Raw genomic sequence first — 50,580 nt, 5'->3', positions numbered from 1 at the left:
CACCTCCACATATGGTGAATCACAAAATCCGGCCCGTGGAAATCCCATCGATTCAGATTTCAAGGATGACGCTTTAGCCGCACGCGCCCCGGATGGTGCGCGAGGAATTGTGAGCCTTGGCCACTGTCCCGTCCGCCTTCCAGATCCCCGAAGCGAAACTGGGACAGGACTGGCAGGCGCCGGTGGATCGGGGCGCCCCGGCGCATGACCGCCACCAATGCCCGGCTGCAGGCGTTGTTCTCCGCCTTTTGGAACGCCGACGCCCCCAGCGCCCAGGACGCCCCCGCCCAGGGATTTCCACCCCCTCGATCGCCGATCCGGGCCCGCCGTCCATGCCCCATCCCGACACGCTGGAAAAGCTCGACAGCGTCACCCGGCGCTTGGGTTTTTGACAAGGCAAGCCTGCTGGTCGCCACCGGCCACAAGGGGCTGGTGTCTGAAACCGCCGCCCGCGACACCGCCCTCCCGGGGTCGCATGAACTGGGCGCGTTTCCATCACGCGGCCCGAGGCGGAGGGTTTTGTCCTCCGGCGCGCGCCCGGATCGGCTGGCATCGCGTCCGCTTCAAACGGCCCGCTACCGGCACATCACCCTCAAGGTCATCGCCCAGAGCCTTGCGACAGGTCTCGTCATCCGCTTTCCGGCGCGGCAAGGCTTCGATCAAGCGCCGGTGGCCATCGGCGAACTTCTGTTCTAGGCGCGCCCTTCCGCCTCGATCCGGCGCACGGCCATATCTGCCGTCGCAGCCCCACGAACCGCGCCGTCGCCACTTCGAGCTCCTTGGCGCTCCACCTCGGGTGCCAGTGCCTATCTCGCGCCTGGCCCCCCGCGCGCCGATGCCCTTTCAACCGCCGCCGGCCTGCACCGCGTCACCGCCGTTTGAACGCCCGGCAAACGCCTCCCCCGGTGACACGGGAAAAGGCCCCCGGTCGCAAAACCGAGGGCCATCATTCCTTGTTCCGGCAATCAATGCGCGGCGGCAACCGCCCGCTTGGTCATGACCGCCACCAGATGCGCCCGATAATCGCCCGACCCGTGCAGGTCCGAGATCATGCCGTCACCCGGAACCGACAGCCCGTCGAGCGCCGAGGTGTCGAAATTGCCCGACAGCGCCGCCTCGGCCTCGCTCCAGCGGAACACGCCGCCTTCCGACGCGCCGGTCACCGCCACACGCACACCGTCGGCGTATTTCGCCACGAACACCCCCACCAGCGCAAAGCGCGAGGCGGGCTGCTCGAACTTCATATAGGCAGCCTTCTCCGGCACCGGAAAGCGCACCTCGGTAACGATCTCGCCCTCGTCGAGCGCCGTGGCGAACATGCCCTGAAAATAGTCGTCCGCCGCGATCTCGCGGTTGTTGGTCACTATGGTCGCGCCCGATCCGAGCGCTGCCGCCGGATAGCAGGCCGACGGGTCGTTGTTGGCCAGCGACCCACCGATTGTGCCGCGGTTGCGCACCGCCGGATCGCCGATATTGCCAGCCAGATCGGCCAGCGCCGGGTAATGCGCCGCGGCCTCCTTGGCCACCGTGGCATGGGTCGTGCCGCCGCCGATGCTGACGCGCCCGTCATCCATCTTGCACACGCCCCTGATCTCGGCGATGCCGCTCAGGCTCACCAGAACCGACGGCGACGCCAGCCGCTGCTTGAGCGTCGGGATCAGCGTCTGCCCGCCGCCCAGCGGCTGCGCCTCGTCCTGGCTCAGCGCCGACACCGCATCGGCCACGCTTGTCGGTTTCACCACATCGAATGAATACATCTTCTCTTTCCTCCCGGCCGGTGAACGAGGCGCCTTCGCCCCCATTTCACTGATCCAAAAATATCCTCGGGGGGTCCGGGGGGCAGACAGCCCCCCGGTCCCGTCCTCGAAACTCAGCCCTGCATCGCGGCCCAGACGCGCGCCGGCGTCGCCGGCATGTCCACGTGGTCAACCTTGTAACCGCCCGATTGCAGCGCATCCACCACGGCGTTGATCACCGTCGGGGGCGACCCGATGGCCCCGGCCTCGCCGCAGCCCTTCACCCCCAGCGGGTTGTGGGTGCACGGCGTCTGGCAGGAATGGTCCACCCTGTAGTTGGCCAGATGCGGCAGGTTGTCGGCGCGCGGCATGGCGTAGTCCATGTAGGACGCGCTGAGCAACTGGCCGTTCTCGTCATAGGCGCAGTTCTCCAGCAGCGCCTGGCCGATGCCCTGGGCGATCCCGCCGTGGACCTGGCCTTCGACGATCATCGGGTTGATGATATTGCCGAAATCGTCGGCCGACACGAACCGCTCGATGGTGACTTTGCCGGTGTCGGGGTCGACCTCGACCTCGCAGGCATAGGCCCCGGCCGGATAGGTAAAGTTCGACGGATCGTAGAACGCCGTCTCCTCCAGCCCCGGCTCGATCTCCTCGAGCGGATAATTGTGCGGCACGTAGGCCGCCAGCGTCACGTCGCCCCAGGCCACCGACTTGTCGGTGCCCGCGACGGTGAACTGGCCGTCCTTGAGCTCGACGTCCGCCTCCGACGCCTCAAGCAGGTGCGACGCGATCTTCTTGGCCTTGTTGATGATCTTCTCGGTCGCCCGCACCATGGCCGACCCGCAGACCGCGATGGACCGCGACCCATAGGTGCCCATGCCGAACGGGATCTTCGAGCTGTCGCCATGCACGATGTCGATCATCGACTCGTCGATGCCCAGCATCTCGGCCACCACCTGCGGGAAGGCCGTCTCGTGGCCCTGCCCGTGGCTGTGCGCGCCCACCATGACCGAGATCGTGCCGGTGGCGTTCACCCGGACGGTTGCGGCGTCGTAAAGCCCCGCCCTTGCGCCCAGCTGTCCCACCAGGTTCGACGGCGCGATACCGCAGGCCTCGATGAAGCAGTTCACGCCAAGACCGCGCAGCTTGCCGTTCTTCTCGCTTTCGGCCCGGCGCGCGGGGAAGCCCGCGACGTCGATCATCTCTTCCATCTTGTCCATGGTGGCGACGTAATCGCCGGTGTCATAGACCACCGCGACCGGCGTCTGGTACGGGAACTCGGTGATGAAGTTCTGACGGCGCAGCGCGATGGGATCGACGCCCAGCTCGCGCGCGGCCTTGTCGATGACGCGCTCCAGCTGGAAGGTCGCCTCGGGCCGGCCCGCGCCGCGATAGGCGTCGACGGGCACGGTGTTGGTAAAGACCGCCTTGACGTTCACATAGACCAGCGGGGTCTTGTAATTGCCCGCCATCAGCGTGCCGTGCAGCCATGTGGGCACCGACGGCGCGAAGGTCGACAGATACGCGCCCATGTTGGCGTAGGTTTCGGTCCGCACGGCGGTAAAGTTGTTGTCGGCATCCAGCGCCAGCTCGATCCTGGTGACGTGGTCGCGGCCGTGCGCGTCCGACATGAACGCCTCCGACCGGCTCGACGTCCACTTCACGGGCCGGTTCAGGGCGCGCGCGGCGAAGGTGCAGAAGGCCTCTTCGGCATAGTGGAAGATCTTGGTGCCGAAGCCGCCGCCCACATCGGGGGCCACGACGCGCAGCTTGTGCTCGGGGATGCCCAGCACGAACGCACCCATCAGAAGCCGGATCACATGCGGGTTCTGGCTGGTGGTGTAGAGCGTGGATTCGTCGTTGGCGCGATTGTAATCGCCCACGGCGACGCGCGGCTCCATCGGGTTGGCGACCATGCGCTGGTTCACCAGCTCGAGCGTGGTGACATGCGCGGCGTTTTTGAACGCCTCTTCGGTGGCAGCCTTGTTCGCTTCGACGAACCCCCAGTCGTAGCAGAGGTTGTCGTCCAGATCGTCATGCACCTTGGTGGCGCCCGGCTGCACGGCGGCCTTCATGTCGACCACGGCCGGCAGTTCGTCGATGTCGAGCTCGATGGCCTCGGCGGCGTTGCGCGCCTCTTCCAGACTGTCGGCCACGACGGCGGCGATCGGGTCGCCCACGTGCCGCACCTTGCCCTGCGCCAGAACCGGATGCGCCGGTTCCTTCATCGGGTTGCCGTGCTTGTCGGTCACCTGCCAGCCGCAGGGAAGACCGCCGACGCCCTCGAAATCGGCGCCGGTGAAGATGCGCTCGACCCCGGGCATCGCGGCCGCGGCCGCGGTGTCGATCTTGTTGATCTTCCCATGCGCCACGTCCGAGCGCAGGAAATAGACATAGGCCTGTCCGTGAACGTTGATGTCGTCGGTGTATTGTCCGGCGCCCGTCAAGAAGCGCACGTCCTCGCGCCGCTTCTGGCTGGCGCCGATGCCATGATCCTTCGGCATGTTCTCAATTCCTCCCTTGGGCCGGTGCGCGGAAACCGCGCACCCTACAACCAATTCGCTTCAACCGTAGGGTGCGCCTTTACGGCGCACCGCCGTTTCATTCCGCCGCGACCGGCGTCACATCCTGACCCGAGGCCGCCATGATCGCCTTGACGATGTTGTGGTAGCCCGTGCAGCGGCAGATGTTGCCCTCGAGGTAATCGCGCACTTCGGCCTCGGTCGGCTTGGGGTTATCTTTCAGCAGCGCCGCCGCCGACATCACCATGCCCGGCGTGCAGAAACCGCACTGAAGCCCGTGGTGATCCTGAAACGCCTGCTGGATCACGCCGAGCGATCCGTCGGCATTGGCCATGCCCTCGATGGTCTTGACCTCCGCGCCGTCGGCCTCGGCGGCGAACATCGTGCAGGCCTTGACCGCCTCGCCGTTCACATGGATCACGCAGGCGCCGCATTGCGACGTGTCACAGCCCACATGGGTGCCGGTCAGGCGCAGACCGTCGCGCAGAAAATCGGTCATCAGCGCGTTGCCGGCGACCTCTTTGCTGACGGTTTTGCCGTTCACCGTCATCGTTACCTTAGCCATCGTACTCCTCCCTGGAATCTTTCAATCACGCGCCCCGGGCCTGACCCTGGGCTTCTTGGTTTTTCTGCGTCAGGACACCAGTTTCCTGAACCAGCCTTTTTTCTCGCCAGTACCGTCGCCATCGCCCTCCGGCGCGGCCTCGGGGTCCGCCGGACCCTCGACCGCGTCCTGAAAGTTCTGAAAGAACTGATCCGCCATCTTCTTGGCAAAGCCGTCGATGATGCGGCTGCCCAGCTGGGCCAGCTTGCCGCCGACCTTGGCCTCGACCTCGTATTCCAACAGAGTGCCGCCGCCGTCGATGGCCGACAGCTTGACGTCCGCGCCGCCCTTGGCAAAGCCCGCGGCCCCGCCCTTGCCCTCGCCGCTCAGCGTCAGGCTGTTCGGCGCGTCCATGTCAGACAGGGTCACCTTGCCCTTGAACGTGGCCTTCACCGGCCCGACCTTCTGCACCACTGTCGCCTCGAATCCGTCTTCGGCGCTGCCGGACATCTCGGTGCAGCCCGGCACGCAGGCCTTGAGCACCTCCGGGTTCAGGATAGCCGCCCAGACCACCTCTTGCGGGGCGTTGATCTCGCGGGAATCGCTCATCTGCATGGGGTGTCGTCCTCTTGATGTGGCGTCAGCCTAGGCCGAGGGCCCGCGCCGCGCATATTAGACCAATGGCCTAGGCCATCGGCGATTTTGCCGTTCGGGCTGCCCTTGGCCAGGCCCGACGCTTTTGAATATCCCGGCGATGCGGCCATCGTCGAGAGCCGCGTCGACCGCATCGTCGGCGTTTTCTCTACCCCGACGGTAGGCCAAATGCAGCCCGACGCCCAGAGCCCATTTCGATTTCGCGAAACCGGACGGCGGCGGATACCGCCGCAAAGGGGCCACCAATGGGCCGTCCGCGCGGGACGACAGACGGAAATCCACGTTCGGCTCGTTCCTGGCCGGATCATGACCGGTAAAGGACACCCGCTCGACCCGGCAATCCAAGCGGCTGCCACAGGCGAGCCCAATCGTCAGATTGGCAACCGCGCCGCCGCCTGCCGGCCTGCTCCGGGGCGTGATGCGTGAGGCGCCCCTGAGGGACACGCCCTCCGGCACGCACCCGAACCGCGCCTCGATGCCTGCGAAACCGACGATCCACGAGGGCCCCTATCCCCGCGGCGCGGCGCGGTGCCGCTTTGGGGTGACGACGTGGCCAGGAAGGCGAACGCCCTCGATCGGGGCGGCACGCTCTGGACCCTCCGGCTGCCGAAAGAGCTGACCCGACGCCGCGGCCTTGCCCACGACGGATCACAAAGCCCGGCCCCCGGCCGGGCGTTTTTCCTTGCGCAAAGGGGCCGGCGCGGCCAATCCTCGCCGGGGTCGGTAAAGGTGCGGTATGGAACAGGCGAAATTCTTGGAGGGCAGCCTGTTCCGGCATGTCACGGTGATGTCGCTGACGGCCTCGGTCGGGCTGATGGCGGTGTTCATCGTCGATTTCGTCGACATGATCTTCATCTCGATGCTGGGCAATGCCGCTTTGGCGGCGGCGGTGGGCTATGCCGGGGCGATCCTGTTTTTCACCACCTCCTTCAACATCGGTATCGCCATCGCCGCCGGGGCGCTGGTGGCGCGGGCCCTGGGAGCGGGGCACGAAGAGACCGCGCGCCAGCGCGCGTCGAACGCGCTGATCGCCGGGGCGCTCTTGTCGGCGCTCTTTGCCGCGGTGGTCTGGATGAACCTCGGGACGCTGGTCGATCTGCTGGGCGCCAAGGGCGAGACCAAGGATCAGGCGGTGCTCTATCTGTCGATCATCGTGCCGACCCTGCCTTTCCTTCATCTCGGCATGGCCGGAGGCGCGATCCTGCGCGCGCACGGCGACGCGCGCCGCGCCATGACCGCGACCATCGCCGGAGGGCTGGTGAACGCGGCACTCGACCCGATCCTGATCTTCGGTCTGAACCTGGAACTGGCCGGGGCGGCCATGGCCAGCGTCGCGGCGCGCATCACCATCGCAGCGCTCGCCCTGCGGCCGATCTTTCGCCATCACGGCGGCCTGTCCTTGCCGCGCCCGGGCGCGTTCATGGCCGACCTTCCGCCGATCCTCGCCATATCGGTGCCCGCGATCCTGACTCAGCTGGCAACCCCGGTGGGTCAGGCCTGGGTCACCCGCTCGATGGCGGCCTACGGCGAAGACGCGGTGGCGGGCATGGCGGTGGTGGCGCGGCTGACGCCGGTGGCCTTCGGCACGATCTTTGCGCTTTCGGGGGCCGTGGGGCCGATCATCGGCCAGAATTACGGCGCGGGGCGTTACGACCGGGTGCGGCTGGCCTTGCGCGATGCGCTGCTCTTCACCGCAGGGTTCGTGGCGCTGATGGCGCTGGTGCTTTTCGCCCTGCGCGGCCCCATCGCGGCGATCTTCGAGGCCGAGGGCGTGACGCTGAGCCTGATCTACCTCTTTTGCGGGCCGCTGGCTTTGGCCTTTTTCTTTAACGGCGCGCTCTTCGTCGCCAACGCCTGTTTCAACAACCTCGGACGGCCGTTCTATTCCACCTGGATGAACTGGGGCCGGCACACGCTGGGCACCATCCCCTTCGTCTGGGCGGGGGCGGCGCTTTACGGTGCGCCCGGCGTGCTGATCGGACAGGCGGCCGGAGGGCTGGTCTTTGGCGTTCTGGCGGTGCTGCTGGTGCCGCGCGTCATCGCCGAGGCGCAGGCGCGGGGCGATGCGCCCGCACGCCCCGGCGTCTTCCAGCGGCAGGCGCGGCAGATCGCGCTGATCTTCGCCCGCCGCTGAGCGCCTCAGCGCGCCTTGAAGAGCCCGCCCAGAATCCCGCGCACCAGCCGGCGCCCGGTCGTGCCGGTCAGCTCTTTGGCGACCATTTTCGTCATCGCCTCGCCAAAGCTGGGTTCGCGCCGCAGGGGCCGCGCGGTCGAGCGGCTGACCCGGCCACCGGTATAGCGCCGCGCGGCCTTGTATTCGCGCTCTTGCGCCTCAAGCTCTTCTTCGCGCGCCTCGGCTTCCTCGGCGGCGGCGGCGGCCTGGGCGGCGCGGTCGCGCAGGATTTCATGCGCCGAACGACGGTCGAGCGTCTGGGCGTATTTCGCGCCCAGATCCGACGCGGCGATCACCTGCGCCCGCTCCTCCGCGCTGATCGGGCCCAGCTGCGACGAGGGCGGCCGGATCAGCGTGCGCTGCACGACGCCGGGCACGCCCTTTTTCTCGAGCATCGAGGTCACCGCCTCGCCCACGCCGACCTCGCGGATGGCCGCTTCGGTGTCGAAGGCGGGGTTCTCGCGATAGGTCTCGGCGGCCAGTTTCAGCGCCTTGCGGTCGCGCGCGGTAAAGGCGCGCAGCGCGTGCTGCACCCGGTTGCCGAGCTGGCCCAGAATGTCCTCGGGGATGTCGTCGGGGTTCTGGGTGATGAAATAGACCCCCACCCCCTTCGACCGGATCAGCCGCGCCACCTGCTCGACCTTGTCGACCAGCGCCTTGGGCGCGTCGTCGAACAGCAGATGCGCCTCGTCGAAGAAGAAAACCAGCCTGGGCTTGTCCGGATCGCCCACCTCGGGCAGCTCTTCGAAAAGCTCGGACAGAAGCCACAGCAGGAATGTCGCATAAAGCCGGGGCGAGGCCATCAGCGTGCTGGCGGCCAGGATATTGATCTGCCCCCGCCCGTCCGGGGCCAGACGCATCATGTCGGCCAGATCGAGCGCCGGTTCCCCGAAAATCCCCGCGCCGCCCTGGTTTTCCAGCACCAGCAGACGCCGCTGGATCGCGCCCACCGACTGCACCGAGATATTGCCGTAGCGCAGGCTCAGGTCGGCGCGGTTCTCGCCGACCCAGACCAGCAGCGCCTGCAGGTCCTTGAGATCGAGCAGCGGCAGCCCCTCTTCATCGGCCAGCCGGAAGGCGATGTTGAGGATGCCCTCCTGCGCCTCGGAAAGCTCGAGCAGACGCGAGATCAGCAGCGGGCCCATCTCGGCGACGGTGGTGCGTACCGGGTGCCCCTCCTGCCCGAAGAGATCCCAGAAGGTCGCGGGAAAGGCGCTGTAGGCATAGTCGTCGAAACCGATCTTGCCCGCGCGTTCGGTAAAGGCGCCGTGCAGCTTGAACGCCTCAGACCCGGGCCGCGCCAGCCCCGAGAGGTCGCCCTTTACGTCCGACAGGAAGACCGGAACACCCTGCGCGGAAAAGCCTTCGGCCAGAATCTGCAGGGTCACCGTCTTGCCGGTGCCCGTCGCCCCGGCCACCAGACCGTGACGGTTGGCGTATTTCAGGTCGAGCCATTGCTTTTCGCCATATTCCGGCCCGCCGCCACCGACAAAGACGCCGTTCTCCATGCCACCCCTCCAAACCGTTCGCGCCGACCATACAATCTTAACCAATTGCCGCCAGTGTGAAATCCGTTCCGGGCCGTCATGTCCTCTTTGGTCCGGGCGAACTTCCTCCCCGTCAGACTGGCCGCGCCCACGGGCGCGGTCTTTTTTGTTAATCTCGCGCGATTGTGCACGAAATTCACTGTTGACCGCTGGTGCGCAGTTTCGTAGCGTCCCCCCAATGACAAAGTCGGCCGGTCCGACAGGGAGAATAAATGGAGGGGGCCGCAAGGCCCCTTTCTTAATGCGGGGTGCTCGGCGGACGGTTGCTTGGGCCAGGGCAAACCCGGAATTTTTGCCCTGACACTTGCGAAATGTCATGTTAATCGCCCCGTTAACAAGATCTCATCCGAGGGGAGCATTCGATGACCAAGACGTTATTTGTCCTGCCGCTGCTGGCGGCTCTCGCGGCACCGGCCGCCTTTGCGCAACAGGCCGCCGAGGGCACGGGCGACGCGACCGAAACCCAGAACCAGGCCGTTACCGGCAACCAGCTTGACCCCGGCGAACCCGTGGGCCCCGAGGGTGAGCCCGAACAGCCGACCTACGTCAAGGCCACCTACGGCGACTGGGATCTTCAGTGCCTGCGCGTCCAAGAGGGCGAAGAGCCCTGCCAGATGTACCAGCTTCTGAAAGATCCGAATGGCGCAAGCGTGGCCGAGGCCAGCCTCTTCAAGGTGGCCAACGGCGGCCAGATCGTCGCCGGGGGCACCTTTGTCGTGCCGCTCGAGACGCTGCTGACGCAAAAGTTGACCATGGCCGTCGACGGCGGCGCGGCCCGGCGCTATGACTTTTCCTTCTGCACGCAGATCGGCTGTTATGCCCGCGTCGGCTTTACCGCCGAGGACGTGGCGCGTTTCCGCGCGGGGGCGAATGCGACGGTGACCATCGTGCCGATGCTGGCGCCCGATCAGAAGGTGACCGTCAACATGTCGCTGAGCGGTTTCACCGCCGCCTATAACGAAGTGTCCGAACTGCGTCAGTAAGCGCGGCTTCGTCGAACGATCAGGCCCCGGTGCAGCCCGCACCGGGGCTTTTTCGTGGCCCGATGGCTGCGTTCAATGCAGGGGCTTGCCCTGGGCCAGCCCCTCCAGCACCGCCTGTGCTGCGCGTTCGCCCGGCGGCGGGCCGCCCTTGCCCAGCCGCTCCATGGTCAGCGCCATCGCCTCCTGCTGCGCGCCGGGATGGGCCAGCACATCCAGCACCGCCTCGGCGATGGGGCCGGGCCGGCAGGCCTTGCCGATGAATTCCGGCACTGCCCTTGTATCGGACACCAGGTTGACCAGCGTCACGCTATCCACCCGCAGCATCCGCCCGATGATCTGGCGGCTGAGCCAGTTCATGTCGTAGGCGATCACCATCGGCGTGCCCGCCGCCGCCAGCTCCAGCGAAACGGTGCCCGACGCCGCCAGGGCCACGTCGGCGGCGGCGAAGGCGGCGCGTTTCCGCGCGCCGCCCGGGTCGCTTTCCGGGTCGATGATCAGCGGCTGGCCCGGCCAGTCGCCCATCGCTTTGCGGATTATTCCGCTGACCGGCGATGCGGCGGGCAGCACCAGCGCCAGATCCGGGCGCGCAGCCGTCAGCCGCAGCGCCACCTCGCGGAAGATTGGCAAGAGGCGCCCCACCTCGGACCGGCGCGAGCCGGGCAAGAGCAGCGCCACCGGCCGGTCGCCGATCCCCTGTGATGCGCGTAAGGCCTGCGCCTCGGCGGCGCTGGCCTGCGGGTCGGTCACCACCGGATGCCCGACGAAATCGCAACGCATCCCGGCGGCCTCCATATAGGGCGGCTCGAACGGCAAGAGCGCCAGCACCTGGTCGATATGCGCGGCCATCTTCTGCGCCCGCCCCGCCCGCCAGGCCCAGACCGTGGGGGCCACGTAATGCACCGTGCGGATGTCGCTGGCGGCCTTGACCAGCCGCGCGACGCGCAGCGAAAACTCGGGCAGGTCGATGGTGATCAGCACATCGGGTCTTTCGCGCAGGACCGTGTCGGCGGTCTGGCGGATGCGGGCCTTGAGGTGGCGGTATTCGCGCAGGATCTCCGAGATCCCCATGATGCTGATCTCATCGATGGGAAAGAGGCTTTGCAGCCCCTCGTCGGTCATGCGCGGGCCGCCGATGCCGGTAAAGCTGACGTCCCCCTCGGGCAAAAGCCCCCGCATCCCCGCCATCAGCGCCGCCCCCAGCTTGTCGCCCGAAGGCTCGCCCGCGATGATGAAGACGCGCATCAGACGGGCCTTTCGCGGACCCAGAGGAAAAGCCCCGCCGCATCCGCCATCCGGATCACGCGCGCCCGGTCCAGCACCATCACGCCGCCCGCCTCGATCACGATGCCGCCCAGCCCGGCCTGGGCCACCTTCTGCACAGTGCCGGGGCCGATCACCGGCAAATCGGCGCGGCGGTCCTGGCCCGGCTTGGGGCCTTTGAAAAGCAAACCGTCGCGCGGGGTCTGATCGCGCCCCGACAGCCAGTCGGCGGCCCCGCCCAAAAGATCGCCCGCCGTGTCCATCGCCCAGGAGAACGGATCCGAGGCCTCGCGCGCATCGATCCCCGCCCGCGCGGCATCTGTCAGCATCGCATCGGTGCCACGGTCGTCCTCGCGCGCCAGAACCCGGCCGCCGCGGATCACGCAGGCCTGGCCCAGATCGGCGCGGCCCTGTTCGGCCAGCACGATATCGCCCGCCGCGGCGTCCTCTGCGGCGCTCTCGGGCGGCTGCGCCTCGGTCAGTACGCCCGTGGGCGGCAAGAGCGCGGGCGCGGCCTCATGCGCGGCCAGCACCTGAAATCCCGCCGCCTCGAAAATGCCGATGACCCCGCGCAGCGCACCGTCGTCGCCGCGCGCCATTGCGTCGCGCAGTTGCGGCACCAGCGGCAGGGTCAGATCGTCGAGCGCGCCAAGATCGATCTCGGGCCGGCGGATATGGCCGCAAAGACAGACCCGCGTCACGCCCCTTTTGGTCAGGGTCTGCAACAGCGTGCCCAGCGTCTCGATGCGGAAGGTCATGTCGGGGGTCAGCCCCTCGGGCGCAAAGCCCTGAAGGGCGCAGACAAACGGGCGGCTCTCTTGTGCCGCGACCACCGCCGCGGGCAAGGCCCCTGCCCCTGCGATCAGCGCCAGCACGGTCTCAGCCCGGGGTCAGGAACGACCGGTCGCTGTCGCCCAGAATGAAATCGACGATTTCGCGCACATAGTCGGACTGGGTTTCCTCGCCCAGCCGCCGGGCGCGTTCCTGAAAGGCGCCTTCGCCCTGCGCCAGCATCTGGAACGCCGCGCGCAGCGCCGTGATGTCGGACCGCGCCACGCCCTTGCGCTTGAGCCCGACCAGGTTCAGCCCGTCGAGCTTGCCGCGCGGGCCCTGCACCAGACCGTAGGGCATCACGTCGTTGGTCACCATCGTGACCGCGCCGATGATCGCGCCGCGCCCCACGCGCACCCATTGGTGCACCCCCGAAAGCCCGCCGACGATCACGTCGTCCTCGATCACGCAATGGCCCGCCAGGGCCGAGTTGTTCACCAGGATCACCCGGTCGCCCACCTGCGCGTCATGCGCCACATGGCAGCCCGCCATGAAGAGCCCGTCGTCGCCCACGCGTGTGACGCCGCCGCCGCCCTCGGTGCCGGCGTTCATGGTCACATGCTCGCGGATGCGGTTGCGCGCGCCCACCACCAGCCGGGTCTTTTCGCCCTTGAACTTAAGATCCTGCGGCACCTCACCGATCACCGCGAAAGGAAAGATCACCGTCTCGTCGCCGACCGAGGTCTCGCCCGTCACCACCACATGGCTTTTCAGCACCACACCGCGCCCAAGCGTCACCTCGGGGCCGACGTGGCAGAACGGCCCGATCACGCAGCCGTCGCCAATGCGCGCGCCGTCTTCGACGACGGCGCTGGGGTGGATCGTGGCATTGCTCACTTGGGCAGATCCATCATTGCGGTGAATTCGGCCTCGGCGGCCATTTCGCCGTCGACCGTGGCCACGCCCTTAAACCGCCAGACCTTGCCGCCGGGCTTGCCGCGCACCGTCGTCAGCTCCATCCGGAGCTGATCGCCGGGGATCACCTTGCGGCGGAACTTGCAATTGTCGATGGCCATGAAATAGATCAGCATTTCCTTGTCCGCGAGGTCAAGCGCGACACCCACCATCACGGCGGCTGTCTGCGCCATCGCCTCGACGATGGTGACGCCGGGCATGATCGGCGTGCCCGGGAAATGGCCCTGGAAATGCGGCTCGTTCATGGTGACGTTCTTGATCCCGACACCCGATTGAGTTCCGTCGATCTGCTCGACCCGGTCGACCAGAAGGAAGGGGTAGCGGTGCGGCAGAATGCGCTGGATAAGCTGGATATCGGCGCTTTTCAGGCTGTCGGTCATAAGGCGTCCTTTCCGGGCTGTTGCCAAGTGCCTAGCAACCCGGGCGTTCGGGGGCAAGGCGGCTTAATCCTGCGACGGGGCGTCCGGGCCTTGTCCGGCGGCTTCGGCGTTGATGCGGGCGATGGCCTCGTCGGTGATGTCGATCGCATCGGCGCTGATAAAGACCGTGCGGCGCTCGAAAATCGCGGTGGCGCCGGTATCGCGCATGATCTCGGCCAGAACCGGCTCGGCGGCGCGCAGAAACTCGCGCTGCGCCGTTTCGCGGCGGGTGCCGAGCGCGCGCACCTTGGCGTCCTGTTCACGCCGCGAGGTCTGTACCTTTTCGTCAAAGGCGTTTGCCAGTTCGCGGAAGGCCTCGGGCTCCATCTCGGCGCGCATCTCGGTCAGGCGGCGCTCTTCATCGGCCAGTTCCGCCTCGATGCGGCGGTTCTCGGCGGCCAGCGCCTCGGACTCGGCCTCGATCTCCTGCTCGAAGCGGGTGCCATAGACGCTGTCGGCAAAGAGCCTTTCGAACTCGACTGTCAGAAACGGGCTGTCGGGAAGCGACAGGCCCTGCGCCGCCGCCAGCGGCGCAAGACACCATGTCAGTACAAGCGACAGCGCGGCCCGGCGCAGCATCAGAACTGGGTCGAAATAGTCAGTTCGAAGTTACGCTCTTCGTCGCGCTTTTCCTTCTGCAACGCTTCGGTGAAGTTGAAGCGCAGCGGGCCGATGGCGGTGTTCCAGAAGATCGACACGCCCACGACCTGACGCGAGCTGAAGTCGTCGTAGAGCACGTTCGCGTTCGTGTCGTCCAGCCCCCAGAGCGAGCCGATGTCATAGAACACGCCCCCGGTGATGCCGTATTCCTCGGGCAGGCCCAGCGGGAATTCCGCCTCGAACCGGGCCACGGCGTAGTAATTGCCGCCAAGCGCGTCATCCACCTCACCCGGGCCGTATTCGCGCGGACCGATGCCGCCCAGCTCGAACCCGCGCATCAGCGACGAGCCCAGGAAGTAACGGTCGGTCACCCGGCTGGAGCCGCTGGAATAATTCAGCGCACCGGCGTTGAAGGAGGCGCGCAGCGTCACTTCTTCGTTCAGCACTTTGGTCTGCGCCACGGCGCGGACGGTTGTCTTGACAAAGGTGTTGTCGCCCCCCAGCCCGCCGAAATCCTGGCCGAACTCCAGCAGCACACCGGCGTTCGGGTTCAGCCCGGTGCGGCGGGTGTCGTAGCTGTAGGTATAGCCGACCGAGCTGTCCCAGACCTGGCCGCGATCCGCTTCGGCGGTGATCAGCGCGCCCACATTGCTGCTCAGATCGTCGATCTCGCTTGCGCGGGCGGTGTAGCGCAGCTGCATCCGGCCGTTTTCCGACAGCGGAAAGCTCAGCGACGGCTGGAACGAGCCCAGCGTCGTGTCGTATTCCGCCGCGAAGTTGTCCGTCTCGCTGTAGTTGAGGTTCAAGTTAAAGGCGAGGTCGCGGCCCAGCAGCGACGGTTCGGTGAAGCGGAACGTGTAGCTGCGGGATTCCGTCCCGGTGTCGACGCCCAGCGTCAGCCCCTGCCCGCGCCCCAGAAAGTTCCGCTCGTTGAACTCGACCGCAAGGCCGAAGCCGTTGTCGGACGAGAACGAGCCGCCAAAGCTGAGCGAGCCGGTGGGCGCCTCTTCGACATCCACATCGACGATGACCTGCTGCGGGGTCGAGCCTTCGCGCGCCTGCACCTCGGCGTTGCCGAAGAACCCCAGAGCGCGGATGCGTTCGGCGCTTTCGCGGATGGCGCGCGGGTTGAACGGGTCGCCCTCGACCACGCGGAACTGCCGGCGGATGACCCGGTCGAGCGTGGTGGTGTTGCCCTCGATGTCGATGCGTTCGACAAAGATCCTCTGGCCGCGGGTCAGCATGAATTCCACATCCAGCGTCAGGTCAGCGTCATTGCGGGTGATGCGCGGTTCGACACGAACGAAATTCAGCCCCTCGCGGATCGCCAGACGCTCCAGCCGGGCGATGTCGTTTTCCACCAGCGACGGGGAATAGACCGCACCGTCGCGGATTTTGACCGCCTTCTGAAAGGCCTCTGCGTCGACCTCGGGCAGATCCGAGGTCACCAGCACCTCGCCCACGCGGAACTGCTGGCCCTCGTCGACATTGAAAGTCACGAAATAGCCGTCGCGCTCTTGCGTCAGCTCGGCGTTCACACCGGTGATGCGGAAATCGACATAGCCGCGCGAGCTGTAAAAATCCGACAGAACCTGTTTGTCGAACTCGATGCGGTCGGCGATGAAGGTGTCGCTGCGGATGATCGCGCGGAAGAGGCCGGCCTGTTTGGTTTCCAGCACGCGGCGCAGGCGGCGGTCGGAATATTCGGTATTGCCGACGAAGGCGATGCGCTCGACCTCGGTGGTGCCGCCCTCGAAGATCTCGAACACCAGATCGACACGGTTTTCGCTGCGGCGGATGACCTTGGGCTGGACCCGCGCGGCGACGCGGCCCTGCTGGACATAAGCGTCGGTGATCGCGGCGGCGTCAGCCTCGGCCAGGCGCGGGTTGAACACGCGGCGCGGCTGGCTTTGCAGCAGCGGTTCCAGATCCTCGTCCTTGATCCGGCGGTTGCCCTCGAAATTGATGCGGTTCACGGTGGGGAATTCGACCACCTTGATGACCAGGCGGCTGCCCTGTGGCACGATCTCGACCGATTCAAAGAGGCCCGAGGCGAGGATGCGCTGGTAGGCATCGTTCAGTTCGGCCGCCGACACGGTCTGGCCGCGGCCGATGCCCGCATAGCTGAGGATCGTGCCCGGCTCGATCCGCTGGTTGCCCTCGATCGAGACGCTGTTGAACACATAGGATTGCGCCCACGCCTGAGGCGCTGGCGCCATGGCCGAAAAGGCCATCCCAAGGCCGAGTGCCGCTGCCAAAGGTGCGGCGCGCCCAAGCCCCCGCTTGCCCCGCGCCGAGTGCCCCGAAAGGTGCTTGGTCATATCGCCGATCCAGTTACTGCCCCATCGGGTTTTGAGTATCGGGATTGCCGTGGATTGTCAAAAGGCGCGGGCGCGTTTTCGGCGCTTTCCGGGCGAGTTGTTGTATCGCTTTACAACAGCGACCCCAGATAGGCACCGAAGAACAGCGCGCCCACGATGGTGGCGGTGTACAAAAGCCGGTCCCAGTTGATGCTGACCAGCAGGCTCAGGCCACGATAGCCGTCTTGGATTGTCTGCATGGATTCGTTCCTCACGCGTTGCGTCGCCCTTTTCTAGGGGGCAAATGGGGCAGGATTTTGACATCCCGCCCCGCGCGAAGAGGCTCAGGGACAGAAAAGGTCGTTGGACAGCGCAAAGACCATCAGCCCCAGCACCAGCGTCAGCCCGATGGACATCAGGACCTTGAGCGCACGGTCGCTGGGCGGGCGGCCCGACACTGCCTCGTAGGCGAAAAAGCACAGATGCCCACCGTCCAGAACCGGCACCGGAAAGAGGTTCAGCAGCCCGACTGCGGTCGAGAGAACCGCGATGAACCAGATAAAGTTCGACGTGCCCTGGCTGGCCATGTCGCCCGAGGTCTCGGCGATGCCGATGGGACCCGAAAGGTTGCAGGTGCTGATCGCGCCGGTCACGATGTGCCACAGCCCCGACAGCGACCCCTGGATGATCGCGCCCACCTGCGCCACGCCCGACATCAGCGATTCTCCGACGCCCGGCGTCTCGGTCGCGGCGGTAAAGAAGAGCCCGCCGGTGATGCCGATCCGGTAGAAGGTCTTGAACGAATTGTCGTCCTGCGGTTCGTCCACCCGGCGCGGCGTCAGCGTCATATCCAGGATGTCGCCATCGCGCCAGACCTCAAGCTCGAGCGACGCGCCCTCCGAGCCCTCGACCCGCTCCTTGAGCTGGTCGAAGGCAAAGATCGGGTCGCCGTCGATCGACAGGATCACGTCGTCGGGGCGCATCCCGATGTCGCTGGCCGCCGACCGCGGCACGATCTGGCTGGCGATGGGGGCAAAGACATAAGGCCCGGACACGGTCAGCGTCTCGCCACCCCGGCGCACGGTATAGTCAAGCGTCGGCTGCACCGGCAGCGCGCGCAGATAGCTGTCGAAACTGATCTCTTCGTCGAAGGCCGGCGGGGCCTTGCCCTCGATCGCCACGATCTCGTCGCCGATGCGCAGCTCGTTGGTGTAGGGTAGCGGCTCCAGATCGCCCACGGTCAGCGGCTCGGACGCCACCCCGCGCCACAGGAACACGCTGGTGAAAATCAGCACCGACAGCGCGAAATTGAACAGCGGTCCCGCCGCGACGGTCGCCGTCCGCGCCCAGAGCGGCGCGCCGTTCATGGTGTGACGCAACTCGTCGTCCGACAGACCCTGCATCGCGTCGGCGTCCACCCCGCCCGACGGGTTGGCGTCGCCCATGAACTTGACATAGCCGCCAAAGGGAAGCGCCGCGAGTTGCCATTTCGTGCCGTGCTTGTCGTGGCGCGAGAACAGAACCGGCCCGAAGCCCAGCGAAAACACCTCGGCATGGATCCCCGACCAGCGGCCGACGATGTAATGGCCGTATTCATGGATCGCCACGATCACCGACAACGCCACGACAAAGGCGACAAGCGTCCAGATCACGCTGCCGAACTCGGGAAGTAAAATCGCTAGGTCCAAAGGTTCAGCCCTTTAGTTGTTCCAGTTTGCCTGTCTTATCACATCGTCCGCCGTCTGGCGGGCGAGATGGTCTGCCTCGCGCACGTTATCAAGAGTTATCCCGGCATCAATATGACCCGGATGCGCTGAAAGCTTGTTCAACACCGCCTCGACCACGTCGGTCATCCGGGTGAAGCCGATGCGCTTTTCGATGAAGGCGTCCAGCGCGCGTTCCTTGGCCGCGTTGAAAACCGCCCCCGCCAGCCCGCCGGTCTGCATCACCTCGCGCGCCAGCCGCAGGGCGGGCCAGCGGGCCTCGTCGGCGGGCCGGAAGCTGAGCGTGGCGATCTGCGCCAGATCCAGCCGGTGCACCGGCAGCGCCTTGCGGTCGGGGTAATGCAGCGCGAAACCGATGGCGTGGCGCATGTCGGGCGGGCCGACATGCGCCATCAGCGCGCCGTCGCGAAAGCCGACCAGCGCATGGATCAGGGATTCGGGGTGGACGACGGCCTCGATCTGATCGGGGGTGAAGCCAAAAAACTCTTTGGTTTCTATCAGTTCCAGCGCCTTGTTGAACATCGACGCGCTGTCGATGGTGATCCGCTGGCCCATGTCCCAATTGGGATGCGTCGCGGCCTGATCCGGCGTGGCGCTGGCCAGCGCCTCGATCGGCCAGTCGCGGAACGCACCGCCCGAGGCGGTGATCACCACCCGCTCGACCGCCGAGATATCCTCTCCGATGAGCGCCTGGAACACCGCCGAATGTTCGCTGTCCACCGGCAGGATGCGCGCCTCGTGGCGGCGCGCGGTCTGCATCACCAGAGGCCCGGCGCAGACCATGCTTTCCTTGTTGGCCAGCGCCAGCGTCGCGCCGGTTTCCAGCGCGCGCAGTCCGGGGGCGAGCCCCGCAGCACCGACGATGGCCGACATCACCCAATCCGCCGGACGGCTGGCCGCCTCGATCAGCGCTGCCTCTCCGGCAGCCGCCTCGATCCCGGTGCCCGCAAGTGCCGCGCGCAAGGGTGCCAGGCAGTCCTCAAAGGCCGTCACCGCGACCTTGGCGTTCAATTTCTTAGCGTCTTCCGCCAGTTGCGCGATGTTCTTGCCACCGGTCAGCGCCACGACGTCATATGCCCCGGGATCGCGCGCGATCAGGTCGATGGTGTTCTGCCCGATGGAACCGGTGGCCCCGAAGATCGACACCCGCCTCATTGCAGCCCCGGCGGAAAGCCGACGATCTGCCCGGCGATCACGATGAAAAGCGCCGCCCCCAGCATCCCGTCGAACCGGTCCAGCAGCCCGCCATGCCCCGGGATCAGCGCCGAGCTGTCCTTGACCCCGGCGCGGCGCTTGATGGCGCTTTCGCCAATGTCGCCGATCTGGCTGGCCATGCTGACCGCGACGCTGATGCCCATCAGCCCGATCCCGGCATCTGTCGCGCCGGCAAAGGCAAGCCCCACCAACGCGGCCCCCAGCCATCCGGCGGTCGCGCCCGACCAGGTCTTCTTGGGGCTGACCCGCGGCCAAAGCTTGGGTCCGCCAATGAGACGGCCCGCGAAATACCCTGCGATGTCGGTCACCACGACTACCAACACCAGCCAAAGCATCCACAAAAGCCCGAAATCATCGCGCAAGGCCATCATGCCGTAGCCCGCCAGCAAGATCAGCGCGGTAAAGACCGCATAGGTCGCGCCGCCCTGCTCCATCCGGCTGAGCCCGACCATCGAGGGCAGCAGCAAGAGCGGCAGCGCGAAGGACGCGGGCAGTTCGATAGCGATCACCACCGCGGCCCCCGCGACCAGCGCCAGCAGCTGGGCCGAACGTGTGCGCCCGGTGTCCAGCATCCGCACCAGCTCCCACACCATCAGCCCGCAGATCAGTCCGATCAGCGCGTGAAACCAGAGGCCCCCCAGCCAGACCGCCCCCAGCCCGACCGCCACCATCGCCGCACCCGAGGCGAGACGCGGGGCCAGATCGTCCCAGGACGCGCCGCTCATGCCTTGACCGCTCCGAACCGCCGGTCCCTTGCGCCATAGGACAGCATCAGCCGGCCGAATTCCCCGGCGGTGAAATCGGGCCAGAGCGTGTCGACGAATTCATATTCCGAATAGGCCGATTGCCAGAGCAGAAAGTTGGAAATCCGCGCCTCGCCGCTGGTGCGGATCACCAGGTCCGGATCGGGTAAAACGCAGGTGTCCAGATACTTTGGCAGCGTTTCTTCATTCACGTCGCGCGGGTTCAGCCGCCCATCCGCCACGTCCTGCGCCAGCCGCTTGGTGGCGCGGGCGACCTCGTCGCGGCCGCCATAGTTCAGCGCGATGGTCAGGTTGATCCCGGTGCAATGGGCGGTCATCAGCTCAAGCTCGTCCATCAGCGACACCAGCTTGGCATCGAGCCGCACCCGGTCGCCGATGAAACGCACCTGGACGTTCTCGTCGCGCAGCGCGCGCGCCTCTTTGGTGATGTAGCGGCGAAAGAGGCTCATCAGCCCGGCCACCTCGACCTGAGTGCGTTTCCAGTTCTCGGTCGAAAAGGCGAAGATCGTCAGGTATTCGACGCCGTAATCCGGGCAGGCCTCGACGATCTCGCGGACCCGCCGCGCGCCGGCGTGATGCCCGAAAAGCCGCGGCCGGCCGCGCTGGGTCGCCCAGCGGCCGTTGCCATCCATGATGATCGCCACATGGCGCGGGCCCTTGTGGCTGCGGATGTCATCGGCCATGGCGGCTCCTGTGGTGGGATCGACGCAATGGACCGGTCAGACCTGCATGATCTCTTCCTGCTTGGTCTCGAGCTGCTTGTCGACCTTGCCGATATAAGTGTCGGTCAGCTCTTGCACCTCGGCCTCCCAGAATTTCTGGTCGTCCTCGGACAGACCGTCGGCCTTGGCCTTCTTGATCTGGTCCATGCCGTCGCGCCGCAGGTTGCGGATCGCGACCCGCGCGTGTTCGGCATATTGCCCGGCGACCTTGGTCAGCTCGCGGCGGCGTTCCTCGTTCAGCTCGGGGATGGGCAGCATGATGATCGTGCCGTTGGTCTGAGGATTGATCCCCAAGCCACTCTCGCGAATGGCTTTTTCGACCTTGCCCACCAGACCCTTGTCCCAGACGTTGACGGTGACCATGCGCGGCTCGGGCACGTTGACGGTGCCGACCTGGTTGATCGGCGTCATCGCGCCATAGGCATCGACCATCACCGGTTCCAGCATCGAGGCCGAGGCCCGCCCGGTCCGCAACGAGGCGAATTCGGTGCGCAAATTCGCCATGGCACCGTCCATGCGCCGCGTCAGATCGTCTGTGTCGAGTTCGAAATCGTCTGCCATGTTATCCTCGGGACGTGTTCTTTTCCTTGGCCCCCGTGTCTAGGCGGTTCCGTCCGGCTTGTATAGATCCTACCGCCCAAGGCGCCACGGGCGGGCTCAGCCGTGCACGGTGGTATAGGTGCCCTTGCCCGCCAGAATGCCGCGAAAGCCGCCCGGTTCGTCCAGCGAGAAGACGATGATGGGCAGGTTGTTGTCGCGCGCCAGCGCGATGGCCGAGGCGTCCATCACCTTGAGGTTCTTCTGCAGCACATCGTCATAGCTGACCCGGTCATAGCGCACCGCATCGTCGCATTTCATCGGGTCCTTGTCGTAGACGCCGTCGACCTTGGTGCCCTTGAAGATCGCCTCGCAGTTCATCTCGGAGGCGCGCAGCGTCGCGGCGGTGTCGGTGGTGAAATAGGGGTTGCCGGTGCCGGCGGCGAAGATGCAGACCCGTTTCTTTTCCAGGTGCCGCACGGCGCGGCGGCGGATATAGGGCTCGGCCACCTCGTTCATGGTTATGGCGCTGATGACCCGGGTGTGGATGCCCAGCCCCTCCAGCGCCGATTGCATCGCCAGCGCGTTCATCACCGTGGCCAGCATGCCCATGTAGTCGGCGGTCGTGCGTTCCATCCCCTGCGCAGACCCTTGCAGCCCGCGAAAGATGTTGCCGCCGCCGATGACCATGCAGATCTCGACGCCCATGTCGTGCACCGATTTGACCTCGCGCGCGATGCGCTCGACCGTGGGGGGGTGCAGGCCAAAGCCCTGGTCCCCCATCAGCGCCTCGCCCGAAATCTTGAGCATCACACGGCGAAAGGTGGTCTCGGGTTGGGCTTGGTCCGCCATGTTGCGCTCCGTTCGGTTCAGGGTCTAGGATTGCGGGCATAAATGTCCGAAAACGCGGTTGGCTGCAATGGCGGTTCACGCCGCACCGGCATTCGGGCAGCCAAGGCAGGGCCAGACGGGGACAGTCCATGACGCTTCCGCAGATCGCGCCGGACCGTCCGGTTCTGATCGCCGGGCCGACGGCCAGCGGCAAATCCGCGCTCGCGCTGCGGATCGCGCGGGATCAGGGCGGGGTCGTGGTCAATGCCGACGCCATCCAGGTCTATGCCAACTGGCGCATCCTGACCGCGCGCCCCTCGCCCGAGGACGAGGCGCAGGCGCGGCATCTGCTTTACGGGCACGTGCCGGGCGACGCGCCCTATTCGGTCGGCCAGTGGCTGCGCGATCTGGAACCGATCCTGCAGGGGCCCGACAGGCCGATCATCGTGGGGGGCACCGGGCTCTATTTCTCGGCGCTGACCGAGGGGCTGGCCGACATCCCCGCCACCACGCCCGAGATGCGCGCGCGCGCCGATGCCGAACTGCGCGAGCGCGGGCTGGCGGCGATGGTAGAGGCGCTCGACGCTGAAAGCCGCGCGCGGATCGACACCGCCAACCCGATGCGGGTGCAGCGCGCCTGGGAGGTGTTGCAGATGACCGGGCGCGGCATCGCCGCCTGGCAGGACGACACCCCGCCACCGCGCCTGCCGTTGGATCGGGTGACGCCGATCCTCTTCGATCTGCCCAAAGAGGTTCTGAACACCCGCATCGCGGCGCGGTTTCAGGCCATGCTGGAGCAAGGCGCGCTGGACGAAGCGCGGGCGAACGAGCCCGGCTGGTCGCCCGCCCTGCCCTCGGCCAAGGCCATCGGCGCGGCCGAGCTGATCGCCCATCTGCGCGGCGAAATGACATTGGACAAGGCGGCGGAACGCGCCACCATCGCCACCCGCCAATTCGCCAAGCGCCAGCGCACCTGGTTCCGCGCCCGTATGTCGGGCTGGCACCGTTACACACCCGAAGGCGCCGCGGCGTGACCGCGGGCCTGGCCCCGATTCGGTCGATGACCTATGCCCGGATGGTGCAGGGTCAGGGCTGGCGCACGGGGCTCTTGCACGACCGGCCCGACAACGTGCTGATCTGGATCACCCGCGGCCAGGGCCGGGTCGTCATCAACGGCATCCGGCGCGGGATGGGCACGCATAACGCGCTTTGGCTGCCGGCGGGGAGGCTCTGGTCGATCGACCCCGGGCCGCAATCGCTGGCGCAGGTGGTGATCAGCCCCGCCGGGCTGACCGGGCGCCTGCCGAAAGAGCCGCTACATCTGCGGGTGCGCGACAGCCTCGGCCAGGCCGAGCTGACCGGCCATATCGAGGCGATGCAGCGCGAGATGTCGCAGAACCGGCCCCTGCTGCAAGAGGCGCTCGAGGCGCATGTCCGGCTGATCGCGGTCTGGCTCTGGCGGCAGCAGGCTGCGGGCGCGGCGGACGCCCCTGAGGACACCGCCGGGCACCGGCTGGTTCGGCGCTTTGTGCGCGATGTGGTCGCGGGGCCGCCCGGCGACCGCCCGGTCGCGGCCTATGCCGCCGCGCTGGAGGTCACGCCGACCCATCTGACCCGCGCCTGCCGCGCCGCCTGCGGCAAATCCGCCAACCAGATCCTGACCGAACGCCGCCTTCACGCGGCGCAGGTGCTGCTGGGCCAGCCGACGCCGCCGATCCAGAATGTCGCGCGGCATCTGGGTTTTCATTCGCCCGCCTATTTCACCCGCTTCATCCGCTCGCATACCGGCAAGGCGCCCTCCGTGCTGCGCCGCGCGCTGCGGCAGGCCGCACCCGAATAAGGATGCCGCCCCCGACAAATGTCGCTTTTGAAAAAGGACAATGTCGTTTTTGTGTTCCATTTCGGCGAAACCAGCCGTTGACGGCACTGCCAATCTCGTGCCGAATGCCCATCACATAAACGGGGGTGATGGCTGCGATGTTCGGAATACATCGGTCAGCGCAGGTAAAAACCTGAAAAATCCCGAATAAAAATGAGTGTCACAGGGAGATGAAGATGACGCAGACCGACCAACAGCAGTGGGTGCACCCCGCTGCGAAGATGTATGCACACGAGTTCAAGGCCGGTCTGATGGACCGCCGCGAGTTCCTCGCTCGCACGACCATGCTGGGCGTGACCGCCACTGCCGCCTATGCTCTGGGCGGGCTGGGCAGCCCCGCGCAGGCCGCCGCCCATATCCAGCAGGGCGGCACCCTGCGGATGCAGATGGAAGTCCGCCTGCACAAGGATCCGCGCACCTACGACTGGACCCAGATGGCCTACGTGACCGCCGGCACGCTGGAATACATGGTCGAATACAATTCCGACGGCACCTTCCGCGGCATGCTTCTGGAAAGCTGGTCGGCCAATGAAGACGCGACCGAATACACGCTGAACGTCCGCCCGGGCATCAAGTGGAACAACGGCGACGACTTTACCTCGGCCGATGTGGTCCGCATGATCGAGCGCTGGTGCGACAAGTCGGTCGAGGGCAACTCGATGGCCGGCCGCATGGCGACACTGATCGACGACGCCACCGGCAAGCTGGCCGACGGCGTGGTGTCGGCCCCCGACGACCTGACCGTCATGATCAAGCTGCCGCGCCCGGACATCACCATCATCGCCGGCATGGCCGACTATCCCGCCGCCGTGGTGCATTCGAGCTATAACCCCGATGCCGATCTGTCGACCCTCGTGGGCACCGGCCCGATGGTGGTCGAACAGCTCGACGTCGGCGTCAAGGCCGTGCTGGTCAAGGGCGACCACGAATGGTGGGGCAACAGCGCCTTCGACGAGGGCGGGTTCTACCTCGACCGGATCGAGTACATCGACTACGGCACCGACCCCGCCGCCTGGCTGGCCGCTGCCGAGGCCGAAGAGGTCGACACATTCTATGAAAGCATCGGCGATTTCATCGACATCCTCGACGCCATCGGCTTTGAGAAGACCGAGGTGGTCACCGGCGCGACCATCGTGATCCGCCCGAACCAGAAGGCCGAGGTGGACGGCATCATGCCTTACGCCGACAAGCGCGTGCGTCAGGCGCTGGCGATGGCGGTCGACAACCAGGTCTGCCTGGAACTGGGCTATGCAAGCCGCGGCGTCGTGGCCGACAACCACCACGTTGCGCCGGTTCATCCGGAATACAACCCCGATGTGGGCCGCCTGCCCTACGACCCGGCCAAGGCCAAGGCGCTGATGGAAGAGGCCGGCATGGCCGATTTCGAGCACGAGCTGCTGTCGATCGACGACGACTGGCGCAAGAACACCACCGATGCGGTCGCCGCCCAGCTGCGCGACGCCGGCATCAACGTCAAGCGCACGATCCTTCCCGGCTCGACCTTCTGGAACGACTGGGTGGGCTATCCGTTCAGCTCGACCAACTGGAACCACCGCCCGCTGGGCACCCAGGTTCTGGCGCTGGCCTACCGTTCGGGCGAGGCGTGGAACGAAAGCGGGTTCGAAAACCCCGAGTTCGACGCGCTGCTGGCCGAGGCCAACTCGATCGCCGATGCCGACGCGCGCCGCGTGGTGATGGGCAAGATCCAGGGGATCATGGTCGACGAAGGCGTGACCATCCAGCCTTACTGGCGCTCGCTCTACCGCCACAACAAGCCCGGCTTGCTCGGCACGGACATGCACATCGCGTTCCTGCCGCAGATTTACAAGTACGGCTTCGCCGCCTGATAGAGACCATCGCACGGGCCGCCCCAAAGGGCGGCCCGTTTGCCAAGGGACGGGCCGCAGCCACGGGACCGGTCCGCAATAACAAGACCAAAGAGAGGCACCATGGGACTGTTCATCCTTCGTCGGTCCGGGATCATGATCATCACGGCGCTGTGCCTGACGTTCATCGTCTTCTTTCTGACCAACCTTTACCCGAACCTCGAAAAACTGGCCAAGACCCAGGGCAATTTCCGCATGTCCGAGGAAGAGGTCGCCAGCTGGCTGGACAACCGCGGCTATACCCAGCCGCTCTTGACCAAATACGGCCAATGGCTGGGCGTGCTGCCGGGCTACGTGATCGAGTCGGACAGCGGCGACGTGCGCGGCAAATGTATCCGCGACGGGATCGCCCCCGAGGAGGCCCCGACATACTGCGGTATCCTGCAGGGGGACTGGGGCTATTCGACGGTCTTTCAGGAATCCGCGGGCGAGATCATCGGCACGCGGCTGGGGCTGACGGGCAAGCTGATGTTCTGGGTCATGGTGCTGATGGTGCCCTCGGCGCTGATCCTGGGCGTTCTGGCGGGGATGCGCGAGGGGTCGCGCACCGACCGGGCGCTTTCGACCGTGGCGATCACCACGACGGCCACGCCTGAATACGTGTCGGGGGTGATCCTGATCGCGGTCTTCGCGTCGTCGGCGGTGGGGCTCAAATGGTTCAAGGGCACCGCAACCAGCGCCATGGAAAGCGCCAATTTCGAGAATTTCTTCCTGCCGGTGCTGACCATCGCGCTTTACGGCATGGGCTATATCGCGCGGATGACCCGCGCCTCGATGGCCGAGGTCATGACCGCGCAATACATCCGCACCGCGCGGCTGAAAGGCGTGAGCTTTCCCAACATCGTGGTGAAACACGCGCTGCGCAACGCGCTGATCGCGCCTTTCACGGTGATCATGCTGCAGTTCCCCTGGCTCTTGAACGGGGTCGTCATCGTCGAGACGCTGTTCAACTACAAGGGCTTCGGCTGGACGCTGGTGCAGGCCGCCGGCAACAACGACATCGAGCTTTTGCTGGGCGTGTCGGTGGTGTCGGTGATCGTGGTGCTGGTCACGCAGCTCATATCCGACATCGGATATGTCTATCTCAACCCGCGCATCAGCGTGTCTTAAGGGAGGATAACCGACATGGATCCTTTGTCCTGGGGGGAGATCATCCTCCGCGTCCTCGCCCAATTCACGCCGGTGTGGATTTCGCTGGTCCTGCTGTTCGTCGTGTCGATGCTGTTCAAGCGGCGGCTGGGGCTTTACGGCAAGCTTTTCGACAGCGTGATCGGCATGATCGGCTTTGCGCTGGTGATGTTCTGGGTCTTTACCGGCATCTACGGCGCCTTCGACCTGATCGTCACTCATGATCCGCTGAGCCAGATCTCGGCCATGAAGAACAAGCCGCCGGGAACGCCCGTTCCGGGCGCCGCGGAGGAAGGGCTTTATCCCTATTACCTCTTCGGCGGCGACAACCTGGCGCGCGACGTCTTCAGCCGCATGATCAAGGGGTCCTGGGTGGTGGTGCAGATCGCGCCGCTGGCCACGCTCTTTGCCTTCATGGTGGGGATCACGCTGGGGCTGCCGGCGGGATATTTCGGCGGCCGGCTGGACACGTTCCTGTCGTTCCTGGCGAACCTGATCCTCGCCTTCCCGGTGATCCTGCTGTTTTACCTGCTGGTCACGCCGGAAATCGTGGCGACCGGGATCCCCAATTACATGGCGACGTTCCTCTTTATCTTCCCGATCGTCTTCGCGGCGGTGCTGCTCAATTCGCGCTACCACACGCGGCCAAGGCTGCGCACGCCGCTTCTGATCGGGGTGCTGGGGGTGCTGGGCTGGCTGTACCTGTCGCTGATATCCGAGGTGGGATCGAAGGTGCATGTGATCCCGGGCTTCGCCGATCTTTTCGACGTGCCGTCGGGGATCCTCGTGGTCTTCGTGTCGGTGGTCTTTGTGAACTCGCCCACCGTCTTCCGGATCGTCCGGGGGCTGGCGATGGACATCAAGACCCGCGACTACGTTGCCGCCGCCCAGACCCGTGGCGAGGGCACGTGGTACATCATGCTGTGGGAGATCCTGCCCAACGCGCGCGGGCCGCTGATCGTCGATTTCTGTCTGCGCATCGGCTACACCACGATCCTTTTGGGCACCTTGGGCTTCTTCGGCCTGGGCCTGCCGCCCGAGAGCCCCGACTGGGGCACGACGATCAACGACGGGCGGCGGTTGCTGCAGATCTATCTGCACCCCGCCATCGTGCCGGCGCTGTCGCTGCTGAGCCTCGTGCTGGGGCTTAATCTGCTGGCGGACGGGCTGCGCGAGGAAAGCCTGAAAGACTGACGAGGGCGGAGCCGGGGGGCCAGCCCCCCGGACCCCCCGGGATATTTTCGACCAGATGAAACAGAGATGTCACTCTGGTCCCCGACAGGGAGACACCACATGAAAGACGGCTATAGCGGGCCCATTCTGGAGATCGACAAGCTGTCGATTTCCTTCTTCACCCGGCTGCGGGAAATTCCGGCGGTGATGGATTTCTCGGTGGCGGTGCAGCCGGGCGAGGCGGTGGGCCTTGTCGGCGAATCCGGCTGCGGCAAATCCACCGTGGCGCTGGGGGTGATGCAGGATCTGGGCAAGAACGGGCGGATCGTCGGCGGCTCGATCAAGTTCAAGGGCCGCGATCTGAGCACGCTGAGCGCCGAAGAGCTGCGCGACATCCGCGGGTCCGAGATCGCCATGATCTATCAGGAGCCGATGGCGAGCCTCAATCCGGCGATGAAGATCGGCAAGCAGCTGATGGAGGTTCCGATCATCCACCGCCGCGCCTCGGAGAAAGAGGCTTTTGAGCGCGCGTTGCAGGTGGTCACGGATGTGAAGCTGCCCGACCCCAAGCGCATCCTCAACAGCTATCCGCACCAATTGTCCGGCGGCCAGCAGCAGCGGATCGTCATCGCCATGGCGCTGATGGCCGAGCCGTCGCTGCTGATCCTGGACGAGCCGACGACGGCGCTCGACGTGACGGTCGAGGCGGCGGTGGTCGAGCTGGTCAAGGAGCTGGGCAAGAAATACGGCACCTCGATGCTGTTCATCAGCCACAACCTGGGTCTGGTGCTGGAAACCTGCGACCGCCTTTGCGTGATGTATTCCGGCGAGGCTGTAGAGCGCGGCTCGATCACCGATGTCTTCGACGAGATGCAGCATCCCTATACGCAGGCGCTATTCCGGTCGATCCCGCTGCCGGGGGCGGACAAGAACAGCCGTCCGCTGGTGGCCATTCCGGGCAACTTCCCCCTGCCCCACGAACGCCCGCCAGGCTGCAATTTCGGCCCCCGTTGCGATTATTTCGAGCAGGGGCGCTGCGATAAGGGCAACATCGCGATGTTCGACGTGCCGGGCAACGACCGCCACGCCACGCGCTGCCTGAAATTTCAGGAGATCGACTGGAACGCGCCGATCAGCGTCGGCAAGCAGACCGAAAAGGCCAAGCCCGGTCAGGTCGTGCTGAAGATGGACAACCTCAAGAAATACTACGAGGTCGCGGCCAACGCGCTTTTCGGCAAGTCGGGCGAGACCAAGGTCGTGAAGGCCAACGAAACCCTGTCCTTCGAGGCGCGAGAATCCGAGACGTTGGCCATCGTCGGCGAATCGGGCTGCGGCAAGTCGACCTTCGCCAAGGTGCTGATGGGGCTCGAGACGGCGACCGACGGGCAGATCCTGCTCGACAACAAGAACATCGAGGGCACGCCCATCGAGGCGCGCGACACCAAGACCATTGCCGATGTGCAGATGGTGTTCCAGAACCCGTTCGACACGCTCAACCCGTCGATGACGGTGGGCCGGCAGATCATGCGCGCGCTGGAGATCTTCGGCATCGGCGACAGCGAGGCGGAACGGCGCGAGCGGATGCTCAAGCTGCTCGACCTGGTGAAACTGCCGCGCGCCTTCGCCGACCGGATGCCGCGCCAGCTTTCGGGCGGGCAAAAGCAGCGTGTGGGCATCGCGCGGGCCTTTGCGGGGGATGCGCGGATCGTCGTGGCGGACGAGCCGGTGTCGGCGCTGGACGTCAGCGTGCAGGCCGCCGTGACCGACCTGCTGATGGAGATCCAGCGCGAGCACAAGACCACGCTGTTGTTCATCAGCCACGATCTATCCATCGTGCGCTATCTCAGCGACCGGGTGATGGTGATGTATCTGGGCCATGTGGTCGAGCTTGGCACCACCGAGCAGGTTTTTGCCCCGCCCTACCATCCTTATACCGAGGCGCTGCTTTCGGCGGTGCCCATCGCCGACACCAAGGTGGTAAAGCAGCATATCGTGCTGGAGGGCGACATCCCCTCGGCGATGAACCCGCCGCCGGGCTGCCCGTTCCAGACCCGCTGCCGGTGGAAATCGAAGGTGCCCGGCGGGCTCTGCGAAAAAGAGGTACCGCCGCAGAGGACCATGGCGGATGGGCATCAGATCAAGTGTCACCTCTCGGAGGCGGAGTTCGCCAATATGGAGCCGGTGATCAAGGTCGCGGCGGAGTAGCGCCTTGCGCTTTCAGGCGGTGCAGAAGCGCGCGGCCTGAAAGCACCGTCAGCAGCAGCGCCACCAGCAGGCCCGACACAGCGCCCAGCATGTCCGACAGCGCCTCGAGCTGGCTGGCGAAGGCGGCACCGAGCCCGATGTAGAGCGTCACCCAGACGCTTTCGCCAAGGACAGAGGCCAGGCTGAACCGCGCCCAGCCCAGCCCGGCCGCACCGCCGGCGAAATTGACGTAAGGCCCCAGCGGGCTGAAAAGCCACCGGGTGAGAAAGACCGTTGTCGCGGCGCGGGCATGGAGCCGTGACCTGGCGCGGTCGAGCATTTTCGCGCGCTTGGGGTCGCGGCCTAGCCGGGCCAGCAGGCCCGACCCGCGCCGCCCGATGGCGAACCCCGCCTGATCGCCCAGCACCGAGCCGCCAAGCGCCGCCGCGACGACCGACAAAGCCTCGAGGTCGCCCGACGCCACAAAGGCGCCGCCCGTCAGCATCATCAGCGAACTGGGTACCGGCAGCGCCAGGCACGACAGGAAGGTCACCGTCAAAAGCGCCACAGGGCCATAGACGGGCACCAGCGACAAGGCGGTTTCCGTCAGCGTCATTGCGCAGCCCGGTGCGCGGCGATGGCGGCGTCGAGCTCGTCCAACAGAACCGGCAGGGGCATGCCCCGCGCCTCGGCAATCTGGGCCAGCGTGATGCGCCGGCCCTGTCCGTCACGGCTCAGCTGCAGGATCTCTGCCATATCCTGAGGCGCGATATGCCAGCTTTGGGCGACATAGCGCGGGGTCATCCAGCCCGCGAGCGCCTGATCGCGATGCGCGGGATTGGCCCAGTAGACGGTAAAGACCACAAGCCGGACGGCAAAAAAAAGCACGGCCGCGGACGACAGCACAAAGGCCGATGTCAGCAGCGGATGACGGCGCCAGAGCGTGAGGACGGCTCTCATGGCGCGGCCCGGCTCAGCTGCCCCAGATCTTTTTGACGTAGTTCCGGGTCTCACGGTAAGGCGGCACGCCGCGGTGCTTTTTCACCGCCTGGGGGCCCGCGTTATAGGCCGCCAGCGCCAGACGCCAGGATCCGAACTCGCGGTATTGCTGCGCCAGATAGCGTGCGCCGCCTTCGAGGTTCTCGGCCGGATCGTGCGGGTCGACGCCCAGAATGCGCGCGGTGCCGGGCATCAGCTGGGCCAGCCCGATAGCGCCCTTGTGCGACCGGGCACGCGGCTTGAAATTGGATTCCTGCTTCACCAGCCGCAGGAACAGGTTCTCGGGCACGCCATGCCTGCGCGCGGCAGAGCGGGCCATATCGGCGTACACGCCGTTGTAGCGCCCGCGATAGACCGGCACCGATCCGTCATTGGTGGCAGGGCCCCATTTCGTGGGCGTGATCACGGTGGGCGGCTTGAGCCGGACGGAGTTCTTGTATTGCTGCGCCGCGCGGCTGTCCAAAACCTTGGTCTGGTTGCTGAAAAGCAGCACGCGGTTCTTGGTCGAGATCGTCTCGGACAGGGCCGCCTGCGCCACCATCGTCGCCCCAAAGGCCAGAGCCACCGTCACACTTGCCCGCATCGTCACAATGCCCCCACATCGGAACCTTGGCGCACTATACCCATTCCGAGCGATTCCGCCACCCCGGGGCCGGGCCGCGATTTTCGTCCTTAACCCCTTATTCACCGGGGTTGGGTCGTGTAGTCTGAGCGAAACGCCGCCGAGGCCAGATTCGGCCCGGCACCCTATCGGTTAGAGACGAGAAAGAGGACAATCATGGCAGGTTCGGTCAACAAGGTGATCCTGATCGGCAATCTGGGCCGCGACCCCGAAGTGCGCACGTTCCAGAACGGCGGGAAGGTTTGCAACCTGCGCATCGCCACCTCGGAGACGTGGAAAGACCGCAACACCGGCGAACGGCGCGAACGCACCGAGTGGCATTCGGTGGCGATCTTCAACGAAAACCTCGCCCGGCTGGCCGAGCAATATCTGCGCAAGGGCTCGAAGGTCTATATCGAGGGCAAGCTGGAAACCCGCAAATGGCAGGACCAATCCGGGCAGGACCGCTATTCGACCGAGGTCGTGCTGCGCCCCTATGCCGGTGAACTGACCTTCCTCGACAGCCGCGAGGGCGGCTCGGGCGGCGGCGGTGGTGGCGGCGGTTATGGCGGCGGCGGCGATTACGGCGGCGATCAGGGCTATGGTGGCGGCGATCAGGGTGGTTACGGCGGGGGCGGCTCGGGCCCCGCGCGGGCGCCCGCGCGCGATATCGACGACGAGATCCCTTTCTAAAGCGCGGTTCGGGGGCTCTGCCCCCGCCGTGCCATGGGCACGGCCCCCCCGGGATATTTCTGGATCAGTGAAACGGACAAGGGCCCTGCGTCAGCGGGCGCGCAGCGCGTCGTCGAGCACCGACAGTACCGCGTCGCGGGGCACGTCCGAAGTGACGAAGGCCGCGCCAATGCCGCGCGCGAGGATGAAGCGCAGCTGGCCGTCGATGACCTTCTTGTCCTGGCCCATGAGATCGAGCAGTGCTTCGGCCCCCGGCAGATCGCCGGGGATGTCGGAGAGGTCGGTCTTCATCTTCATGGCCGAGAGATGGGCACGGACACGGCTGGGGACCTCTTGCGAGCAGAGGCCGAGGCGCGACGAAAGTTCGAACGCCAGCGCGCAGCCGATGGACACGCCCTCGCCATGCAGCAGGCGGTCGGAATAGCCCGTGGCGGCCTCGAGCGCGTGGCAGAAGGTGTGGCCCAGGTTCAAAAGCGCGCGGTCGCCTTGTTCGGTCTCGTCGCGCACGACGATGTCGGCCTTCATCTCGACCGAGCGGCGCACCGCATAGGCGCGGCTTGCGACGTCGCCTTCGGCAAGGGCGGGGCCGTTTTCTTCGAGCCATTCGAAGAACGCCGCGTCCCCCAGAAGGCCGTATTTCACCACCTCGCCATAGCCCGCGAGGAAATCGCGGGCGGTCAGCGTGGCCAGCGCGTCGATATCGGCGAGCACGAGGCTGGGCTGGTGGAACGCGCCTATGAGGTTCTTGCCCTGCGGCGCGTTGATGCCGGTCTTGCCGCCGACCGAGCTGTCGACCTGCGCCAAAAGCGACGTGGGGATCTGCACAAAGCGCACGCCGCGCCGCAGGATCGCGGCGGCAAATCCCACCAGATCGCCGACCACACCGCCGCCCAAGGCGATCACCACGCCGCGCCGCTCGACCTTTTGGTCGAGCAGCCATTCCACCGTGCGGATCAGATGCGGCCAGCTTTTGGTGGCTTCGCCGGGCGGCAGGGTCAGGGCCGATGAGGCGATGCCCTCGGCCCTTAGCGCGTCCTGCAAGGTTGCCAGATGCGCGGCGGCGACGGTTTCGTCGGTGACGATGGCCACTTCGGGGCGGTGCAGAAGCGGCGCGATCTCGGCCCCGGCGCGGGCGATCAGCCCGGAGCCGATTCGCACGTCATAGGCGCGGTCGCCCAGCGGTACATGCACGGTTTCGGTCATTCCTTGATCTCCAGCACGTCGGGGCGGGTGGCCAGCGCGTCGCGCACACGGCGGGCCATTTCCTCGATCGAAAAGGCCGGATCGGCCTTCACCGCCAGATCGGCCAGCGCATAGACCGGCACCCGCGCCTGATAAATTTCGGTGAGCTTGCCCAGCGGATCGGGCCCGCGCAGCAGCGGCCGGGTGTCCTTGTGCCGGACCCGGTTCCACAAGAGCGGCAGATCGGCGTCGAGCCAGACCGACACGCCCTTGGCGCTGATGTTGCGACGGTTCTCTTCGGACATGAACGCGCCGCCGCCAGTCGACAGGATACCCGCCCTGCTCTCAAGCAGCCGGTCGATCACCTGCGATTCCTTCTGGCGGAAGAACGGCTCGCCATCGCGGGCGAAAATCTCGGCGATGGTCATGTTGGCGGCCAGCTCGATCTCGTGGTCGGAATCGATGAAGGGCACACGAAGAAGCGCCGCCAAGGCCTTGCCCACGGCGGTTTTTCCCGCGCCCATCATGCCGACGAGCACAACCGTCTTTTTCAAGCGCATCCGCATCGCGGCGATCACTTCTCGGCCATTGGCCGCCAAAATCCGTCAATCCATACGTGAATGACGTGAACTTGCGCAAAAGACCAGTTATAAGTTGGGCAAAACAAGAGGCAGGAAGACGCACACATGGGGCGCATCATCAAATGGCTGTTCTATCTTTTGACCCTGGGCGCGGTGGCGCTGGTCGCCTATGCCTATGTGGGCCCCTTTTTCGGGGCGGATTTCTCGCCTCCGCAAACCGAGGTGCGGCAACCTGTTGAATTCGATACCGATTAAAGCGGCCCTTTTGGCCTGTCTCGCGGGGCCGCTGGCCGCGCAGAACCCGCTTTCCGCCATCGACTGGCTCGAGGCGCAGCGCGTCGCGCCGCGCGCGCCGGGCCTTTTGCCGCCCGCGGACGAGCCCGCGGTGGCACGGACCGCTCTGCGCCCCGAGGTCGAGACGCTGCCGCTCGATGCGCCCACGGTCGAGGGCGTGGGGCTCTTGCCGCAATCGGTCACGGGGCTGCCGCGCAGTCTCTGGGCGCGATCGGACGCGCGCATCCTGGCCACGCTGATACGGCAGACCGACCCGGCGGTGCCGGCGCTTTCGGCGCTCTTCAACACGCTGCTGCTGGCCGAGGCGGATCCGGCGCGCGATCCGGGCGGCGAGACCTCGCTTTTGGCCGCGCGCACCGATGCGCTGATGCAGCGCGGCGTGGTCGAACCGGCGCTGGCGCTGATCGAGCGGGCGGGGCCCGCCGACCCGGCGCTCTGGCCCTATTGGTTCGAGCTGGGGCTTCTGACGGGCGACACAAGTGCCGCCTGCGCGGCGCTGCGCCGCGATCCCGGGCTTGGCGGCGATCTGCGCGCGCGGATCTGGTGCAGCGCGCGCGAGGGCGATTGGGGCTATGCCGCGACCCTGCTGCAAACGGGCGCGGCGCTTGGGTCGATCCGCGCCAGAGACGCCGATCTGCTGCAACGTTTTCTCGATCCCGAACTGGCCGAGGACCTGCCTTATCTGCGCCCGCCGGTGCGGCCCGACGCCCTGCAATTCCGCCTCTTCGAGGCGATCGGCGAGCCGCTGCCCACCGCGCCGCTGCCCCGGCGCTTTGCCAGCGTGGATCTGGGCGGCGACAGCGGATGGAAGGCTCAGCTCGAGGCGGGCGAACGGCTGGCGCGCACCGGAGCGATTTCGGAAAACCGGCTGCTGGGGCTTTACAGCGCGCGCAAACCCGCCGCCTCGGGCGGCATCTGGGACCGGGTCGCGGCGTTGCAGGCCTTCGAGGCGGCGCTTGGCAGCGGCGATCCCGCGCGCATCGGCCCGGCGCTGGAGACGGTCTGGCCGCAGATGCGCAGCGCGGGGCTGCTGGTGGCGTTCTCAGAGCTCTCCGGCCCTGCGCTGATCCCCGTCTCGCTTGAGGGCCGCGCGGCGGATCTGGCGCAGCGCGCGGCGCTGCTGTCGTCGGAATACGAGGCCGCCGCCGCGCGGATGACCGATCAGCCGCTCTTGCAGGCGGTCGCCCAGGGGCGCGCGCCCGAGACCGCCGGCACGCTGCCCCATGCCGGCGCCGTCGCCGCCGCATTCGGCGGCGCCGCCGTTCCTTCCTACCTTCAGGACATGCTCGGCGACGGACGTCTGGGCGAGGCGATCCTTGAGGCCATCGCGCTTTTCTCCAGCGGCGCGGAGGGAAATCCGGGCGATCTGACCGCCGCGCTGGCCGTGCTGCGCGCCGTCGGGCTTGAAGACCCCGCGCGGCGCGCCGCCTTGCAAGTGATGCTGCTGGATGACGAGGGCGCGCGGCGATGAGTGCTGCCAACTGGATTTCCGCCTTTCTCGAGGCGCAGGTGGCCGAACGCGGCGCAGCGCAGAACACGCTGGCCGCCTACGCGCGCGATCTGGCGGATTTCACCGACTGGCTGGCCGCGCGCGGCGGCGATCCGGCCAGCGCGGACCGGTCGGATGTCGAGGGCTACCTGGTGCATTGCGACGCGCAGGGGCTGGCGAAATCGACCCGCGCGCGCCGCCTTTCGGCGATCAAGCAGCTTTACCGTTTCGCCTTCGAGGAAGGCCTGCGCGAGGACAATCCGGCGGTGCAGATCAGCGGGCCGGGCCGCGACAAGCGGCTGCCCAAGACGCTGTCGGTCGAAGAGGTCGACCGCCTGCTCGACGCCGCAGCACAGCATGGGCGCAACGCCTCGGAAAAACTGCGCAACGGCTGCCTGATGCAGCTGCTTTATGCCACGGGGATGCGGGTGAGCGAACTGGTTGGCCTGCCCTTGGCCGCCGCGAAAGGCGATCCGCGGATGCTGCTGATCCGCGGCAAGGGCGGCAAAGAGCGGATGGTGCCGCTGTCGCCCCCCGCCCGCGCCGCGCTGCGCGACTGGCTGGTGGCGCGCGACCAGGCCGAGACCCTGGCGCAATCGCGGGGCAAGCCGCCCTCGCCGCATCTCTTTCCGTCACGGGGCAAGGCCGGGCACCTGACCCGGCACGCGTTTTACATGCTGGTCAAGGATCTGGCGGTAAAGGCCGGGATTTCGCCGGACAAGGTCACACCGCACACCATGCGCCACGCCTTCGCCACGCATCTGCTTGCCAACGGCGCCGATCTGCGTGCGATCCAGACCTTCCTGGGCCATGCGGACGTCGCCACAACCGAGATCTACACCCATGTGCTGGAAGAACGGCTGAAAGAGCTGGTGCTCGACCATCACCCGATGGCGCGGGACTGACGGCGCATCGACGCGGGCAGCACGTCCTCGGACGGCCAGAACCCGGTGATCAGCGCCTCGTGATAACCTTGCGTCAGGCCGGCGTCGATCATGCGCGTGCGGGCCGCCGCGGCGTCATACGTGAGGCGGAGCAACTCGGCCCGCCCGTCGGACAGCACGGCGAATTCGGTACGCGCAGTGCCGTCGTTGGGCGGCATCCCGATGACGCCCGCGTTGATCCAGTGGACCCCTTGCACCTCGCGCATGAAGGCCACGCCGCAATGTCCTGAAATCACGGCATCAATCGGCCCTGTCAGGTCGGTTAAAACGGCCAGTTCCGGGGTGAACTCCGCCTCGGGGCTGACCGGCCAGAGAAAGCGACTGATGTCGGTCACACCGCCATGGATCACCGCAAAGCGCCGCCCGGCCTGGGTGAAGGTGGCGACATCCGGCAGATCGGCCATCCAGCGGCGGGTCTCTGCGCCGGTGGCGGCGTTGACGTGGGCGTACCAGCCCGCCGACAAGAGGTCGCAGGCGCTGCCCGTCTCGAAGCCGCAGCCGCAATCGAGCGCCCCCGCGCCCAGCTGCCGCTCGACATTCCCGGCGATCGTCACGATCCCCCGCGCGCGCATCAGATCGACCGTCGCTTTCGGATCGCCGCAATAGGCCACCACGTCACCGGTGCAGATCATGCGATCCGCGCCAATCCCAAGAGCCTCGGCCCGCGCGATCAGCGCCTCAAGCGCCTGGAGGTTCGAATACGGCCCGCCAAAGGCCAGAACCGGCCCCTCCAGCCTGCCCAGATCGTGCAGCTTCATCCGCTATCCTCTTGAACGCAGAGGGTCCGCCCCCCATAACCCTCCGAAGATATAAAGGACCGCCCGACCGATGGAACCCAGCGCAACCACTCTCGACGCCGCTTTCTGGATCACGTCTCTTGCCATTCTCGTGTTGTTGATGATGTCCGCCTTCTTTTCGGGCAGCGAAACGGCGCTGACCGCCGCCTCGCGCGGCAAACTGCGCGCGGCGACCGACAAGGGCTCGAAGGGCGCCGAGATCGCGCTGCGCATCACCGAGGACAACGAGCGGCTGATCGGATCGGTCCTGCTCGGCAACAACCTGGTGAACATCCTGGCGACCTCGCTGGCGACGGCGATCCTGACGCGGGCCTTCGGCGAATCCGGCGTGGCGCTGGCGACGCTGGTGATGACGCTGCTGGTGCTGATCTTTGCCGAGGTGCTGCCCAAGACCTACGCCATCACCAACCCCGAAACCGCCGCCGCGCGGGTGTCGCCGGTGATCCGGCTGGTGGTGCGCATCTTTGCCCCGGTGGTCGAGGTGGTGCGTGTGCTTGTGCGCGGCGTGCTGGCGATCTTCGGCGTTCAGACCGACCCCGACAGCCACATCCTCGCCGTGCGCGAGGAAATCGCGGGCGCGCTGCAGCTGGGCCATTCCGAGGGGATCGTGGAAAAGGAAGACCGCGACCGCATCCTGGGCGCGCTCGACCTGGGCGAGCGCACGGTGGAAGAGATCATGCTGCACCGTTCGGGCATTGAAATGATCAACGCCGACACCGATCCGCAGGACATCCTGCAGCAATGCCTTGAATCGAACCACACCCGCCTGCCCGTCTATCGTGAGGATCCCGAAAACATCGTCGGCGTGATCCACGCCAAGGACCTGCTGCGCGCGATGTACAAGCTGATGACCGGGACCGAGGGCGCGGGGTTCGACGCGCTCAAGGATTTCCAGATCTCCGAAGTGGCGATGAAGCCCTATTTCGTGCCCGACACCACGTCGCTGGACGACCAGATGCGGCAGTTCCTGCGCCGCCGGACGCATTTCGCGCTGGTGGTGGACGAATACGGCGCGCTGCAGGGGTTGATCACGCTCGAGGACATCCTCGAAGAGATCGTGGGCGAGATCACCGACGAATTCGACCCTTACGGCGACCATCCCGTAAAGCGCGGCGAGGATGGGCATTATTTTATCGACGGCGCCACCACGATCCGCGATTTCAACCGCGCCACCGACTGGAACCTGCCCGACGACGAGGCCAACACCGTGGCGGGGCTGGTGATCCACGAGGCGCAGACGATCCCGACCGTCGGTCAGGTGTTCAGCTTTCACGGCTTCCGGTTCGAGGTGATGGCGCGGGAAAACAACCGGATCACCCGGTTGAAGGTACGGCCTCTGTAGCGGCGCTGCTGCCGCTGTCCTTGGGCAGATCCAGCGACAGGCGGTAGCCGTCCGGTGTGGCCTGCATCGCCATCTGCGCGCCGATCTGATCGGCGGCAGATTCCATCAGCGTCGTGCCGATGCTGACGATATCGCTGGTCTTGGGCGGCGTGCCGCTGTGCAGGCTGCCGACCCCGTTGTCGCTGCATTCCAGATGCAGCGCGCCTGTGTCGCTTTCGGTGACGGTGATCCGCACCTCTCCGGGCCGGCCGGCGGGGAAGGCGTGCTTAAAGGCATTGGCGGCGAATTCGCTGATGATCATCGCGAAAGAGGCCGCGGTGCGGGCGTCGACTTCGACCGCGGCGATCTCGCTGCGGACCTGCACCTTGCGCGGGGCCTGCCCCTTGAGCAATTGCGCCACCCGTTGCAGGTAGGAATCGAGCCGCACCGTGTCGATCCCGTCGGTCTGATACAGCTCGGTATGCAGCTGCGCGATCGACGACACCCGCCGCGCGATCGCGTCGAACGCCTCTTTGGCCTCGGCGCTGGACACCCGGTTGCGGTAGATCCGCACGAAGGACAGCACCGTCTGCAACGAATTCTTCACCCGGTGGTCGATCTCGTCGCGCAGAATGGTTTCGTTGCGCAGGGCGCGGCGCAGTTCCAGCTGCCGCATCACCTGCCGCGCCAGAACCCGCAGCGTATCGCGCTGGGTGTCGTTCAAATGGCGCGGTTTGGTGTCCAACACGCAGAGTGTGCCGATGGTCTGTCCGGTCTCGGTGATCAGCGGCGCGCCGGCGTAGAACCGCACCTTCCCGTCGACATCGCAGCACAAAGGGTTGTCCGCCGTGCGCAGATCGAGCGTGGTGTCGTGGATTTCCAGAATGTCGTCGCTCAGGATCGCATGGGCGCAGATCGACTGGTCCAACGGCGTTTCCGACGAATCCACGCCGACCCTGGCCTTGAACCATTGCCGGTCCTCGTCCACCAACGAGATAAGCGCCATCGGCGTGTCACAGATCCGCGCCACGAGAGAGACGACATCGTCGAACTCTTCCTCGGGGTCGGTATCCAGAACGCCGAACGCATAAAGTTCGGACAGCCGCTGGGATTGCCCAGCCGGGGGCTGTGCCTTCATTGTATGTCCTCGCGTGTCACCCGGCCCACGGTATATCACGGGTTGCACGCAAAAACAGGAAAATCCGGGGCGGTCAGGCGCGCAGGCGTTCCCCTGCCGGATCGAAGGGCGGTTTGTCGAGGATGACGGCACCATGCGGACGCCCCAGCACCATGACCTCGACCCGGTCGCCCGGCGCGGCGTCCTTGACGTATCCCAGCGCCAGCGACTGCCCGACCGAATACCCGTATCCACCCGAGGTGACGCGCCCAACACCTTGACCTTGCTTGAAAATCGGCTCTCCTCCGGTGGCGTCCGCCATGGAAGCGGCCACGTCCGCCTCGTCCAGCGCCAGGATCACCAGCCGTTCGCGCGGGGCATTGTCGATCACCTGCAACAGGGCCTCCTTGTTCAGGAAATCCTTGTCGAGTTTACACAATTGCGCGAGCCCCACCTCCTGCGGCCAGTATTCGGGACTGTATTCGCGGCTCCACGAGCCATAGCCCTTCTCGATGCGCAGCGACATCAGCGCCCGGCTGCCGACCGGACCCGCGCCGATGGCGCGCGCGGCCTCGATCAGCGCGGTGTACAGCCGGACCTGATCGGCGGCGCGGCAATGCAGCTCCCATCCCAGATCGCCGGTAAAGGACACCCGCAGCGCCATCACCTCGACGCCAGCAAGCTCGATCATCTTCGAACGCATAAAGGGAAAATCCGCCGTCTCCAGCGAGGCATTGGTCATCCGCTGCAAGAGCGCGCGTGACTGCGGCCCGGCCACGTTGAAGCCGCACCAGCCTTCGGTCAGAGACATGAATGTCGTGCCAGAAGGCAATGGAACCGAACGGAAAAATCTCTGGTGATAGCGTTCCGCCATGCCCGATCCGATGACCCAGAACTCATCCTCGGCCAGCCGTGTGACGGTGAAATCCCCCGCGATCCCGCCGCGCTTGCCAATGAGCGGCGTCAGGCACGACCGGCCCACGGCGCGCGGCATCCGGTTGGCGAAAAGCGCGTTCAGCCAATCCTCGGCCCCCGGCCCCTTCACCCGGTATTTGGCGAAGTTCGAAATATCGATCACGCCCGCGGTGTCGCGCAGCATCCGGCATTCCTCGCCCACCGGCGCCCACCAGTTCTGACGGGTAAAGCCGTTGGTGTCCTCGACCCCGGGCTGGTCGGCGAACCACAGCGGATGCTCCCAGCCGTAGTTCAGCCCGAATACCGCGCCCATCTCCTTTTGCATCTCAAAGACGGGCCGCGTGCGCACCGGCCGCCCGGCCGCGCGCTCTTCGTTCGGGTAGTGGATGGCGAAACGGTGGGCATACTGGTTCTGAACCCGCGCCTTGGTAAAGGCCTTGTCCGCCCAGGCGCCGAAACGCGCCACGTCCCAGGGGAACATGTCGTACTGCATCTCGCCCTCGACGATCCACTGCGCCACCATCAGCCCCATGCCGCCCGATTGCGAAAAGCCCGGGATGATGCCATTGCAGCAGAAATAGCCCTTAAGCTCGGGCACCGGCCCCAGCAGCACGTTTGAATCCGGCGACCAGATCATCGGCCCGTTGATCACCCGCTTGATCCCGGCCTCGCCCACCACCGGCACCCGGTCGATGGCGCGCATCATGTTGTCCTCGATCCGCTCCAGATCGTCGGCGAACAGCTCGTGCCCGAAGCCCTGAGGCGTGCCGTCCTCGGCCCAGAACCGCATGTCGCGCTCATAGGCGCCCACCAGCAGGCCCTGGCCCTCCTGGCGCAGGTAATATTCGCCGTCCCGGTCCGCGACCGAGGGCAGCCGCCGGTCCATCGCCGCGATCTGCGGGATGGTCTCGGTGACGAAATACTGATGCTCGGTCGGCATCAGGGGCAGCGTGACCCCCGCCAGCGCCGCCACCTCGCGCCCCCAGAGCCCGGCGGCGTTGATCACCCAGTCGGTGCGGATCGCCCCCTTGGGCGTCTCGACGACCCAGGTGCCGTCGGGCTGCTGCACCGTCGCCGTCACCGGGGTAAAGCGATGGATCTCGGCCCCGCGCTTCCGCGCCCCCGCGGCATAGGCGTTTGTCACGCCCGAAGGGTCCACGTTGCCGCCGTCGGGCTCGTACATGATGCAGCGGATGCCGTCGAAATCCACCAGCGGATGCAGCCGCTCGGCCTCATCCCTTCCGATCTGGTGGAAATTCATCCCGTAAAGTTTGGCCTTGGCCGCCTGCAGCATCAGCTGATGCTCGCGGTTCTCAGTCTGCGCCAGGTAAAGCGAGCCGGGCTGGAACACGCCGCAGCCCTGCCCGGTCTCGGCTTCCAGATCCTTGTAGAGCGTCATGGTGTAATGCTGCAGGCGGCTGATATTGGTGCTGTCGTGCAGCCCGTGGATATTGGCCGCCGCGTGCCAGGTCGACCCGCTGGTCAGCTCGTCCCGCTCCAGCAGAACCACATCCGTCCAGCCCAGCTTGGCAAGGTGATACAGGATCGAACATCCGATCACACCGCCGCCGATCACCACCGCCTGGGCATTGCTCCGCATGGCTCATTCTCCCATCTGACCGCCCCACCTAAACCCGGCGCAAAACCCTGCAATCGCCCATTCGCGACATCGCGCGTCGCCCGCGGCCCTCCCCATCTTCTTCTTGGCAGAAATACTCCCGCCGGAGGCATCCGCCCCATGCCCCGGGGCGAGACGGCAATCCAGGAAAGGACGAGCCCATGAAAACCACCACCCGCGTCTGCGTCATCGGCGGCGGCGTCGTCGGCTGTTCGGTGCTCTACCACCTGACCAAGCTCGGCTGGTCCGACGTGATGCTGCTGGAACGGTCCGAGCTGACGTCGGGCAGCACATGGCACGCGGCGGGCGGCTTTCACACGCTCAACGGCGACACCAACATGGCCGCGCTGCAGGGCTATACGATCAAGCTTTACAAGGAACTCGAGGCGATCACCGGCATGTCCTGCGGGCTGCACCACGTCGGCGGCATCACGCTGGCCGACAATGCCGACCGCTTCGACATGCTGCTCGCCGAGCGCGCCAAGCACCGCTACATGGGCCTCGAGACCGAGATCGTCGGCCCCGAGGAAATCGCGCAACTCGCCCCCATCGTCAACACCGACGGCATCCTCGGCGCGCTTTACGATCCGCTGGATGGCCATCTCGATCCCTCCGGCACCACCCATGCCTATGCGCGCGCCGCGCGGATGGGCGGGGCCACGATCGAAACCCATAACATGGTGCACGAGACCAACCAGCGCCTCGATGGCACCTGGGACGTGGTCACCGACAAGGGCACGATCCATGCCGAACACGTGGTCAACGCCGGCGGCCTCTGGGCACGCGAGGTGGGCGCGATGGCGGGCGTCTATCTGCCGCTCCACCCCATGGAGCATCAATACATCGTCACCGACGATATTTCCGAAATTCACGAAAGATCGAAGGAACACCCCCATGTGATGGACCCCGCCGGCGAAAGCTATCTGCGGCAGGAAGGGCGCGGGCTCTGCATCGGGTTTTACGAACAGCCCTGCCGGCCCTGGGCGGTTGACGGCACGCCGTGGACGTTCGGCCATGAACTCTTGCCCGACGATTTCGACAAGATCGCCGACAGCATCGACTTTGCCTACAAACGCTTCCCCGTCCTGGAACGCGCCGGGGTCAAGTCGGTGATCCACGGCCCGTTCACCTTTGCCCCCGACGGCAACCCTCTGGTCGGTCCTGTGCCGGGGATGCGCGGCTATTGGTCGGCCTGCGGCGTCATGGCGGGCTTCAGCCAGGGCGGCGGCGTCGGGCTGATGCTGGCGCAATGGATGACCCAAGGCGAATGCGAGCGCGACGTCACGGCCATGGACGTGGCGCGTTTCGGCGACTGGATCAGCCCCGGCTACACGCGCCCCAAGGTGATCGAGAACTACCAGAAACGCTTTTCGGTCAGCTACCCGAACGAGGAACTGCCCGCCGCGCGCCCCAACCGCACAACCCCGATGTACGACATCTTCGACACGATGGGCGCGGTCTGGGGCCATCAATTCGGGCTCGAGGTGGTCAATTATTTCGCCGAACCGGATGAGCCACGATACGAGACTCCGTCTTTCCGCCGCTCCAACGCTTTCGCCGCCACCGCGCGCGAGGTGGCGGCGGTGCGCAATGGCGTCGGAATCAACGAAGTTCATAATTTCGGGAAATACCGAATTACCGGCGCGGCCGCCCGCGGCTGGCTCGACCGAATCATGGCCGGGCGCATCCCCGCGCCCGGACGCATGTCGCTGACGCCGATGCTGTCGCCCAAGGGCCGGGTGATCGGCGATTTCACCGTGTCGTGCCTGAGCGACACTGAATTTCGCCTGACCGCCTCTTACGGCTCGCAGGCCTATCACATGCGCTGGTTCCTGCAGAACCTGCAGGACGGCGTCGCGGTCGAGAACCTCAGCGACTGCCTCAACGGCTTTCAGATCGCCGGGCCACGGGCGCGTGACGTGCTGGCCGCCTGCACCCGGGACGACGTGCAGGCGATGAAATTCATGGACGTGCGCCGCATGACCGTCGGCCAGACCGATTGCATCGTGCAGCGCGTCAGCTACACCGGCGATCTGGGGTACGAGATTTTCTGCGATCCGATGGCGCAGCGACAGCTCTGGCACACGCTCTGGCAGGCCGGGCAGCCGCACGGAATGCGCCCCTTCGGGATGCGCGCGATGATGTCGCTGCGGCTCGACCGGTTCTTCGGCTCTTGGCTGTCGGAATTCTCGCCCGATTACACCCCCGCCGAAACCGGGCTCGACCGGTTCATCGCCTGGACCAAGCCCGCCGATTTCATCGGCCGCGCCGCCGCCGAGGCCGAACGCGCCATGCCGCCCGCCCGGACCCTGGTGGCGTTCGAGGTCGAGACCGAGGATGCCGACGTCCACGGATACGAGCCGGTCTGGATCGGCGGCACGGTTCAGGGGTTCTGCACCTCGGGCGGATTTTCGCATTATGCGGGAAAATCCATTGCCCTCGCGCTGATTCCCCGAACCCAGGTAAAACCGGGGCTTACGGCGGAAATCGAGATACTCGGGCGCCTCTGCCCCGCACATTTATTGACCGAATCGCTCTTTGACGCGGATGGCACACGTATGCGCGGCTAGGTGATTCGGACCGAATCATGTATGACACACGCATGGGAGGAATTGCCGTCTTAATCCCCGCCGCCGGGTTCGGAACCCGTATGCGTGGGGCCGACAAGCTCTTGCAGCTTGTGGACCGGGTGCCGCTGTTGCGCCGGCAGGCGCAATGCGCACTGGCGGTCGCCGATCATGTCACTGTCACTTTGCCCGATCACGATCATCCGCGCCGCGCGGCCATCGAAGGCCTGCCGGTGCAGATCGTCGCGGTGCCCGACGCCGATCTGGGCATGTCGGCCTCGCTGCGGCGGGGGGTGGCGTATCTGCCGCGAGACATCGACGCGGTGATGATCCTGCCGGCCGATATGCCCGACATCTGCGAACAGGATTTACGTCTTTTGATCAAAGGCTTCCGCGCCTGTCCTCACCCAACTCTGCAGCAAGGCACGACCGAGGACGGCACCCCGGGCCATCCGGTGCTTTTTCCGCGCGACTGCTTCAACGCCATTGCGCAGCTGACCGGCGACCAAGGCGCGCGCGATGTTCTGAGGGCCAATCGCCATCGCGTCCGCTTTGTGGCGCTGCCGGGGAAACACGCGCTGACCGATCTGGACACGCCCGAAGCCTGGGACGCGTGGCGTGCGCTGAACCCGGCGTAGGCCCCTCTACAACTTCAAAAAACGCGCGCAACCCTTTGGGTTTGCGTCCTAATACCGCAAACAGAAAGACGGGGCGATCCGAAGATCGCCCCGCTTCCGTCAGTTCCGGCGCAGACCGCAGCGCCGGAACGGCTGCATATGCGGTAGAGCTTACTTGGTCAGCAGCTGAGCTTCGTGTTTCTTCAGCGACCGGCGGGCCGAGGCATAGGCGTTCAGCCCGTCCGCCTCTGCCAGCTCGGGGAACAGTTCCAGGATTTCCTGGCGCTGCGCGTTGCCGATGCCGTTCAGGCTGTAATCGCCGGGCTGGAAGCTTTCGGTCCAGGCACCGTTCGACAAAACCACCTCGTGGCTGTCGAACATGAAGTGGATGTAGGACACGCCCAGCGTCCGCACCTCGTCCACGCCCTCGAGCCCGATCAGATGCTTGGCCGCGGCCAGCACTTCGCGTTCCTCGAAATAAAGCGCCGTCTTGTCGTTGTTGACCAGAACGCGGTGGTTCGGCGACAGCAGCATGTCATGCTCGGGCAGCCCGTTGCCCAAAGCGCCCTTCTGGATCAGGATCGGTTTCATATGCGGCTTGCGGGCCAGCACATGGCCGGTCAGGTCCTTGCGGCCGACCCAGCGGATTTCCTGGATGCCGTTGTCGCGGGTGATGACCCGGTCGCCTTCGCGCAGATCCTCGACCAGCTTTTCACCCTGAGGCGTGGCGATCAGCGTGCCGGGGGTAAAGCAGGGCACGACCTGTTCGATGTTGAAGAAGTCCATCGTTCCGGTGACGCCGCCCGCGCCGTCGAGGAATTCGACGGTGCCGTCGATGCCGTTCGGGTCGCGGCCCGGGCCGTCATCGTCGGGGCGCACGTCCACCAGACGCCAGTCGGTTCCGCGCTCGCCCGCGCCGCTGAGGTCCAGCGTGTCGAAATCGTCGCCCTCGAAACCGCCCTGCACGGTGTCGCCGATGCCCTCGGACGCGCTGCCAACCACGATGGTGTCGCGATCCGTGCCACCGTCGATCATGTCCACACCGGCGCCGCCGTCGAGCGTGTCGTCGCCCTGGCCGCCGATCAGCGTGTCGTCATCCGCGCCGCCCAGCAGGCTGTCCTCGTCGATGCCGCCGTCGAGGCTGTCGTCGCCCGACCCGCCGATCAGCGTGTCGTCGTCGTCGCCGCCGATCAGCGTGTCGTCACCCAGTGCACCGTCGATCAGGTCGCGGTCGTTTTCCGGCACCGTGTCGATCGCATCGACCAGTTCGAGCGCGGCGAAGTTCGAGCCGTCGATGTAATCGTTGCCCTGCCCGCCATCCAGCGTATCGGACCCGTGCGAGCCGATGATCGAATCGTCACCCTGGCCGCCCATGACGAGGTCATCGTCGATACCGGCGTTGATGGTGTCGTTCTCGCCGCCGCCGTCGATCGTGTCACGGTCGTCGCCGGTGTTGATGATATCGTTGCCGCGGTTGCCCTGAACGCTGTCGCGCCCGTCTTCCTGGTTGGGATCGGCGGTAAAGCCCAGATCGTTCAGCGGTGTGCCCGGTGCAAAGCTGGGATCGTCGCCCTCGTAATCCGAGAAGGTGTCGATGCCCGCGTTGATCACGTCGTCGCCCTGACCGCCGTAGATCGTGTCGGCGCCCTGCACGTCGATGATCGTGTCGTTGCCGGTGCCGCCGTCGACGACATCGTCGTCTATGCCCGGCTCGATCACATCGTCGCCCGCGCCGCCAGAGATCGTGTCGTCGTCGTCGCCCGTGGCGATGCTGTCGGCGCCGCCCGTGCCGGTGATGTCGTCCAGGTCATCGCTGGGATCGGGATCCTCGTCCAGGCCGTCAAGCGGATCGAGCGCCTGATCCGCCGGATCTACCGGGAAGACGTCGGTGTCGATGCGCGGTTCTGCCGGGGCTTCCTCGACGGTCACGTAGACGGTGCCGAAATCGGCCAGACCCTCGGTGTCGACCACCTCGTAGGTAAAGCTGTCGTCGCCCAGGAAACCGGGGTTCGGCGTATAGGTCACGGTGCCATCGCCGTTCAGCACGGCGGTGCCGTTGGCCGGCGTGCCGATCTCGGACACAAAGAGCGGCTGGCCCTCGGGGTCGATATCGTTATCGGTCGGGTTCAGCGTGATCGAGGTGTCAAGCTCGGTGGTCAGGGTGTCGTCGACGGCCACCGGCGGCTCATCGGGATCGGTGTTGACCACGGTGACGATGATCTGGCCCTCGTCGGTGCCGCCGTTGCCGTCGCTTGCGACGTAGGAGATGGTGTCCTCGCCGATATAGTCGAAGTTCGGCGTATAGCTGACGGTGCCGTCTGCGTTCAGCACAGCGGTCCCGTTCGCCGGATCGCCAATGCTGGCGACGGTCACCGGATCGCCATCTGGATCGGTATCGTTGGCGGCCGCGTCGATCACCGTTTCGGTGTTCATGTCCACATCGACGATATCGTCCACCGCGACCGGCGGCAGGTTGTCGTCCTCGGCATCCACGGTCGAGAAATAGACATCCGACACCAGCACGCCTTGCGCCTCGACATCGCCGTTCTCGTAGACGATCTCGATGCGCGACACGGGCCCGGCGATGTTCACCAGAACCGACCCGTCGGCGGCTTCGAATTCGGACGTGCTCGTGCCGGTGGCCGAGCCGCCAGACACGTCGGCGTTGCCCGCGGGCGTCAGGGATACCGGAACGGCGTTGCCATCGGCGTCATAGGCCAGGACGGTGACGTTGTCCTCGAAACCCGCGCCCGGGTCGCCGAAATCGGCCGAGCTGCCGCTTTGATCCACGTCGTTGAGGCGGAAAGACACGTTCTGCACGTTGTCGGTGTACATCGCGTCTGTGCCGCGGAAATCCAGTACCGTGGTCGAGGTGGGCGACACGACGCCGCCGTCGCCACCCTCGCCGAAGAGCTTGAGATGCGAGAACGGATCGAAGGGCTCGCCCTCGGCGACATATCCCTCGACGTCGAAGGTAAAGGCCGAGGCCCCGGCATCCTGCGCCGTGAAGGTGATGTCGACGGCAACCCCGCCGGTGTCCACGGTTGCGGTCACGGCGTCGGGCGCGGTGTCTTCCAGGTTGGCGCCATATGCGCCAAGCGCGGCCCAGTCCAAAATCAAATCAGCCATATCTCGACCCTCTTCACATCAGACGGGGATAATCCCCATGCCGCGAAAGCGGCGACACTGCCTGCGGCACTGCCCAAATCACGTTTGCTCGTCTTGCCTGCAAATCAGCGAAGCGGATCGCGTTATCCTTGCCCACGTCTCGCGTGGGCGAAGAACGCCTTCTGCGGCTTCAACCGGTTCTCCGGTTTCGCATCCCTTCGCATCCTTGCGAATGCCTGACAGTTCAGCGGCCGCCCCCGTGGCCTTGTGTCTTCACCCCCCAGTCGGGCTTGGGAAAGTGATACGTTGCCGGCGCGCGTCGACAAAGGAGAAAATGGCACAAACGTGGTGAAATAAGGCGGAAGGCGCCGCAAATGTGGCCAAAAGATGCCCCGAAAAGTCCTGAAAAATCATGGGATTGTTGCGGTATTGCGAACAGTCGCCGCCGCGCAGCATGCGCTTTGAGGCTCTGTCGCCTGAGGGACCGCAATATCTGGCGGCCCGGCCCATGATCGCGTTTTCATCTGCACAACAATCGCCGCGCTCGCGCCCTTGCCAAATTGTGGCCACGCTTTGGCGGGAAGTCTGGCGGGCTTTGTTCCCTAGCACGAACCAATCGCCATAGCGGTCGCCGATTGGCGACCAAAGCGCCGTTCAAGGCGTCAGGGAACTCCGAATCATTCGCCTAAAATCGTCATGATCCAGCCACATTTCGGGATGCCGGGCAGATGGCTCTGAAAAGACGGCCGCGACCGCCGGACAGACCGGCAACGCAGCATCACCTCGTGAGCGGTGCGAATGATCGGAGCGGTAGGTGACCCGCCGAAAATCGGCTAAGTCATTGGTACCCAAGGCCGGACTCGAACCGGCACGCCCGAAGGGAATTTTTCGTACAATGATACACGGAAAGATCAACAACTGTACATGGCCCCGATCTCAAGGACAAAGCAGCAAAAAGGCATGGAACGGTGACCCGCTAGATAATGGAAGGTGATGTGTGGACACAGTTGAGCGGCTGCTCTGGCCGATAAGCCAAGCCGCGCAAGACCTGCTCAACAGACATTTCGGCAATGCTCAAAAGTTCCAGTCAGTCCACCAGCCAATCCTAAGCGGGACTCCAACCAGATTTTTAGAGCGTCGTCTATTTAATCTGCAACATATCCGGCAGCCTTGAAGAGGTTTCTGCACTCGTTTGGCGGGAAGAGAT

At 65.9% G+C, this 50,580-nt stretch carries 44 protein-coding genes; 17 read left to right on the top strand and 27 right to left on the bottom strand.

All coding sequences use genetic code 11. The features are described from left to right. Nucleotides 1-204 precede the first annotated feature (204 nt). On the top strand, nt 205-696 hold the full coding sequence (locus RXV88_RS17430) for a hypothetical protein (RefSeq protein ID WP_316294772.1): 492 nt from the start codon (nt 205-207) through the stop codon (nt 694-696). 269 nt (nt 697-965) lie between these two features. On the opposite strand, the gene RXV88_RS17425 is transcribed toward RXV88_RS17430, so the two are convergent. The 4 genes from RXV88_RS17425 to RXV88_RS17410 form a co-directional block, all read right to left on the bottom strand. Continuing rightward, nucleotides 966-1,757, bottom strand: coding sequence for a xanthine dehydrogenase family protein subunit M (locus RXV88_RS17425; protein ID WP_316294771.1), 792 nt, complete (start codon nt 1,755-1,757; stop codon nt 966-968). Between the two features lie 113 nt (nt 1,758-1,870). Then, on the bottom strand, nt 1,871-4,243 hold the full coding sequence (locus RXV88_RS17420; RefSeq protein WP_316294770.1) for a xanthine dehydrogenase family protein molybdopterin-binding subunit: 2,373 nt from the start codon (nt 4,241-4,243) through the stop codon (nt 1,871-1,873). Between the two features lie 97 nt (nt 4,244-4,340). Further along, complete coding sequence (locus tag RXV88_RS17415) at nt 4,341-4,826, bottom strand: (2Fe-2S)-binding protein (RefSeq protein ID WP_316294769.1); 486 nt, start codon at nt 4,824-4,826, stop codon at nt 4,341-4,343. A gap of 69 nt (nt 4,827-4,895) precedes the next feature. Then, nucleotides 4,896-5,420, bottom strand: coding sequence for a carbon monoxide dehydrogenase subunit G (locus RXV88_RS17410; protein WP_316294768.1), 525 nt, complete (start codon nt 5,418-5,420; stop codon nt 4,896-4,898). Between the two features lie 105 nt (nt 5,421-5,525). Between RXV88_RS17410 and RXV88_RS17405 the strand changes: the two genes are divergently transcribed. Both RXV88_RS17405 and RXV88_RS17400 read left to right on the top strand, forming a co-directional pair. Continuing rightward, entirely contained in the window at nt 5,526-5,885 is a 360-nt protein-coding gene (locus RXV88_RS17405) for a hypothetical protein (RefSeq protein ID WP_316294767.1), read from the top strand. Nucleotides 5,886-6,195: 310 nt separating this feature from the next. Further along, the gene (locus RXV88_RS17400; RefSeq protein WP_316294766.1) at nt 6,196-7,593 is read left to right on the top strand and encodes an MATE family efflux transporter; all 1,398 of its coding nucleotides are present in this window, start codon (nt 6,196-6,198) and stop codon (nt 7,591-7,593) included. 5 nt (nt 7,594-7,598) lie between these two features. Here the strand turns inward: RXV88_RS17400 and RXV88_RS17395 are convergent, their stop codons facing one another. Beyond that, nucleotides 7,599-9,140 carry a helicase HerA-like domain-containing protein gene (locus RXV88_RS17395; RefSeq protein WP_316294765.1) on the bottom strand — a complete coding sequence of 514 codons (1,542 nt, stop codon included), beginning with the start codon at nt 9,138-9,140 and terminating at the stop codon, nt 7,599-7,601. Between the two features lie 401 nt (nt 9,141-9,541). Between RXV88_RS17395 and RXV88_RS17390 the strand changes: the two genes are divergently transcribed. Further along, nucleotides 9,542-10,162, top strand: a complete 621-nt coding sequence (locus tag RXV88_RS17390; RefSeq protein ID WP_316294764.1) for an invasion associated locus B family protein — start codon at nt 9,542-9,544, stop codon at nt 10,160-10,162. Between the two features lie 72 nt (nt 10,163-10,234). On the opposite strand, the gene lpxB is transcribed toward RXV88_RS17390, so the two are convergent. From lpxB to pyrH, 13 genes are all read right to left on the bottom strand, one after another. Next, a complete protein-coding gene (gene lpxB / locus RXV88_RS17385) occupies nt 10,235-11,404 on the bottom strand; it encodes a lipid-A-disaccharide synthase (protein ID WP_316294763.1) in 1,170 nt (389 codons plus the stop codon). Then, nucleotides 11,404-12,297, bottom strand: coding sequence for an LpxI family protein (locus RXV88_RS17380; RefSeq protein WP_316294762.1), 894 nt, complete (start codon nt 12,295-12,297; stop codon nt 11,404-11,406). Before RXV88_RS17380 ends, lpxB begins: the two co-directional genes overlap by 1 nt. Before the next feature lie 4 nt (nt 12,298-12,301). Further along, nucleotides 12,302-13,090: an acyl-ACP--UDP-N-acetylglucosamine O-acyltransferase gene (gene lpxA, locus RXV88_RS17375; RefSeq protein WP_316294761.1), complete on the bottom strand. Its 789-nt coding sequence runs from the start codon at nt 13,088-13,090 to the stop codon at nt 12,302-12,304. After that, nucleotides 13,087-13,548, bottom strand: a complete 462-nt coding sequence (gene fabZ, locus RXV88_RS17370) for a 3-hydroxyacyl-ACP dehydratase FabZ (RefSeq protein WP_316294760.1) — start codon at nt 13,546-13,548, stop codon at nt 13,087-13,089. Before fabZ ends, lpxA begins: the two co-directional genes overlap by 4 nt. Nucleotides 13,549-13,611: 63 nt before the next feature. Continuing rightward, complete coding sequence (locus RXV88_RS17365) at nt 13,612-14,166, bottom strand: OmpH family outer membrane protein (RefSeq protein ID WP_316294759.1); 555 nt, start codon at nt 14,164-14,166, stop codon at nt 13,612-13,614. Next, nucleotides 14,166-16,508 carry an outer membrane protein assembly factor BamA gene (gene bamA / locus RXV88_RS17360; RefSeq protein WP_410468837.1) on the bottom strand — a complete coding sequence of 781 codons (2,343 nt, stop codon included), beginning with the start codon at nt 16,506-16,508 and terminating at the stop codon, nt 14,166-14,168. Before bamA ends, RXV88_RS17365 begins: the two co-directional genes overlap by 1 nt. Nucleotides 16,509-16,618: 110 nt before the next feature. Then, entirely contained in the window at nt 16,619-16,747 is a 129-nt protein-coding gene (locus RXV88_RS17355) for a hypothetical protein (RefSeq protein ID WP_316294758.1), read from the bottom strand. A gap of 84 nt (nt 16,748-16,831) precedes the next feature. Further along, nucleotides 16,832-18,175: an RIP metalloprotease RseP gene (gene rseP, locus RXV88_RS17350; RefSeq protein ID WP_316294757.1), complete on the bottom strand. Its 1,344-nt coding sequence runs from the start codon at nt 18,173-18,175 to the stop codon at nt 16,832-16,834. 12 nt (nt 18,176-18,187) lie between these two features. Further along, on the bottom strand, nt 18,188-19,366 hold the full coding sequence (gene dxr, locus RXV88_RS17345) for a 1-deoxy-D-xylulose-5-phosphate reductoisomerase (protein ID WP_316294756.1): 1,179 nt from the start codon (nt 19,364-19,366) through the stop codon (nt 18,188-18,190). Further along, nucleotides 19,363-20,151, bottom strand: a complete 789-nt coding sequence (locus RXV88_RS17340; protein WP_316294755.1) for a phosphatidate cytidylyltransferase — start codon at nt 20,149-20,151, stop codon at nt 19,363-19,365. Before RXV88_RS17340 ends, dxr begins: the two co-directional genes overlap by 4 nt. Beyond that, nucleotides 20,148-20,873 (bottom strand): isoprenyl transferase, encoded by a 726-nt coding sequence (locus RXV88_RS17335; RefSeq protein WP_316294754.1) that lies wholly within the window; start codon nt 20,871-20,873, stop codon nt 20,148-20,150. The genes RXV88_RS17340 and RXV88_RS17335 overlap by 4 nt, the downstream gene beginning before the upstream one ends. Nucleotides 20,874-20,909: 36 nt before the next feature. Next, complete coding sequence (gene frr / locus RXV88_RS17330; RefSeq protein WP_316294753.1) at nt 20,910-21,473, bottom strand: ribosome recycling factor; 564 nt, start codon at nt 21,471-21,473, stop codon at nt 20,910-20,912. A gap of 96 nt (nt 21,474-21,569) precedes the next feature. Continuing rightward, complete coding sequence (gene pyrH, locus RXV88_RS17325; RefSeq protein ID WP_316294752.1) at nt 21,570-22,301, bottom strand: UMP kinase; 732 nt, start codon at nt 22,299-22,301, stop codon at nt 21,570-21,572. Between the two features lie 128 nt (nt 22,302-22,429). Between pyrH and miaA the strand changes: the two genes are divergently transcribed. The 6 genes from miaA (at nt 22,430) to RXV88_RS17295 (ending at nt 30,551) form a co-directional block, all read left to right on the top strand. Beyond that, nucleotides 22,430-23,314, top strand: coding sequence for a tRNA (adenosine(37)-N6)-dimethylallyltransferase MiaA (gene miaA / locus RXV88_RS17320; protein ID WP_316294751.1), 885 nt, complete (start codon nt 22,430-22,432; stop codon nt 23,312-23,314). Beyond that, nucleotides 23,311-24,120 carry an AraC family transcriptional regulator gene (locus RXV88_RS17315; RefSeq protein ID WP_316294750.1) on the top strand — a complete coding sequence of 270 codons (810 nt, stop codon included), beginning with the start codon at nt 23,311-23,313 and terminating at the stop codon, nt 24,118-24,120. Before miaA ends, RXV88_RS17315 begins: the two co-directional genes overlap by 4 nt. A 215-nt stretch (nt 24,121-24,335) precedes the next feature. Beyond that, nucleotides 24,336-26,006 (top strand): ABC transporter substrate-binding protein, encoded by a 1,671-nt coding sequence (locus RXV88_RS17310; RefSeq protein ID WP_316294749.1) that lies wholly within the window; start codon nt 24,336-24,338, stop codon nt 26,004-26,006. 102 nt (nt 26,007-26,108) lie between these two features. Then, nucleotides 26,109-27,155, top strand: a complete 1,047-nt coding sequence (locus RXV88_RS17305) for an ABC transporter permease (RefSeq protein WP_316294748.1) — start codon at nt 26,109-26,111, stop codon at nt 27,153-27,155. A gap of 15 nt (nt 27,156-27,170) precedes the next feature. Further along, a complete protein-coding gene (locus tag RXV88_RS17300) occupies nt 27,171-28,367 on the top strand; it encodes an ABC transporter permease (protein ID WP_316294747.1) in 1,197 nt (398 codons plus the stop codon). A 99-nt stretch (nt 28,368-28,466) separates the two neighbouring features. Continuing rightward, a complete protein-coding gene (locus tag RXV88_RS17295; RefSeq protein WP_316294746.1) occupies nt 28,467-30,551 on the top strand; it encodes an ABC transporter ATP-binding protein in 2,085 nt (694 codons plus the stop codon). On the opposite strand, the gene RXV88_RS17290 is transcribed toward RXV88_RS17295, so the two are convergent. The 3 genes from RXV88_RS17290 to RXV88_RS17280 are packed head-to-tail and all read right to left on the bottom strand — an operon-like array spanning nt 30,532 to nt 32,112. Beyond that, nucleotides 30,532-31,146, bottom strand: a complete 615-nt coding sequence (locus RXV88_RS17290; protein ID WP_316294745.1) for a DedA family protein — start codon at nt 31,144-31,146, stop codon at nt 30,532-30,534. The two genes, RXV88_RS17295 and RXV88_RS17290, sit on opposite strands and share 20 nt — an antisense overlap. Beyond that, nucleotides 31,143-31,490 (bottom strand): hypothetical protein, encoded by a 348-nt coding sequence (locus tag RXV88_RS17285; protein ID WP_316294744.1) that lies wholly within the window; start codon nt 31,488-31,490, stop codon nt 31,143-31,145. The genes RXV88_RS17290 and RXV88_RS17285 overlap by 4 nt, the downstream gene beginning before the upstream one ends. Nucleotides 31,491-31,503: 13 nt before the next feature. After that, nucleotides 31,504-32,112 carry a lytic transglycosylase domain-containing protein gene (locus tag RXV88_RS17280; protein ID WP_316294743.1) on the bottom strand — a complete coding sequence of 203 codons (609 nt, stop codon included), beginning with the start codon at nt 32,110-32,112 and terminating at the stop codon, nt 31,504-31,506. 195 nt (nt 32,113-32,307) lie between these two features. On the opposite strand from RXV88_RS17280, the gene ssb reads away from it, so the two are divergent. Then, nucleotides 32,308-32,823, top strand: a complete 516-nt coding sequence (gene ssb / locus RXV88_RS17275; protein ID WP_316294742.1) for a single-stranded DNA-binding protein — start codon at nt 32,308-32,310, stop codon at nt 32,821-32,823. 90 nt (nt 32,824-32,913) lie between these two features. Here ssb and aroB read toward each other — a convergent pair whose 3' ends face one another. Together aroB and RXV88_RS17265 are read right to left on the bottom strand one after the other, a co-directional pair. Then, nucleotides 32,914-34,026 carry a 3-dehydroquinate synthase gene (aroB, locus tag RXV88_RS17270; protein WP_316294741.1) on the bottom strand — a complete coding sequence of 371 codons (1,113 nt, stop codon included), beginning with the start codon at nt 34,024-34,026 and terminating at the stop codon, nt 32,914-32,916. Next, nucleotides 34,023-34,571, bottom strand: a complete 549-nt coding sequence (locus tag RXV88_RS17265) for a shikimate kinase (RefSeq protein WP_316294740.1) — start codon at nt 34,569-34,571, stop codon at nt 34,023-34,025. Before RXV88_RS17265 ends, aroB begins: the two co-directional genes overlap by 4 nt. A 120-nt stretch (nt 34,572-34,691) precedes the next feature. Between RXV88_RS17265 and RXV88_RS17260 the strand changes: the two genes are divergently transcribed. Genes RXV88_RS17260 through RXV88_RS17250 form a run of 3 tightly spaced genes read left to right on the top strand, consistent with a single transcriptional unit; the run spans nt 34,692 to nt 37,274 of the window. Further along, on the top strand, nt 34,692-34,841 hold the full coding sequence (locus tag RXV88_RS17260) for a hypothetical protein (RefSeq protein WP_316294739.1): 150 nt from the start codon (nt 34,692-34,694) through the stop codon (nt 34,839-34,841). Between the two features lie 10 nt (nt 34,842-34,851). Next, nucleotides 34,852-36,351 (top strand): hypothetical protein, encoded by a 1,500-nt coding sequence (locus RXV88_RS17255; RefSeq protein WP_316294738.1) that lies wholly within the window; start codon nt 34,852-34,854, stop codon nt 36,349-36,351. After that, nucleotides 36,348-37,274 (top strand): site-specific tyrosine recombinase XerD, encoded by a 927-nt coding sequence (locus RXV88_RS17250; protein ID WP_316294737.1) that lies wholly within the window; start codon nt 36,348-36,350, stop codon nt 37,272-37,274. Before RXV88_RS17255 ends, RXV88_RS17250 begins: the two co-directional genes overlap by 4 nt. On the opposite strand, the gene RXV88_RS17245 is transcribed toward RXV88_RS17250, so the two are convergent. Next, nucleotides 37,253-38,071, bottom strand: coding sequence for a metallophosphoesterase family protein (locus tag RXV88_RS17245; RefSeq protein WP_316294736.1), 819 nt, complete (start codon nt 38,069-38,071; stop codon nt 37,253-37,255). The two genes, RXV88_RS17250 and RXV88_RS17245, sit on opposite strands and share 22 nt — an antisense overlap. A 70-nt stretch (nt 38,072-38,141) precedes the next feature. On the opposite strand from RXV88_RS17245, the gene RXV88_RS17240 reads away from it, so the two are divergent. Then, nucleotides 38,142-39,452, top strand: a complete 1,311-nt coding sequence (locus RXV88_RS17240) for an HlyC/CorC family transporter (RefSeq protein WP_316294735.1) — start codon at nt 38,142-38,144, stop codon at nt 39,450-39,452. Here the strand turns inward: RXV88_RS17240 and RXV88_RS17235 are convergent. Both RXV88_RS17235 and RXV88_RS17230 read right to left on the bottom strand, forming a co-directional pair. Next, on the bottom strand, nt 39,424-40,569 hold the full coding sequence (locus tag RXV88_RS17235; RefSeq protein ID WP_316294734.1) for a histidine kinase dimerization/phosphoacceptor domain -containing protein: 1,146 nt from the start codon (nt 40,567-40,569) through the stop codon (nt 39,424-39,426). The genes RXV88_RS17240 and RXV88_RS17235 overlap by 29 nt on opposite strands. Before the next feature lie 73 nt (nt 40,570-40,642). Next, nucleotides 40,643-43,063: an FAD-dependent oxidoreductase gene (locus tag RXV88_RS17230; protein ID WP_316294733.1), complete on the bottom strand. Its 2,421-nt coding sequence runs from the start codon at nt 43,061-43,063 to the stop codon at nt 40,643-40,645. Between the two features lie 179 nt (nt 43,064-43,242). On the opposite strand from RXV88_RS17230, the gene RXV88_RS17225 reads away from it, so the two are divergent. Together RXV88_RS17225 and RXV88_RS17220 are read left to right on the top strand one after the other, a co-directional pair. Further along, entirely contained in the window at nt 43,243-45,651 is a 2,409-nt protein-coding gene (locus RXV88_RS17225; protein WP_316294732.1) for an FAD-dependent oxidoreductase, read from the top strand. A gap of 17 nt (nt 45,652-45,668) precedes the next feature. Continuing rightward, nucleotides 45,669-46,286 (top strand): NTP transferase domain-containing protein, encoded by a 618-nt coding sequence (locus tag RXV88_RS17220; RefSeq protein ID WP_410468836.1) that lies wholly within the window; start codon nt 45,669-45,671, stop codon nt 46,284-46,286. 150 nt (nt 46,287-46,436) lie between these two features. Here RXV88_RS17220 and RXV88_RS17215 read toward each other — a convergent pair whose 3' ends face one another. Then, on the bottom strand, nt 46,437-49,394 hold the full coding sequence (locus tag RXV88_RS17215; protein ID WP_316294731.1) for a Hint domain-containing protein: 2,958 nt from the start codon (nt 49,392-49,394) through the stop codon (nt 46,437-46,439). Nucleotides 49,395-50,580: the final 1,186 nt, after the last annotated feature.

Origin of the sequence: Aestuariicoccus sp. MJ-SS9, assembly GCF_032586235.1 — a bacterium.
Taxonomy (GTDB): domain Bacteria; phylum Pseudomonadota; class Alphaproteobacteria; order Rhodobacterales; family Rhodobacteraceae; genus Aestuariicoccus.
The sequence above is the reverse complement of the archived record's forward strand: the minus strand, read 5'-3'. Positions and strand labels throughout refer to the sequence as shown.

Bases quoted from the DNA above. Each gene is read 5' to 3' on its own strand.
- RXV88_RS17290 (WP_316294745.1), bottom strand. From the start codon at position 31,146: ATGACGCTGACGGAAACCGCCTTGTCGCTGGTGCCCGTCTATGGCCCT.
- RXV88_RS17310 (WP_316294749.1), top strand. From the start codon at position 24,336: ATGACGCAGACCGACCAACAGCAGTGGGTGCACCCCGCTGCGAAGATG.
- RXV88_RS17335 (WP_316294754.1), bottom strand. From the start codon at position 20,873: ATGGCCGATGACATCCGCAGCCACAAGGGCCCGCGCCATGTGGCGATC.
- RXV88_RS17390 (WP_316294764.1), top strand. From the start codon at position 9,542: ATGACCAAGACGTTATTTGTCCTGCCGCTGCTGGCGGCTCTCGCGGCA.
- RXV88_RS17230 (WP_316294733.1), bottom strand. From the start codon at position 43,063: ATGCGGAGCAATGCCCAGGCGGTGGTGATCGGCGGCGGTGTGATCGGA.
- RXV88_RS17245 (WP_316294736.1), bottom strand. From the start codon at position 38,071: ATGAAGCTGCACGATCTGGGCAGGCTGGAGGGGCCGGTTCTGGCCTTT.
- bamA (WP_410468837.1), bottom strand. From the start codon at position 16,508: ATGACCAAGCACCTTTCGGGGCACTCGGCGCGGGGCAAGCGGGGGCTT.
- RXV88_RS17415 (WP_316294769.1), bottom strand. From the start codon at position 4,826: ATGGCTAAGGTAACGATGACGGTGAACGGCAAAACCGTCAGCAAAGAG.
- RXV88_RS17425 (WP_316294771.1), bottom strand. From the start codon at position 1,757: ATGTATTCATTCGATGTGGTGAAACCGACAAGCGTGGCCGATGCGGTG.
- aroB (WP_316294741.1), bottom strand. From the start codon at position 34,026: ATGACCGAAACCGTGCATGTACCGCTGGGCGACCGCGCCTATGACGTG.
- frr (WP_316294753.1), bottom strand. From the start codon at position 21,473: ATGGCAGACGATTTCGAACTCGACACAGACGATCTGACGCGGCGCATG.
- RXV88_RS17215 (WP_316294731.1), bottom strand. From the start codon at position 49,394: ATGGCTGATTTGATTTTGGACTGGGCCGCGCTTGGCGCATATGGCGCC.
- RXV88_RS17395 (WP_316294765.1), bottom strand. From the start codon at position 9,140: ATGGAGAACGGCGTCTTTGTCGGTGGCGGCGGGCCGGAATATGGCGAA.
- RXV88_RS17400 (WP_316294766.1), top strand. From the start codon at position 6,196: ATGGAACAGGCGAAATTCTTGGAGGGCAGCCTGTTCCGGCATGTCACG.
- RXV88_RS17240 (WP_316294735.1), top strand. From the start codon at position 38,142: ATGGAACCCAGCGCAACCACTCTCGACGCCGCTTTCTGGATCACGTCT.
- RXV88_RS17225 (WP_316294732.1), top strand. From the start codon at position 43,243: ATGAAAACCACCACCCGCGTCTGCGTCATCGGCGGCGGCGTCGTCGGC.
- RXV88_RS17235 (WP_316294734.1), bottom strand. From the start codon at position 40,569: ATGAAGGCACAGCCCCCGGCTGGGCAATCCCAGCGGCTGTCCGAACTT.
- RXV88_RS17355 (WP_316294758.1), bottom strand. From the start codon at position 16,747: ATGCAGACAATCCAAGACGGCTATCGTGGCCTGAGCCTGCTGGTCAGC.
- miaA (WP_316294751.1), top strand. From the start codon at position 22,430: ATGACGCTTCCGCAGATCGCGCCGGACCGTCCGGTTCTGATCGCCGGG.
- RXV88_RS17365 (WP_316294759.1), bottom strand. From the start codon at position 14,166: ATGCTGCGCCGGGCCGCGCTGTCGCTTGTACTGACATGGTGTCTTGCG.
- RXV88_RS17260 (WP_316294739.1), top strand. From the start codon at position 34,692: ATGGGGCGCATCATCAAATGGCTGTTCTATCTTTTGACCCTGGGCGCG.
- RXV88_RS17295 (WP_316294746.1), top strand. From the start codon at position 28,467: ATGAAAGACGGCTATAGCGGGCCCATTCTGGAGATCGACAAGCTGTCG.
- RXV88_RS17280 (WP_316294743.1), bottom strand. From the start codon at position 32,112: ATGCGGGCAAGTGTGACGGTGGCTCTGGCCTTTGGGGCGACGATGGTG.
- dxr (WP_316294756.1), bottom strand. From the start codon at position 19,366: ATGAGGCGGGTGTCGATCTTCGGGGCCACCGGTTCCATCGGGCAGAAC.
- RXV88_RS17285 (WP_316294744.1), bottom strand. From the start codon at position 31,490: ATGAGAGCCGTCCTCACGCTCTGGCGCCGTCATCCGCTGCTGACATCG.
- RXV88_RS17410 (WP_316294768.1), bottom strand. From the start codon at position 5,420: ATGCAGATGAGCGATTCCCGCGAGATCAACGCCCCGCAAGAGGTGGTC.
- fabZ (WP_316294760.1), bottom strand. From the start codon at position 13,548: ATGACCGACAGCCTGAAAAGCGCCGATATCCAGCTTATCCAGCGCATT.
- RXV88_RS17430 (WP_316294772.1), top strand. From the start codon at position 205: ATGACCGCCACCAATGCCCGGCTGCAGGCGTTGTTCTCCGCCTTTTGG.
- RXV88_RS17420 (WP_316294770.1), bottom strand. From the start codon at position 4,243: ATGCCGAAGGATCATGGCATCGGCGCCAGCCAGAAGCGGCGCGAGGAC.
- lpxB (WP_316294763.1), bottom strand. From the start codon at position 11,404: ATGCGCGTCTTCATCATCGCGGGCGAGCCTTCGGGCGACAAGCTGGGG.
- RXV88_RS17250 (WP_316294737.1), top strand. From the start codon at position 36,348: ATGAGTGCTGCCAACTGGATTTCCGCCTTTCTCGAGGCGCAGGTGGCC.
- pyrH (WP_316294752.1), bottom strand. From the start codon at position 22,301: ATGGCGGACCAAGCCCAACCCGAGACCACCTTTCGCCGTGTGATGCTC.
- ssb (WP_316294742.1), top strand. From the start codon at position 32,308: ATGGCAGGTTCGGTCAACAAGGTGATCCTGATCGGCAATCTGGGCCGC.
- RXV88_RS17340 (WP_316294755.1), bottom strand. From the start codon at position 20,151: ATGAGCGGCGCGTCCTGGGACGATCTGGCCCCGCGTCTCGCCTCGGGT.
- RXV88_RS17265 (WP_316294740.1), bottom strand. From the start codon at position 34,571: ATGCGGATGCGCTTGAAAAAGACGGTTGTGCTCGTCGGCATGATGGGC.
- RXV88_RS17300 (WP_316294747.1), top strand. From the start codon at position 27,171: ATGGATCCTTTGTCCTGGGGGGAGATCATCCTCCGCGTCCTCGCCCAA.
- RXV88_RS17220 (WP_410468836.1), top strand. From the start codon at position 45,669: ATGTATGACACACGCATGGGAGGAATTGCCGTCTTAATCCCCGCCGCC.
- RXV88_RS17305 (WP_316294748.1), top strand. From the start codon at position 26,109: ATGGGACTGTTCATCCTTCGTCGGTCCGGGATCATGATCATCACGGCG.